The sequence below is a fragment of the Fictibacillus solisalsi genome (assembly GCF_900103485.1).
In the GTDB taxonomy this organism is placed as follows: Bacteria; Bacillota; Bacilli; order Bacillales; family Fictibacillaceae; genus Fictibacillus_C; species Fictibacillus_C solisalsi.
The window spans coordinates 224,423-282,093 of record NZ_FNHW01000002.1 but is presented as its reverse complement, the minus strand read 5'-3'; the positions used below and the strand labels follow the sequence as shown (position 1 = coordinate 282,093).

Below are 57,671 nucleotides of genomic sequence, written 5' to 3'. Positions count from 1 at the left end.
ATGTGGCTGTTTCCCCGGCTGCATCTGCCAGGGCAATGGCATAATCATTTGGATAATTGCTGGTTACAACTATTGATGAAGCTGTTGGCTGTCCTGTTACGTACCCCTGTACGGTTTTTAGCGTGTTGCTTTGATTGGCCATCGCCTGAGACACCGTATACGGCGATGTCACCGAGCCATCCCCTGCTGCTTTCAATGTTGGAACAAAGGCCGAACTTCCAATGACTATGGTTAAAATAAGTGAAAAAAGAAAGACCAGTTTTACACTTTTAACCGGTTTACCCCTCATATGGATACCCTCCCGTATTTTAATTCTATCCATTGAACAGCAGCATCGTGTACGATGAACATAGTTTTATCATAAAATACTTCTGTTACTTCCATTTTACAAAGTTGTAAAACCTTCACACAGGTACCAAAGAAGGAATTATTTATCATGAAAACCATACCTTTTGGCACTGCAAGGAGAGAAATAAATGCCTGAAAAGGGGTTTCGTCAAATTCTGCCGATTTACGGGCAAGTGCTCTTAAACACAAAAAAACCAGGATTCCCATCCTGGCTTCTTTCACGTACGTTTATCAATAATTTTTTCTCCATCCCGGCGCCACTCGCCATGCTGCACGGCTGCACCGCCGAGCCACCATTCGCCCGCGGCATAGTCAAAGCGGTCTTCCCGTTCCATCAAAACTTCAATGCCTTCATAAGTCAGTTCCAAAACGGCCTCCTCCGGTTCAGCGTCATAGCGCGGCAGCGTGCCCTCCGTGAGTTTGAGCAGAGGCTTCAGATGATCGAGGATGGCGGCAAAATGCAAATCGCTGAGCCCGTCGTCCGATCGTTGTGCCGTTATTTTTTGATAGAGTTCGGTAAAGGAGTTGACTCCCTCATGAATTAACTGAAAAATATGCTCCTCCACTTCATTCAAACCATTTTTCACTGATGGAAAGTAGAAGAGATGCCTCCGCAGCGCCCGCTTCATATAAGGAAGACTGCATTCCCCCTGCAGCAGCCATTGCACCAGATCCCGCGGGTCGTCCGACGCATATGCATTCCAGCCCAGTTCAGCTTCTTGCAGTTGTTTTTCGGAGACCCGGATGCGTTCTGAATGCAGTTCCATAAGCTGGGATGCAGTCAGCTGCCCCAATCCGAAAAATGGATCGATGCCCGGATACGCATCTGCCGTAACCATATAGAGATTGGTTAATCCACGTTCTTTCAAAGATTTCAGCAAGTAGAGCAGCATGGTCTGGTCATAACGGTCATGTTCAAACCAAAGCGTGATGTCCGCATCGACTGGAATGGAACGAAGCTCTTCTTCCTGCTGCCGGCATGTATTCAGGAACAGCTCATTGGGCAGGCCAAGCATATTTTCAAAAAATACAGCCCGTTTCTTTAGCAATTTATCATTCATATCAGGGTCAACAGGACCCAAGTCATACATTTCCCTCCAGATGATCATGTCACCTTTAAGATCAGTCAACTTATTTCCAACCATGTCACCATTGACAATATGAACGTTCATGCAATCCCCCTAATCCAGCTTTGTGGCAGAGAAGCTACCCAAAATATTGACTTCGTGTCCATAAGTCTGCAAAACAGCAACCGCTTTATCGATCAATGGATTCTGTACTCCATAACCCGCCTCCAGGAAAAATTGATAAGCACCCAGCTTCTTTTTGGTGGGCCTCGATTCAATCCAGGTCAAGTTGACGTTCAGTGCTGAAAAAACATTCAGAATTGAAGAAAGCACCCCGGTATATTCATCACTCGGAATTACCTGAAGCATCGTTTTCTTTGCATCAGCCGGCGCTTTTTTGTCTTTGGTCACGACCACAAAACGGGTTTGATTTTCATAGCTTTCTTCAATATTTCGTCGTACCTTCACCAAACCGAACAGATCCCCTGCATAAGCAGAGGCCACTGCAGCCACATCATTCCTCCCGGCTTCACGGATCGCTTCCGCTGCAGAAGCCGTGCTGTCAAAGTGCCGCGTTTTTACCTTCAGACTTCGTATGTATTCCCTGCATTGCGCAAGAGCTGGAGGAATCGACCAAACCTCTTGAATATCCTCCTCCTTTGTACCTTCAGTGCCAAGCAAGTGAAGAGATACCGGAAGAATGACCTCGCCAGCGATGTATAAATCATTTACAAGCAAGCTGTCCACGGTCATGTTAATGGTGCCTTCAATCGCATTTTCGATGGGTGCAATGCCCCAATCCGCCAGTCCGTCTCCTACAGCCTCAAGCACCTCAGGCACCGAATCACATATATGCCAGTCTATGTGCTCGTCTTTAAAATAACGATGAGCTGCTTCTTCTGAAAATGTGCCATGAGGCCCTAAATATGCTACTTTCATTGCCATAACTCCTCTTTTGATGTTTCATTACGGAAACTTTTCTGAGGATTATACCATGTTAGGGAAAGAATAACCATAGGTGGCCGGCATTCGCATTAATCAGGGCCTATAGAACCTGAAAGCCGGCATAGGCCTTATCACTCAGCTTTATCCGTTGTACATTTCCTTTTTGGTAAATACATCCCATTTTACTTATAATTGGGCCCAAATCATTTATCAACCTGGAAAATTGTGATATAGATTGAATAATCAAATAATTCAATAGGAGGTATTGTATGAAAAAAGTCCTGCGTCCCACTTCTTTCGTTCTTGCACTTGCACTTGCAGCCGGCATCTCTGCCCCGGCATCACACACCGAAAAGGCTGTTGCTGCAGAAGCTTCAGATCCCTTCACACCTTACTACGGAAATGGTCCAAGCTATGTTCAGCCGGACAACATTTCTTATCTGTTCCCTAAACCCAGCGAGAGCTTTTCAACTCCTGCCTTTGAAAAAGGAAGGCTTCCCTTCACTTCTCAGGAAGAAATGATGGCGTTCATCAAAAAATTGGACCGCAAATCCAAAAATGTTTCCCTGACAACAATCGGCAGTTCCCTTGAAGGACGAAAGCTTCCGCTGCTGCTCTTCAGCAACGACAATCCTAACAAAGTCAAAACCAATAAAAAGAAGCCGCTGATCTGGATTCAGGGGCAAATCCACGGCAACGAGCCAGCCGCTGGTGAGTCCGTGCTTGTTACCGCCCAAAAGCTCGCACAGGGCAAAATGGGCAATGTACTCGATAAAGTTAATATTGCGATCATGCCGCGCGTCAATCCAGATGGTTCCTACTACTTCAAACGGTATATTGCGACAAACCTGGATGCCAACCGTGACTACATGAAAGTGGAATATCCGGAAGTTCAGGCCATACATAAGGCAATCGATGAATATCAGCCGGACGTTGTGCTTGATACTCACGAATATACCGTTAATTCAGGGCCTCTTAAAAAGTTTGGAGAAAACGGGTCTCTTCCTTCATTCGACCTGTTGATTTCATCCGCAAAGAACTTGAATGTTCCGCAAAGCTTGCGAAAAGCGTCTGACAACCTTCTCCTGAAGAATGTCAATAAAGGACTCGATGCAAAAAATCTTTCCCATCATGCGTATTATACGCTTGCAACCGAAGGCAGTGATCTCGTTGCTACGGAAGGAAGCACGGAAACACGAATCGGAAGGAATGCGCTCGGCCTTAAAAATACGATGACCTTTTTGATTGAAACAAGAGGCATCAATATCGGCCGTGCTGATTTTGACCGCCGTGTCTATGCCCAGACCATGGCACAGCAATACTTTATTAAAGTGACGGCAGGCAATGCAGCCAAGGTGAAAAAGCTGGTCAAAAAGGCCCGCCAGGACGTTATCTCTAAAGGTAAGAAAGCAAATGATCAGGATAACGTGGTGGTCACCAGTGAAAACAAGCGGGTACCGGATCAGAAGCTGAAGGTCGTGGATCTTGCCACTGCGAAAAAAGCGGACATCCCCATCATCTGGGAGGACTCCACTGATGCGTATCCAACGCTTGAAAGAGAACGTCCGACAGCGTATATCATGCCTCCAGGGTACCATGATATTGCCAAAAAGCTCTCCGTTCTCGGCGTTAAGGTTGAAAAACTGAAAAAACCGGCCTCCCTTTCAGTGGAAAGCTACAAAGTGACCGATAAAGTCGTTTCTACTGAACTTGAAAATGGCCACTACACCAATAAAGTAACAACCGACGTAAAAGAGCATGTTCATCCGTTCCCCGCCGGAAGCTATGTCTTCAGCATGGCACAGCCGAATGCAAACTTCATCTCGCTGGCTCTTGAACCAGAATCGGTGGACAGCTATGTTACCTTTAACTTTCTGCCGGTTGAAAAAGGAGATGAAATTCCGATCTACCGTTACATGAGCGCCCAAAAACTAAATGTGAAATAAGCAAAGCAACAGCACAGCGGGACGTTCCCACTGCGCTGTTGCTTTTGCTTTGTTCTATATGACGGTATAGTGTTTCCACTCGTTCGGCAGGAGCGTCTGATACTGCCTGGTCAAGAAACGGTCGTCCACGAGCACAATTGTGCCCTGGTCGCTTTCGGAACGGATCAGCCTGCCTCCGGCTTGCAGCACTTTATTGATGCCGGGAAAGACATAGGAATAATTATAACCATTTTTTCCCCGTGACGAAAAGTAGTCCTTAATAATATTCCGCTCAAGGCCAAGTTGGGGAAGGCCTACTCCTATAACAATTACACCGTTCAAACGGTCACCAACAAGATCGACACCCTCTGAAAAGATGCCACCCATCACTGCAAAGCCAACCAGTGTACCATTTGTGTCCGCTTGAAAGGAATGTAAAAAGCCTTCCCGCTCTTCCTCTGTCATGCCGGGTGACTGCACGATGGACTGCACAGGGGCATCAAGACTTTGAAACTGTTCATAGACGTCATTCATGTATTGATAGGATGGGAAAAACACAAGAAAATTCCCTCTATTTTTTCCCGTTACGCTCGAGATCATCTCTGCAATCGGCTCTTTTGTACTTTCCCTGTCCCTGTACCTGGTCGATAACGGCTGAATATAAACCTCCAATTGATCAGGGTCAAAGGGAGATGGGATCGCCAGCGCATAATCGTCTTCCTGAAAACCGATCATATCCTTGTAATAGTCAATCGGTGTAAACGTGGCGGAAAAATAGATGCTTGAGCGGTAGCCCTTGCTCATCTGCTGAAGCAGAACTGACGGATCTAGACAGAACATCTTGATCTTTACCTCGCTTCTCACATACTCCACATAAGTGACATACCGTTCATCATACAATTTTGAAATGCGGATAAAGCTTTGCGCCGTAAAATACGTATCAAGGAGAAGCTGCTGGCTTTCTCCCTCCTCCTGGCGAAGCAGTTCACTTTCAGCTGCGGCGACAAAGAGTTCAAGGAGTTCAATAAGCTCTTTGGGAAGCTCCTCCTGCACCAGGCTTCTTTCCTCACCACATTGTTTTTTCATCACCAATGCAAGATCATTAACGGCTTTGGCCGCTTTTTGCAGATCACCGTTACTTCCCTTATATTCTCTGGATACCTGAAGAAACGCAGATTTGTACAGCTCTGTAGAGAACATGGCGCGTCCACGGTCAACAAGATTGTGCGCCTCATCCACGAGCAGGGCACTCTGTTTTTTCTGTTCCTCAAAAAACCGTTTGAGTGAAACCCTCGGATCAAACACATAATTGTAGTCGCAGACCACCGCATCCGCCCCATAGGCAAGATCCAGCGAAAACTCAAAAGGGCAGAGCCTGTGCTTAAGCGCATATTCTTGGATCACACTGCGGTGAATGACCGTTTCATTGGCCAGAATATCCAAAACAGCACCGTTCACACGGTCATAATAGCCCTCGGCAAATTCACAGTAATCTTTCTGGCAGATGGTTTTGTCCTTCAGGCACATTTTTTCTTTGGCGGTGAGAGTCACCGTATGCAGATGCAGCCCCTTTTTTTGCATGAGCATTAGCGCTTCTTCCGCCGCCTCTCTCGTAATCGTTTTGGCCGTAAGATAAAAAAAGCGTTGCAATAGATTTTCACCGATTGCTTTTACCGCAGGAAACATGGCAGACATCGTTTTTCCAATTCCTGTCGGCGCCTGGGCAAACAAATTTTTCTGCTCCATAATCGTGGTGTAGACGGCTCCGGCCAGTTTCCGCTGCCCCTCCCGGTAGGTGTCAAACGGAAACGGGAGCTCCTTGATGCTCCGGTCACGCTCCTTTTTATGATCGACCATTAACTGCGCATATGGGACATACTTGTCCACTGTTTCGGTTAAAAAAGCAGACAGCTCGTTTCGAGCGAACGTCTTTTTAAAACGTTTCTGTTCCTCTGTCTCCACCTGCATATAAGTAAGCTGTACATCGATCGAGTTCAAGTCGTGGTCAGATGCATAAATACAGGCATACACCTTCGCCTGTGCCCAATGGACAGGATAGGTGTCTTCTTCAATCCATTGCAAATCGTGGGACGTGGACTTGATTTCATCGACAGTGACTTTGCCCTCTGAAAAGAGAAGTCCGTCACACCGGCCTTCGATGAGGAAAGCAAGCTGGTGCCGCACTACCTCAGTCTGGACAAACACTTCTTTTTGATCTTTATCCCCATAGGTTTTTTGTATTTTTTGATGCGCTTTCGTGCCCTCGGTCATTGTGTTCACCGAGCGGAAACGGGAGTCGATGCTGCCGCTTCTGTACGCATATTCGACCAGTCCCCGTACGGAGACTTTTATAATGTCCGGCATGTTATCACCATTCCATAAGTTCTCATATGAACAGTTTAACAGAGAATGACTATTAATAACTGATATTCATCTTTTTGTGGAGCGGCAGCTTGAGCGTAACTTCGGTTCCTTTTCCGGGTTCACTTTTGAACGAGATTTTCCCTTGCATGGATTCTATAATCTTAACCGAAACTGTGGTTCCGAGTCCGGTCCCTTTATCTTTTGTCGTGTAAAAAAGAGTTCCAATGCGTGACAGCTGTTCGGGCGTCATGCCTTTGCCCGTATCGGCAATCGAAACAACCGCCTGATCGCCAGATAACGACAGTGAGACGGTAACGGTTCCTCCAGAGGGAGTAGCTTCGATCGCATTTTTGATCACGTTGACGAGTGCCTGTCTCAGCTGGTTGCGGTCTGTTAAAAGGAGGGCTTCTGCCGCTCCTTCCCTTTTCAGCTCCACTCCCTGCTTAACCGCCAGGGCATTAAGAAGCACGCACACATCGGAAAGAATTTGAGCTAAAGAGAAATGCTCCAGCTGTTTAAATTCAGGTTTGGCGAAATTCAAATAATCATTAATAATCACTTCCGCCCTTCCAAGCTCGCTTAAGACAAGAGGGATATAAGGATGTCTCTGATCCTTGTCATCCTTTTGCATCAGCTGAAGAAACCCTTTCACAACGGTAAGCGGATTTCTGACTTCATGGGCGATAGAGGCTGCGAGCTCACCCATGGTGTTCAGTTTTTCGGCCTTCTGTATCTCCTTTTTCATTAGAGAACGTTCAATGATCAGCTCATTCAGCCGGGCCGCAGTTCCTATTCCCAGCACCTGTATGATTCCAAATGTCAGTAGACGGAAGATAGTATCCATTAGAGAACTGTTGATTTCACTTGAATAGGCTGTAAAAGATAAAAGGATGAAGATTTGCACCACTATCGGCCATATACCTGTTATCATGGCCATCTTCACCCGTTTGTACGGATGGTAGTCCATAAAAATACCACTAAGCAAAAAGGGAATCAGAGCAGCCAATACAATTCCGAGCAAAGCAAACACCAGGGCTTCTCCACCATAAGCTGCACGGCAAACCAGAATGGTCCCCAAAACCATTCCCCCTGAAATTTTACCGCCATACAAAAAGGCCAAAATCAGCGGCGCATAACGCAAATCCCAAAACAGGCCGCCATCATGATAAGCGAAAATAATACAAAAAGCGGCACAAATGCTTTGTAGTGCTCCCCAAAGATAAGGGAAAGAAGAGAAATATTTTCTTTCGAAAAAGAAGCCGTAACTCAAAACCGGGGCAAGTACCATCAATACATGTAAAAGGAGTTTTTCTGTCAGCATCAGCCTGTCTCCTGACGATTTTAGTTATCTTATTTATTACGACAAGAAATGACGTTCCCCTGCCAGCTGTTGAGAAAATCGACCTATTGTGGCAAATAACCCCAAAAACAAAAAAAGCAGGCCCCCTAAAACAGAGAATCTGCCTTTTTTTTCATTTAGGATGCCTTTTTCTTACTGTACTTTTTCCCTTTTACCATTTCATAGATCTGAATACCGCCTGCTTTTGAAGAAATCCTCAAATCGTCTCTCTTTCCAGGGTGGATTACATCCTTTTTGTCCCATACATTCTTCAATACAAGTTCATTTCCCTTGCCCAAAGACTTTTGCAGCGTGATGTTTTCGTTACCTCCGTTATTCAGAACAACCAGGAAACGGTCATGTTTGTTGCTTCTTTCATAAACGAGCACATGGTCATCCGAATACCATTCTTTGATCTTGCCGGTTCGCAGTGCAGGCTCATCGTTTCGAAGCTTGATCAATTTTTTGTAGTACTTCTTCAATTCCAGATTTTGCTTCGCTTTATTCCAAAGCATCGGTTCACGGTAATAGCGGTCCTGATATTCGTCCACCGTTGTCTGATCTTTGCTTTGAGAAAGCCCCACTTCAGTTCCGTAATAAATAATAGGTGCTCCCGGAAGAGTAAACTGGGCCGCAGCCGCTTGCTTCAGCTTGTTTACATCTCCCTTAGACTCGAATAAAAAGCGCGGCATGTCATGGTTATCCAGGAATGTTCCCATCACATACTGAGGGTCATAGGTTGACTGGTTCAAACGGATGGCATCACTGAGCTCTTGCATCGACTGTCCTTTGGCAAAAACATCGAGCAATGCAGTCTGCATCGGGAAGTCAAGCGCACCATCCAGCTTGCCGGCATACGTATTGATTTTTTCCCTGCTGTCCCAAACCTCTCCATAGATAAACGCATTTGGATTCAGCTTTTTTACAGTATGTCTGAAATCCACCCAGAAGCTGTAGCTCGGCCCTTTGGCGTAGTCCAGGCGGAAACCATCGAAGCCAAGATCGTTCAGCCAGAACGGAACCACCTTGTTCATCATATAGCTTCGTGTCGCCAGATTGTCATTATTCAATTCAGGAAGTTCGGTTACACCGTAAAACGTTTTGTATTCATTCGGCCAGTTGGTAAACGTGTACCAGTTATAAAACGGGCTTTTGGTTCCATTTTTTATGGCATCCTGGAAAAACGGGTGCTGATTGGACGTATGGTTCGGAACGAGGTCGTATACCACCTTCATCCCGTTTTTATGCGCTTCTTTAATGATTTCCTTCATCAGCTTGTTGTCTCCAAAACGGGGGTCGATTTTCAGAAAGTCTGCCGGATGATAGCCATGAAAATACGGGCCCTTGAATACTGGTGAAATCCAAATGGCATTCACACCCAGGCTCTTGATATAGCTGATTTTGTCTTTTACTCCCTGAAGGTCCCCGCCCATCCAGTTTTTTAGCTGTTCATCATAGGATAGGTCTGGATCGACCGGCTCGTTGTTAGATGGATTTCCGTCCTTGAAACGGTCAACAAACACGTGGTAGATGGACGCATTTTTCGCCCATTGAGGAGATTTGTAGTCATCCACATAATAGGCAAATTCTGTGGCATCGGCGGACAGAATGCTGTTAGTGTCTGCAAACTGGGAGCCTGTGCCTTCTGTATTCCAAACGTCAACCTTGTATTTTACGCGTGTATCGTTTTTTTGCTTTGGAATGACACCAGTGAGTAACGACTTGTACAATCCATTGCCAAGGCTTACCTTGGAGGTTACATACATTGGCGCAAACCGGCCGTTCTTTGCCAATCCGCGCTTGCCAACGGGTGTTGAGCCGTCGATTGTATAATAAATTCCTCCTTTATTGATGGGGCCGTAATGTTCCACAGTGGCTTTAACGATCACCTTATCGCTGTGGTTTGGAATAAAAGGTTGATAGTTAAAGTCGTGCGTTACACTTTTGGCAACGGGTACAGCGCTCCAGTTTTCCACAGTATCACTGACCGTTTGGCCAGCTTCGGTAAAGGTTGCTTTTCTCGGTTCGCTCTTCGCTTCTTTATATTTGGCATCACCGAGTGCGTACAAGTAGCTGAATGATTGTCCGGGTTCCCCTGTCAGCTGGATAGTGTAGTTCTTGTCTCCGGTCTTTTTCAGACTGGTGAGCGAGTAGTTGTACTTGTTGAGGCTTGTCCCGATCGTCACGTTCGCCCAGTCCGGGGTAGAAGCTGGAACGGTGACATTAAGCGTGACCTTCCCCTTGCCTTCTACGAGCCGAATATCTACTTTTCTTTCATCATCCGGATGAAAGACAAACACATAGCTCCCTGTTTGAGGCGGTATGAATTCCAGGTTGCTGCCGTCCATCCATTGATCGTCTCTTATATACTTAAACTCCAGCTTGTTCCCGCCAGTTAACGGAATGGGATTGCTCTTCCATGTTCCATCCTGTTGAAAGGTCAGCGGGTTATTGTCAGTTCCCCAATCAAGCGGCGCCAGGCTTCCTCTTACCACGACTTTTTGGTAGCTTGCCGCGGCTGCTGTTTGTGGGAGCTGTACCAGTATAATCCCTAAAAGAAGCACCAATGACATTAGAATGCCAAAACTCTTTTTCAACCAAATTCCTCCTTTTATCTCGTTGTGCAAACGTTTTCATAAACCTTTAGTAAAAGTTTAGCATCTTGACAGAAATATGCAATGAATCTTTTTTACTATTGGCAAAATAACAAAATAAAAAACAGGCTTCTGCCTGTTTTTCATTAAGATACTTGCTCCTTGTCCGGTTCCTTGTATTCCTTCTCCCAGTAGTCTGCATTTTTTATGCCGACTTTAATGGAATTAAAGACAGGATCAAGACCTTGTTTTTTCTGTTGTTCGTAATCTTTTAACGCTTTTAGAGCCGGCTTGGCAAGAATTAATATGGCAATAAGGTTCAGCCATACCATAAGCCCAAGACCGGTATCTCCAAGCTTCCAGGCAAGAGCTGCTTCCTTAATGGCGCCATAGAAGGTTGCCGCGAGAATAACCACTTTTAGCAGCGGAATGGCCCACTTGTTTTCCCGGCCACGAATCAGATAAGCAATGTTTGTTTCAGCAATATAGTAATACGCCATGATCGTTGTAAAGGCAAAGAAGAACAACGACACAGCAACAAAGCCTGCTCCAAACCCTGGAATCACCTGCTCGACGGCAGCCTGCGTGAACCCTGGTCCTGGTTCCACCCCTTTTAAATTATCATAAAGGAAGGTTTTGTCCGGAGCCTGCGTATTGTACATTCCTGTAAACAAAATCATAAATGCCGTCGCGGAACATACAAGCAAGGTATCGATATAAACGGAGAAAGCCTGGACCAGACCTTGTTTGGCAGGGTGGGAAACTTCAGCGGCCGCAGCCGGATGGGCACCTGTTCCCTGACCAGCTTCATTGGAATAAATTCCGCGTTTCACTCCCCATTGTACAGCCATACCGACAATTCCGCCGAATACGGAGTCAGCCGCAAACGCGCTCTTGAAAATCAGGGCAAACACAGCAGGCAGCTCCGTAATATTAATCGCAACGATAATCAGTGAAACGGCGACATAGCCAATCGCCATGAATGGCACCACATATTGAGCAACATTCGCAATCCGTTTCACTCCGCCAAAAATAATAATACCCAAAAGAGCAATAATAATAAGTCCAGTAATCGATTTATTCATTCCAAAGGCATTTTCAATTCCCAATGCGATAGAATTGGACTGCACACCGGGCATGAGAATCGCCATGGCAAGTACCGCCGCCAGGGCAAATAAGACGCCATACCATCTCCAGCCTGTTCCTTTTTCAATATAAAAGGCCGGACCACCACGGTATTGTCCCTCATGCTTTTCTTTGTAGATCTGCGCAAGGGTTGATTCGATAAAGGCCGTAGAGGCGCCAATAAAGGCAATCGCCCACATCCAGAACACGGCACCGGGACCACCAAAGCCGATGGCTGTTGCTGTACCTGCAATATTTCCCGTTCCTACACGGCCGGAAAGCGCAATGGAAAGGGCCTGAAAGGAAGAAACACCAGCATCAGAACTTTTCCCCTGAAACATCAGCTTGATCATGTCTTTGAAATGCCGGACCTGCAAAAAACGTGTAATGATGGAAAACAGCAGGCCGACACCTAAACAGATGTAAATCATCGGCTGGCTCCACAAAATGTTGTTGTTCAAAAAATCGATAAATTTCTCCAAACGTCATCCCCCTTTTTATCGTCTGAATTTTTTACTTATTTAGAATTATAAGTTAAGGACTGTACTATGACAATGTCAGAAACAAAATTCTATGTTATAAATAAGACTTTCATACTAGGAAAGAGGAATGGAAAACAAAAAAACAGTACACCTCAAAAACGGTGTACTGCCCTACTGATTTTATCCAATTTGATCCAGAAGCTCGTAAGCTTCATCCACAGTTTGCACTTGCAAAAGCTCTGTTCTGAACTGCTCGTCCATCAGCTTGATAGAGAGCATCTGTAAAATTTTTAAATGCTCGTTACCCGCACTTTCTTCAGGCACCGCGATCATGAACACCAATCTCGCCGGCTCCCCGTCCACACTGTTCCAATCGACTCCGGTTCTGCTCAAGCCGAATGCCACTTTAGGTGAAGTAACCGCCTTGGATTTTCCGTGAGGGATTGCCACTTTAAAGCCGATTCCGGTACTTCCTTCCTTCTCCCGTTTTTCGATCGTTTTTCTAAACTTCCGTTTTGATTTTAGCGCACCCGATTGGTCGAGTTTCTCGATCATCTCATCCAGAACTTCATTTTTGGACGAACCGTTTAAATCAATATCCACCAGTGATTTATCCATTAACTCAGTCAACTTCATTTGTATCACTCCCTGTTAGGCTACATTTTTCTTAAATAGGTTTACAACAAGAGCCGTAACGATTACTCCCGCTATAATGCCGATAAAGTACATCAGCGGATGGCTGATTGCACCCAGTACCGCAACAATCGGTCCGCCGTGTGGTACATTATTGCCGACATTCCCAAGCATGGCAATGGTTGAGGCCACCATGGAGCCAGCCATAATGCTCGGAATCACTCTGAGCGGATCTTTCGCAGCAAACGGAATCGCTCCCTCGGTAATGCCGACAAGCCCCATGGCAAGAGCCGCTTTGCCTGCTTCCTGTTCGGCTTTTTCATATTTTCGTTTATTGAGCAGTGTGGCAAGCCCCATGCCCAGCGGTGGAACAGCAATCGCTGCCGCAATCGCACCCATGATATGGACATTGCCCTGCCCGATCATGCTGGCTCCAAAAAGAAAGGCCACTTTGTTGACGGGACCACCCATATCAAAGGAAATCATCGCACCCAAAATCAGGGCGAGAATAATGCTTGATGCTCCCTGCATGCCGTTGAGGAATGCCGTCAGCCAATCCATAAGGCTCGCAATCGGAGCTCCAACGATGAAAATAAAGAGACTGGCTACAAGAATGGATGCAAGCAATGGAATGACCAAAATCGGCATGATAGGCTGTATAACGCTTGGAACCTTCCATGTTTTAATCCACTTGGCAATGTAACCCGCAACAAAACCGGCCAAAATACCTCCAAGGAAACCGGCACCTGCCTCACTTCCATAAAAGCTGCCGTTGGCTGCAATATACCCGCCAATCATACCCGGTGCAAGCCCCGGCCTGTCGGCAATACTCATGGCGATGAAACCGGCAAGAATCGGCACCATAAAGGTAAAGCCCGCTGAACCAACATCCATGATCTGCTTCCATACCGAGTCTTTCGGAATTTGCAGCCCGCTGTCTGTAGGATGTCCGCCAATCGCCAGGGAAAGGGCAATGAGCAGCCCGCCTACGGCAACGAACGGAATCATGTATGAAACGCCATTCATCAAGTGACGGTAAAATGGATTCTGTTTTTGTTTTCGCTCCTGTTTGACCTCGTTGATGGATTTCCCATCACCTTGATATGCATCTACGTCCCCGCTTTCAAAGCGTTTGATCAGCTCCGGCGCTTTATGAATGCCATCCTGCACACCGGTTACGATCAGTTTTTTTCCAGTGAAACGGCTCTTGTCCACCGCTTTATCCGCAGCAATAATAATGCCGTCAGCCTGTTCGATTTCCTCGGGAGTAAACTCATTTTCCACCCCGATGGATCCTTGTGTTTCTACTTTTATTTCAACACCCAACGCTTCAGCCGCCTTCCTCAGGCTTTCTGCAGCCATGTAAGTATGGGCAATTCCGTTGGGACATGAAGTAATTGCTAGCAGTTTCATCCTTCTAACCTCCACTTTCTTCATTGTTTCCGCTTTCATTTTTTATTGTAGCTAAAAAAACAGAGGTAATAGTTTATTAATTTACCGCAAGTATCCGGTAAAACCGAACGATATAAAAGCGTTTGCATAAAGAAAAAGGATTTTACGGCTTTCGGCCGAATCACAGGTATGACTACGGAAAAAAGGACTGAGAAAATGGGTTATATTATGGAGTTACGCAAACTCGTTGGAAGCCGGCCACTCATTATGACAGGTGCTTGTGTTCTTTTAGTTGATGAAAAAGGGGATCTGCTGCTGCAAAAACGAAAGGACAATGGATGCTGGGGCCTTCCCGGAGGCTCGCTGGAGCCAGGGGAACAGCTTGAAGAAGCAGCAGCAAGAGAGCTGCATGAAGAAGCAGCAGCAAGAGAGCTGCATGAAGAAACAGGCTACAAGGCTGTTGAGCTGGAGATCATGCATATCTTCTCCGGTGAACGCTTCTATTACAAGTATCCGCATGGTGATGAGGTCTATAATGTGATCGCTGCTTACATTTGTACAAAATATGGTGGTTTTCCCTGTCTTGATAAAACGGAGGTCGAGGAACTCTCATTTTTTGGATTCGATGAGCTTCCTGAAAACTTAAATCCGACTGATATTCCGGTCATTGAATATTTTATTGAAAAAAACAGAAAGGATCCGCGCCTTCGGTAACGGAGGACGGATCCTTTCTGTTTTATAGCAACGAATAGACGTGCTTTCCTGAAGTCTGCATTGCAAGCTTCTGGATAAAGGAAGGATTTTCCGTCATATCGGAAATTTCTTTAAAAAGCTCTTTCAGGAGATTCCTGTTTTCACGATCTACAGCCAGGAGCAGAACGATCTGAACTTGTTCTTTCCCCCATAAAATGGGCTGTTGAAACAAAGTCATCCCGATAACCGATTCAAAAACATGGTCCGGGCTGCCATGAGGAATGGCTATTCCTCCGCCAATGGCCGTTGACGATTGGTTTTCACGAATGAGTGCACTGTCTTTATAGCCAGGTTTTACAAATCCTTTTGCCTCTGCCAGCTTCACCATATTCTTGATGATATCCGCTTCTTTCGATAAATCTGGATGGATGGAGATCAGTTCCTCTTGCAGCAGCTTTTTTAAAATAGGATAAGAACTCTTTTTCTGCAGTCCCCTTTCATTTTGCAAAAAATGCTCGATTTCATTTTCCTCTTCCTCTGTCATTAGAGGAGACACAACAATTACTGAAGCTTCTTTGCACGAAAAAGGTACAGTACTGATCACCAAATCCGGCTTCTTTTCCTTAATCTCCCGCAGGGCATCACTCGCCGGTGCGGTTCCTGCAATTTCTATGGAATGAAATTTGCGTTCCAATTTGGTTACAATCAGTTGGGACATACCAATGCCCATGGAGCAAACAACCAATACCCTAAGGTTCCTTGCGCTTTTTTTCTTCAACCGTTCCAGTGACGCCTGAAAATGCAGTGTCAAATAAGCAATCTCTTCTTCTGGCAGAGATGTTTTCATTTTTTGTTCCACCACAGGGAGCGCATAATAAATCATCTCGAACATCGTACGGTACATTTTTTTGATGTCTTCTGCCATGGGATTCGATAATGGCAATGAATAGCTCATCCGGTGGAACGTGGTTTGGAGGTGGCCGGCCAATCCTGGTAGCAAATGGCGGTCAGAGGAGAAATCCATTTCTGTGATTTCAGAGACCTCCTGGATTAATAGAGAGGAAAATCCGAGGACCTCCACATCAAATCGTGCCAGTCCCTTCCCCTCTTCCTCTTGATGATTAGTATGATAAAAAATTTTCGTACCAAGCACCCTGATCGTGATATATATTTTCTCCGCTTCCGGAAGCTTAACGGACAATGCCTTTTCAATATCCTGGAGAAAGACTTCCACGGCGGGAAACTCTTTTGTTCGCTTTATTCTTGTTTCTTCGTCATGTGAAACGGTGATTTTACTGCCGGCTTTCACGCGCTTAACGGAAATCAATACATGCATAATCAGGTTGTCAAGCGCCTGATCAGTAAACGCATAATGTAGCTTTTGCTCCAGCTGTTTCAATCCATGTTTCACAAAAGCAATCTCGTACTGGGCAAATATGCGGTTTACACTGTTTTTTTCTTCTTCGGCGGCATGAATAAGCATTCCGGTCAAACGCGATAAGGCACTCCGCTTATCTTTTTCACTGCCTTCTGCTTTCACACCGACCTTCGGCTTGCGTACCAGTTTCAGGTTGAACGCATGAAGCCATTCTTCCATACTATTGATATCATTGCGAACCAGCGTTTTACTGATATAAAAATTTTCTGCAAGCTCCTGTAGTGTTGTTTCTTTATTTCTTAAAAGCAGCTGGCGAATAATGCTTAATCTGCGTATGTTATCTGCTGTTTCGGTTGCAGCAGGGGAATAATGGGTTACTTCATCTTTTAAGGCCTGGATTGCAGAATCTGGACCTTCCAGATAAACACCAACACCCCTCCGTCTGATCAAGCGTAAATTAAAGGATTTTACATGATCGGCAACCACTTTACAGTCATTGCGAACTGTTTTTTCAGAACAGTTCAGTTCGGAAGCGATCTCATCCACAGACACACTTTTTCCCCTGCTGACTAAAAATACGAGCAGCTGGTTTTGTCTTTCGTTCATTTTCATCACCTGTTCCTGCTGGGGCCACTTATTTGCCTGTTCTTTTACTAGTCTAGGTCTTTAGGCGCAGATGTCAACCCAAAAGTTTGTTTTATAACAGAAGGTTGGAGGAATACTAATTTTAGATGTCCATGGAAGGAAGTGATCATATATGAAAGAAGGCAAAGTAAAAAGGCACTGCAGCAACTGTAATCAGGAAACCACACATGTGGTGCGGGAAGATGCACTTGAACTGGAATATACATGTACGAACTGTGATCATACCGAAACGGAAATTAAGACATTCTTCTAAAACCATAAAAGCCGGCCGCGGATGCCGGCTTTTTGTTTATTTCAGCAATTTCTTGACCCGTTGCAATCCATTTTTTGCAGAAGGATAACGAAAGGAGAAATCAAAACGGTTCGTTTGTTTCAATACACTTTTCCGGTGAGAAAAGGTATCGAAGCTAGCTTTGCCATGGTAGTTTCCCATTCCGCTCTCCCCGACACCGCCAAACGGAAGATGGGGTGTTGCAATGTGCATGAGGGTATCATTGATGCAGCCTCCCCCAAAGGAAATTCTGCCGGTCACCTCGTCTGCTGTATTTTTATTCTCCGTGAATACGTAGAGTGCGAGAGGCTTTGGACGTGAATGGATCAGTTCAATCGCTTCTTCAAGTGAGGTATATTCCAAAACAGGAAAAATCGGTCCGAAAATTTCTTCCGTCATCACAGGAGAATCCAGTTTTACCCTTTCAATCAGGGTCGGTGCGATTTTTTGTTTGCTGTCATTTCTCTCCCCGCCATAAATAACCATTCCTTCCTTGAGGTAGCCTGACAGCCGGTTATAGTGCCGTTCATTCACAATTTTTGAGTAAGCAGGACTTTCGATTGGATTGGGACCATAAAACGCTTGAATAACTTCCTTTATCGCTTCGATTAGTGAAGCTTTAATTTTCGAGTGTACAAGCAAATAATCGGGGGCGATGCAGGTTTGACCTGCATTCATGAACTTTCCGAATACAATTCTTTTTGCTGCAAGCGGGATGTTCGCATCCTCATGGACGATGACCGGGCTTTTGCCGCCCAGTTCCAGTGTAACAGGTGTCAGATGCCTGGAAGCTGCCTCCATCACCACTTTGCCCACCGCTGGGCTGCCCGTAAAAAAAATATAATCAAAACGCTCCTCAAGAAGTGCCTGGCTTGTATGTACGCCCCCTTCTACAGCAGAGACATAAGAGGGAAGATAAAGCTTCTGAAGCAGCGTTGAAAGTAAGGACGATACATTCGGTGTCAGTTCGGAGGGTTTGATGATAGCCGTATTTCCCGCTGCAATCGCGCCGATTAGCGGTGATAATGCAAGCTGGAATGGATAATTCCATGGTGCCATAATAAGGACAGTCCCATACGGTTCAGGGATGATAAATCCCTTTGAGCCCACATGAGTTACCGGAGTTTTTACTTTTTTCGGTTTTGCCCAGCTTTTTAGATGCTTGATTGTGAAATTAATTTCTTCATACAGAATGCCAATTTCTGTGGAATAGGATTCAAGCTCTGACTTTCCCAAGTCAAGCGCAAGAGCATCAATGACTTCATGCTCACGCTTCTTTATGCCGGCTTTCAGTTGTTTGAGCTGCTCCATCCGGAAAGTCAATGATTTTGTCTCCTGTGTCGCAAAATAGGTTCTTTGGTTTTGAAGAATTTGCTGGATTCCCGCTGCTGACACCTCTTTCATCAGGCTCACCTCATAACGAATTTGAATAATTAAGTTTAAAAATGTAAACATAAGTACAACGAAACTATAGGAACTTCCTGCTGAAAAGTCAACACAGCGCATTTTTGCACTCATAAAAAAACCCGGTACTTCCTTTGTAACTACAGAAGCCACCGGGTGAATAGTTATCCTATTTCTTTCTGAAGCTGGCTGTGATAAAGCTCCGAGTAGAAGCCGTTTTCCTTCAGTAGCTGCTGATGAGAGCCTCTTTCCAAAATCCCTCCATCTTTTAGAACAAGGATTTGATCAGCTTTTTGTATGGTGTTAAGCCTGTGCGCAATGATAAAACTGGTCTTGCCCTTCATCAGGCGCTGTAATGCCTCCTGGATTTTCATCTCTGTGATGGTGTCAATACTGCTGGTGGCTTCATCCAGCACAAGGATTACTGGATTGGCAAGAATGGCCCTTGCGATACTGAGCAGCTGTTTTTGCCCCTGGCTGATTCCGCTGCCGTCCTGTTCGATGACGGTATCGTAACCATTGGGAAGTTTTGTGATAAACATGTGGGCATTTGCTTCTTTTGCCGCCTTCACAACCTCTTCATCACGTGCGTTCAGCCGTCCATAGCGAATGTTTTCCATAATTGTTCCTTCAAATAAAAACGGATCCTGTAAAACAAACCCCATTTGGGCCCGGAGTCCTTCCCGTTTAATGCTTTTAATATCCCGGCCATCCAGCAGGATGCTTCCACTGTCCGTATCATAAAAGCGGGACAGCAGGTTGATGATCGTTGTTTTCCCGGCTCCCGTTGGACCGACCAGGGCGACCGTTTCGCCTGGTGCTGCATGAAACGAGATTTGGCTGACCGTATTTCCTCCTTCTTCATAGGAAAAGGAAACATCTACAAATTCAATTTCTCCCTTTACTTCTCCAAGTTCTTTTTGGCCTTCCTCATCCTTCTCTTCTTCCTCTTCCTCCAGAATTTCAAATACCCGCTCTGCTCCAGCGACTGCGGATAAAAGGGTGTTAAATTGGTTGGATAAATCGTTCAACGGCCGTGTAAACTGGCGGGAATACTCGGCAAAAATCACAATGGTTCCGATGGTTACCAGCCCTTTAAGCGCCAAAAACCCGCCTGCTCCAGCGATTAAGGCAAAACTGATATTATTTAGCACGTTCATCAGTTTGGGAATAAAACCTGAATAGGTTTGGGCCCAGAAACCCGATTCTTTCAGCTTATCATTCTTTTTCAGCAGTTCTGCAATCACCCGGTCTTCCTGAGAAAAAACTTTAACGATCCGCTGCCCTGAAATGGTTTCTTCAATAAAGCCATTCAGTTCTCCCAAATTTCTTTGCTGCAGTTTGAACAGCTTTCCCGTTCGTTTCGTAATCCAGCGCATACCGAGAAACATGACCGGAACAATGACGAGAGTTACGGCAGTCAGAAGCGGGCTCAGCCATAGCATAAACCCGATCGTTCCAAACAGCGTCAGCACACTTGAAATAATTTGAATAACCGATGAATTCAAAGTGGAGCTTACATTTTCTATATCATTGATGACCCGGCTCATGATTTCCCCATATTGGCGTTTATCAAAAAAAGGAATCGGAAGACTGTGCAGGTGGCGAAACAACTGTGTTCTCATGGAGAACACTGTGTTTTGTGCAATTCCAATCATCCAGTAGTTCTGAAACCAGAGTGCGGCAGAGTTCAGAACATAAACACCCAGCAAACCGGCCAGCAGACGCAAAAGACCGCTGTTATCCCGGGTAAGGATGTAGTTGTCAATCGCCTTACCAATCATGAAAGGCCCGAGCAGCCCGAATACTGAACTGAGAATAACCATGAGCAAAACGAGCCATAACCGCCCCTTCTCTCTGGCAAGGTAACTCCAAATCTGCCGAAGTGTTCCTTGCCAGTCCTTTGCTTTTTCTACTTTCTTTTTGGCCAGGGGTTCCTTTTCCAATACTTCCTGGACAGTTTCCCTTTTATGGCGGAATGGCTCAATCAAATCCTTGAGCATGCTTCAACGTCTCCTCTCCAAACTGCGATTCAAAGATTTGCTGATAGAGTCTTGAACACAGCAGCAGGTCTTCATGTTTGCCTTCCATTAAAAGCCTTCCGTTGTCTATTAACAGAATTTTATCAGCCTCCATGGCTGTAGCAATCTTTTGGGTAATAATTAAAAGGGTTGAAGGATAGTTATGGAGCGCCTCCAGCAACTTCCTCTCTGTCTTTAAGTCCAATGCACTTGTGCTGTCATCCAGCAAAAGGATTTTTGGATTTCTTACCAATGCTCTGGCGATGGATAAACGCTGCTTTTGTCCGCCAGAAAGATTTACTCCCTTTTGGCCCAGCCTGGTGCGGTACTGCTCTGGCAGTCTGGCAATGGTATCGGCGATCTGCGCATCCTCTGCTGCCGTCTTGATTTCGTCGTTTGTTGCACTATCTTTTCCCCAAGCGATATTTTCAGCTACTGTTCCGGTGAATAACAGCGATTCCTGTGGGACAAGGCCAATCTCATTTCTCAAGGATTCCAGCTTCATACTACTGATATTTGCACCATCAAGCAAAATCTTTCCTTCTTCCACATCGTACAGCCGCGGAATGAGCTGAAACAGCGAAGATTTCCCTGATCCCGTTGCTCCCATTATTGCCACCGTCTGCCCGGCTTCTACTGTAAAGGAAATATGCTCAAGGACCTTCTTTTGAGTGCCAGGATAACGGAAAGCCACGTCCTGAAATTCAATTTCCCCTTTTATATCGGGAGCAATGATTTCTGATTCTGAGCGATTCACAAGATCAATCTCTGTATCCAGTACATCCGTGATTCGGTTGGCCGAAGCCTTCGCCCGGGAGAACGCCATGATAATCCATGAAAAGATGGAAAAAGTGGAGGTAATTCTTGTACTGTAATTAATGATGGCCACTAAATCCCCTACCCGGGCACTCCCAGTGCTGATCTGTACGCTTCCAAACCACAGAACGCACATAATGGCAATGTTCATGACGAGGAGCAAAATCGGATTGGTGGCTTCCATCAGCCGCAATGCATAAACCGTGTGATTCTTTAGTTTGGTGTTGGCGGCTGTAAAACGTTTTACCTCATGCCTGCTTCTTAAAAAAGCTTTGATTATCCGGATGCCCGCGAGATTTTCCCGCATCACGCCATTCACTTTATCCAGATGGCCCTGAACAAACTTGAACAGGTTCCCTCCCTTATTTAAAACCCACAGCAAGAAAACAAACAGAACGGGAACGGCCACTGCCAGAAATAGCGCAAGCTCAGGATTAACAACAAAGGACATCACCAATCCTCCCACTACCAAGAGGGGCGCACGGAGCATCACCCTGAGGCTCATAAAGACGGTATTCTGCAGCTGTGTGACGTCATTGGTCATTCTCGTAATAAGAGAGGAAGTCGGAAAAGAGCTGAAGTTGGCGAAAGAGAAGGCTTGAATCTTTGTAAACAGGATTCTGCGGATATCATATCCATAATTCTGGCTTACATGGGAAGCGTAAAAGGAGTTGATGATGCCAGCCATAAAGGCACAAAGCGAAATGCCGACCATTACACTCCCCCATAGCATGACAACATCAAGATCCCTTTTCATTATTCCATTATCAATCACCTTCGCTATCAAAAGCGGCTGCAGAAGCTCAACAGCCAGTTCAACCAGCATTAATAACAAAGCTACCGCGATTTGGATTCGGTAAGGCTTTAAAATTCGGATCACTTTCAAGAGTGCATCCCCCTCCAGATCTTCTATAAAAAAGCACAATATGTAAGTTTCACTAGCTTAATCATACCTCGCGGCTTGAATTTTTTAAATTATTTGAACCTTTTTCCAAAAAAAGAGCGGAAAGAAAACAGTTAACAACTGTCTTCTTTCCGCTCATACCACTTTTTACCCGTTATTTTGGTGAAAAGTAAAAAACGAGGAGACCGGTATCTGACTCAAAGTCCCAATCGCAAAAGACATCTCTCAGTTTTTTTCCCAGAATCGGATCTATTCCATCGTTGATAAAAGACCTTTTCTCCAAAATTCGTTTGGTTACCTTTAAAGGCTTTGCATATCCTTTTTGAATCAATTCTTTTTCTATGCTGACCAGGATGCCTTTTCTGATACTAACCAGAACTCTTTCACTAATCATCCATGTCTGCGTTTGTTCCGGCCATTTTTGAACAAGGTGGCTGATCTCGTTGATTTTATTTTCCACCTCATTCTTTTTTTCATAATTTTGATTGTCTTGTAAAAGATTGTTGTCTTTCGCCACTCCGGCTATCATCATAGACTGATTGGCTGTATTCCAGTCGTAATAAAATTTTTCATATTCCGTTTCCGTTAAAGCCAGGATATAGGCTTGTATTTCCGGAACCAGGCTAGACAGCATGGTCTCTCGTGTTTCTTCGACCGTTGATTCTTTTCCCTGTTTCAGAAGGGCGTTTTCCATTGGCGAAATAAAATTCCGGATGTGAATCAATATGAAAGGGTGCTGCATTGTAACGTAGGCGGACTCGGGTCCCTTCCCAAAATTATCCCGTAACAGTTTACCAATGTAACTCGAAATTTGCACTTCTATAGACATATGGTCTAACACCTACATTCCTTTTAAGATAAAAGCATCCTTTCTTTTATCCTTGCTTCCTAATTATGTGAACTATTATTTCTAATTCCCCAGTAAGAAATACATAAACGTCGTCCAGTAACTACTCCTATTTTGCCGATAGAGCAATCAAAATATAACTTTTATCCTGTAAAAAGTTCCACTCAACAAAAATATCGGAGATTCTTTTCGTAAGAATCTCTTCCAATCTGCTAATCTCAGCTTCTAAAAGATTCTTTTCCAGCTTCTTTTTTGTCATTAACAGTTCTTTAACAAACCCATCTTGTATCAGTTCATTTTCTATTCGTGTGAGGACCCCTTCACGTCTAACCAAGAGCAACCGGTTCGATAAAAATATGGAAGATATATGAAGCGGCCTTTTTTGAGCGGTTTCACTGATTTCATCTACTACATTATTTATCGACTGTAATACTTCGTCAGAGTTCCAAAGCAGCTCGTTTCCTGGGATCTCAGCAAGAAGCAGCCCGGTTTTCTTCTGCAGGTTCCAGTCACAGTAAAAGTCTCCTACAAGCTGCTGCCCAGTCATCAAATAAAACTGTTCTCTGATTTCAGGCAGGAGCTCATCCATGATGATGTCACGCGCATGATATACAAACGATTCCTTTCCCTTGTTCAACAGCATCTGTTCCAATGGAGAAAGGAAGTTTTTGATTACAACAGCAACAAATGAAGAGGTGATTGTAACATAAATTGATTCAGGGCCTTTTCCAAAACGATCCCGGAGCATTTTTCCTATCATACTCCCAAGCTTGATTTGAAGATTGTTGATTTGTGTTTTTTCCATTCTAACCGCCCTTCATTCACAAAATTAAAAAAGCCAAATAGAAACAGAGGGTATCTGTTTCTATTTGGCTCAAGTCCAGCTCATCTATGTCTAGTTCATTACCGCCAACTATTTAATTTAGTGACTCAAAAAACTTCATTTTGTGCAAATCTCCAGATAACAGCGTTCTTTCTCTTATCCATGCTTTATTTTAATATAGAATAGAATTTTTTCAACCTTTTTCTCTTTTGGGAGAATGATATACTGTTTAAGACAGCAAAAGTTTGTAGAAATAAGGCTGGAGGAAAGGAGCGCCCCACAATGAACGGCCAAAATCGCCAAAACATCACTCCCGGTCTGGTTGTGAATATCGTGTTGAAAAAGGACCAAAGAAGCGGGAAGCTCACAAGAGGTAAGGTAAAAGATATTCTGACTAATTCCGCCTATCATCCGCACGGAATAAAAGTACGGCTGGAGGATGGACAAGTTGGAAGAGTAAAAGAAATCGTGCAAAATCAGGAGGAACAAAAATGACTCATCAAACGACTGAAAATAACAGCCTGCCGCCAAAAACTTGCAGCATCGAGCGGCTGGTCACCCTTCCACAGGACGTGGAGAAAGTGCTTGCCGGCAAAAAAACAGCGACCCGCCGAAACGGACGCTATGCCGATGTGGGAGAAATCATGGAACTAAACGGCGCAAAATTTATTGTTGAAAAGGTTTATTCCCAGTCATTGGGTGAATTAACAGATGAACATGCCCGACAAGAAGGATTTGATGATGTAGAAGGCTATAAAAGTTCCATCCTATCCATTCATCCCGGAATGCCATGGCTTCCTCATATGAAGGTATGGGTTCATGAATTCAAGGCTGTGGAAGAGGAATAACAGCAATAAATGAATCTGGTATATCCCTTTTTGTTATATCTTCATATATTTAGTGTCATACTGTCGGTCGGCCCTTTTTTCATTCTTCTGCCTTTACTGAAAAAATTAGAGGGGGCAGGTCCAGGCCATGAGGAGGCATATCTGGATACGTTTAGGGCTGCCGTTCGGCTGGCAAAGCATGCGGGCCACGTAGTCGTGGTTACCGGTGTTCTCCTCGTATGGATCACAAAACGTTCATGGACCACGTCCTGGCTGCTAACCACCATTGTCATACTAATTTGTTCTCTGTATTTTTTGGCAAGGGCCTTTTCCCCTACGATCCGAAGATTTCAAGACCCGGAAGAACAACGGGCCGAACTTACATCCAAGCTGAAAAGAACGATTTGGATTTACCTGGCGCTGATGCTCTCCATGCTTTGGTTCATGGTAGCCAAGCCACAGCTTTGGACATAAAAAGAACAAAACAGCTTCTGTTTTGTTCTTTTTATGAATCTATTAAACCGTCACCCCAGCAAAAAATTCCTCGTACATCGCCTGAACCGCTTTTCTTTCATCTCCTGCTTTTACACCGAACATCATGCTGACCTCCGATGAACCCTGGTTAATCATCTCAATGTTAACACCGGCTCTTGCCAGTGCGGTTGAAGCCCTTGCCGCTGTACCGACAGATTCCCTCATTCCTTCTCCAACCATCATGATCAATGCCAGGTCTCTTTGCACTTTTACATCATCAGCATGGAGTTCTTCTTTAATACGCTGAACAATTTGTTTTTCGACGGATTCGCTTAACTGATGCTGCCTTAAAATAATGGAGATGTCATCAATTCCTGATGGCATATGTTCAAAAGACAAATGAAAGTCTTCCAATATATTGAGAAGCCGGCGGCCAAATCCAATTTCCCTGTTTAATAAATACTTGCTGACATAGATGCTTGAAAATCCATCATCACTCGCGATCCCAATCACCGACCCGTTTGAAAGCTTTCTCTCCTTCACAATCATCGTACCAGACTTATCAGGCTGATTTGTATTTTTTACATTAACGGGAATTCCTGCCTTGAAAGCTGGCATAAGCGCTTCATCATGGAAGACCGAGAACCCCGCATACGAGAGCTCCCTCATTTCCCTGTACGTAATCTCGGTGATTTCCTTTGGCTGGCGAATAATGTTTGGATTGACAGAATAGACGGCATCCACATCCGTAAAGTTCTCATAAACATCAGCTCTCATCCCGCTGGCAAGGATCGATCCTGTAATGTCCGAACCGCTGCGGGAGAAAGTCACGATTTCCCCTTCCTCATTATATCCGAAAAATCCTGGAAAGATCACGATGCCCGCATGTTCTCTCAGCCGGTAAAGAGACTCATAGGTTTCGGGCAGCGGCTGTGCATTTCCCGGCTCGTCTGTGACGAGCAAACCTGCATCTTTCGGATTCACATACGAGGCCTCTACTCCTTTGAACTGAAAATAGGCAGCGATGAGCTTGGCATTATTATCTTCTCCGCTAGCCTTCACAGCATCCATATACTTCTCTGGGTTGCTGCGGTCACTGTTTAACAGCTTCAGAAGGCTGGCATGAATGCCTTCCACGACCTCTCCAGGCAGCTGAAGATCTTCAGCGATGCTTTTATATCGGCCAACTATGGCTTCAAACGCCTCATTGTCTTCTTTTCCCTGTAAATAGGAAGCGGCACATTCTATTAAAAGATCCGTCACCTTGGTGTCATCTGCATCCCTCTTTCCTGGTGCTGATACCACCACAGCTTTTCGTTCCGGATCGGAAACCACGATTTGAAAAACCTTTGCTACCTGTTCCGCACATGACAAAGATGAACCGCCGAACTTTACTACTTTCATTGTTAACATCCCCTACTGTTGGAATTTATCCGCTAAAATTTAGTTCTTATTATTGCGCGTTTTGAAACAAGATGCAAGAAGTTTTTCCATTCAGAGAGAACAAATGTCCATACCAGGTAAACTAGATTAAGTATTATTTAGTCATACCAGGAAATATTTTGCTGGATTTCGATTATTTCCGAGGGAATAATCGAGGTTTCAGGGAAATATTAAGGGTTCTGTCAGGTTTTCCCGACAGAACCCTTTCTTCTTTCTGCTAATACTTTATTGAAACGTTCCCTTTATAACAGGGACTCCCTCTTTAACCATAATTCTTCCTTTTGCAATAACCGTATCAATTTCCAAGGTATCTTTCTTTAACAGGACAAGATCTGCATCTTTCTTTTCGTGAACATATCCTTTGTTGTTCAGCTTCAGCACTTGGGAAGGGTTACAGGTGATAACTTTTAAAGCGTCTTCGAGAGTAACTCCTTCCTTTAACACAGCATCTTTAACTTCCTCAAACAGCGAGGATACTTTCCCAACCTGCAAACCTTTGAATTCTCCGTCATCATTAAATATAGGCAGACTTGCCTGGCCATCGGATGAAAACGTAATATTGCCAATCGGAACTCCTTGATCCAGCATGACCTTCAACCCTTTACTGCATTTCACTTCCCCTTCTTCAAGAAATTTCGGAATGGTACTTGTTGTGAAATCGACAAATCCTCCGCGTTTAGCATATCTTACACCGTCATGAAATAAATCTTCTGTACGGTTAATATGAGTAAGATGAAAATGCATAATGGGAATATTCGTACGTTCAATCACTTCCTCAATCGGTTGCAGCCTTGATTCTCCACTTCCGATATGAACCTCCAAAATACCCGCCTTTCCTGTTAACAAGCCACCATTACGGGCAGCGGTTGCGATTTTGACCAATTCCTCATAGGTTGGCACGGATGAACGATGGTCTGAAATGGCAATTTCCCCAACACCGATAATTTTTTCAATAAAAATGATATCCTCTTCTATTTTCCCGGTAATGGTCCGGACGGGAAGCTGATACGAACCTGAATGAATAAATGTTGTGATCCCTTCTTCCTCCAACGCGTGAGCTTTAGCCAAAAGGTTCTCCAATGTTCTTGTCGTTCCGTCTGTGCCAAGAAGTCCGACCATTGTCGTAATTCCTGACATGGTTGCATCAGTAAGCATCAGCTCAGGTGTACGGGTCCTGAATCCGCCTTCTCCTCCTCCTCCAGTAAGATGAACATGTGAGTCAATAAAGCCAGGAACGATCAGTTTATCCGTTGCATCGATTTCCTGAATGGGAACAAAACCCTCCGGCACATCAATCTGTTTCCGTATATATCCAATCTTGCTGCCCGTGAGAAGAATATCCTTATGCCCGATGTGGTTCGGGCTGTAAACTTCACCATTTTTGATTAAAGTAAGCACTTTAACGTCCCCTCCAATGTTTAACAGTTGCTGCCGCTGTCTAAAGATATGTGTTCAATCAGCTTGTCATTCATGGCTCTTCGCAACGATATCATCTTGCGTGCTTCTTCTTTTAGCCATCCCTTTTTGATTCTAATACTTACTGTTCCCCCTTTTGGCCTTTTTTTTAGCCTTTTCCTTTGTTTTTTATGATTAAATATCCTATCTCACGCTTCTCTTCTTTGCTCTTGAATGTCCTTTGGAAACAGGCATCTGTCTAAGAGAATCCTGACATATCTGTCCAGCCCTGCGTGTGAATATATAAGCTAGGTAACAGTTCATATAAACCACGCTTCCGATAGCATCGGGATTCCCGATGGGGTGCCTTGGTCTTCCCGGATAAACGAAACCCTCTTCTGCATCACTGAGCAGCCTGCTGTTTACGAACAGATACTCATAAATTTCTTTCGGTGATAGTTTGCTACTTCCCCCATTTCCAATACTTAGAAAAATAGAATGATAGAGCAAGATTATCAATGCGGATTTAATAGGCCTAACCGCCCAGCTTCTCTCTCCAGATGCTTAAGCTCTAAAAAAAAGACCGTGCATGCCTGCACGATCCTTCCTGTCTTTTAGGATAACTGTTTTTCCAGAAATTTCAGCGTTTTTTCAATAATCATTCCTTGATCATAATCAAGGGTTGCGACGTGATAGCTTTCGGACATATACTGCAACGTCTTTTCTTTCGAAGAAATTTGTTCCAGAATCAGCTGGGAATTCAGCGGCGGAACCACGTGATCGGTTTCCGAAACAAAAATGAATGCCGGACATGTTACACGATCCAGCCTGTTTCTGACCTCATCCATCAGCTTCAATATTTCCTTAACCGACTGTAGCGGTGTTCGTTCATATGAAAGTTCCTTTACATCCGGTTTTTTAATATCCGAGCCGATGGCATCGAGAAACCGTGGTTCCTTCGCGGTATTCATCTCTTCCATACTGGGGATATCCACTGCCGCATTGATGGGAATAATCCCCTTTATGTCGGGATATTTTTCAGCAAGATAAAGGGTCAGCGTCCCCCCCATCGACAGTCCGGTCACAAAAACGGTGTCACATCGCTCCTGTAACCAGGCATACCCTTCTTCAACTGAAGCAATCCAGTCCTGGTATGTCGTCTGTTCCATATCTTCATAGTGTGTCCCATGTCCCTTCAGTCTTGGACCGCAGACCGTATACCCTTTTTCTGCATATGCCTCGCCTAATGGACGCATGCTCTGAGTGGACCCGGTGAACCCATGAATCACCAGGATTCCCACCTGGCTCCCCTCAAAATAAAACGGCTTCCCTTCTTTCAGGACCGGATACTGCACTGCACGTTCTTCCATAGAATCACCTTCCATTTTAAGGATTCGTTCTCCTACCATTTCGTTTACGCAGTATCTATTTCCTGCATGGACCTATTTTCGTGCTTGTCTTAAAGGCGGACGGTGATTCATAAAGTTGTCGAACGCAAACCCTCGCACCTGCTCCTCACTGTAATGCTTTAACAGTTCGTTTATCAGATTTTGACTTTTCGCGGCGTTCTCCAAATCGGTAATAAACGTGGATATTCCATCGAAATCCGAACCAAGCCCAATCTGATTAACGCCGCCAAGTGAACAGAAACGGTCAATATGCCTGATCAAATCAGATATGGTGGCTGTATACTGATCTGTGTTAATAAACGGCGGATTATACACCATGTGGATCGTGCCGCCCCTTTCAAACATGGATGTTGCCTGGTCATCCGTCAGATTACGAGGATGATTACAAAGTTCTTTGGAATTGGAGTGGCTCGCAAAAGGATAGTCTGCAGTCTCCATAACATCCCAAAAAGCCATCTCACTTAAGTGGGAAACATCGGTTAACATTTGATGCTGATTGAGGAACCGGACGACATCCCTCCCAAACAGTGTTAAGCCGCCTCCCCGCGGCTCACCAGCCCCGTCAGCCGCCAGGTTCGCTGTATTCCAGGTTAACCCCACTGACATTACGCCCAACTGATGGAGGATATGCAGTTTGGACAGGTCATTGCCAATGGCATCAACGCCTTCAAGCGTAAGCATCGCCCCGATTTCTCCATCCTTAAGATGATCAAATTCTTCCCAGCTGCGAATATGTTTCATCTCCGGATTTTTCCTTAATACCTCACTGTAAAACAAATCGACCTGCCCCAGTGCCGCCTGGTATTTTTGATCAGAAGGAATTTCAGGCTCAATGAAAATGGCAAAGCATTGGATTTTCACCTTTCCCTGCTTCAGCCTCTCTTTGTTTGTTTCCAGTTCAGGTGCAGAGGCGAAGCTTAACGTGCCATTTGATTCATATAATTTTAACAATGCATCACAATGAAAATCGATAATATTCATAACAAGACTCCTTTTACTATGTATTACTTTATTTTTCTTTAAAATCTTTTGACTCCCTTCCTTCAGTTTTAAAAATCCCTTAAAAATAAAGTGAGGTCAACTTTTCAAAAACAAAGGAACTTTAGCACAATATGTCGAAATTTCTTGATAACTATCTAGTTCTTTCATTCTAGTAAAAAATATAAAAGAGAGGATCGTGCGTATGAAATCTTCCAAGGCGCAGGCTGTCCGCTGGCTGTCCCGCCTCATGCAGCGGGAGCAAATAGACACGTTGGAGCAGCCGGCGGAAGGGAATGTTTTTTTGTTTACCATTGAAGGGTTTTGTGAACAAAACCCGACTTTTTTTATTTGCCGAAAAGAGGAAGGCCTTAGAATCGGTTATTATTGCGTTTCTGAAAATCCTGCCGATTCACCACCTGTTCCTGTTGAACGCTATCTGATTGAGTGGCATGTCCTGGAATCTTAAACTGCAAAAGAACGCCAGGAAAGAATTCTAAACACGCTGGTGGCAACCATCCGTGCGCGAAAAAAGCAGTATCGGACATGCCAATACTGCAACGGTAAGTATCCCCCTGAACAGGGTTCCGGCCCGAAGACCTGTTACAATTGTGCAGCCCCGCGCTCCCCCGCTGCGTTTTGATCACTTTTTTCAGATTCTGCCCCAAGCTGTTTGGCTAAATAAACGATCGACTCATTAATTCTCCAAACATAGTGGATGTTATGAAGAAGACGAAGATGATTAATCATATCCTGTTCGCTGGATTTGGACTCTTCGGGAATTCGTTCGAGCTGCTCGCGCTCTTTTTCCAAATCGACAATACGAACCTGGCTTTCCCCTTTGACGGCTGAGCTGAGCGCTTCGATATTGCCAGACAGCGAGCGTTGAACATGATCCAGCAGCTCTCCAAACTTGCTGTTCGTATTGAGCTGGCTCTTTCTTGTTGAAGAAGCCACAAGCTGCTTGGCATAGAAGTTCGTTGCCGTTAAAACGGTTAATTGCTGTTGAAGACCGGTACGGCCGAACCATCCCCTGTACAACGGACTTGCATCTGTAATCAGGGTCTGAAGCAGCTGATCAAGCTCCAGGGCGTGATCTGCCAGGTTATAGTCAGTATGTTCTTTGTTAAAACGATCGATATAGCGGTTCACATACTCTTTTAATGCATCTAGGTAATCGGTGGTTGAGGTAGTGACTTTATCTCTCGTTTTCTGTGGAAAAATAAGGGCTGATACAATAAAACCCAGTCCCACTCCTGCGATGGTATCGCTCACACGGGCAGCCATCACCTGTTCGGTAATGCCTCCAAGAAGGATATCGTACATCAATGCCAACAGCATCGTAATCCAGAACATCATCAACGTGTACGAAACAGGAAGCAAATAAAAGGCCATGAAAACACAAAAGAAAAGGACGATAACATCTTGTATGCCTGTTAAGAAAAGGGCAATCAAAAAGCCGGCAATCGCTCCCAAAAAGGTACCCACGCTCCGCTGCAGGGCCTTAACAAGTGTACGTCCCACCGTTTCAGTCCCAAGAAGGACAACAAAGCACGAAAGCAGTATCCAATATTGATGTGCAGGTGAATACAGATGCCCGGCCAAAATGGCTAACCCTCCAGCGATGACGGCCTGGATCGCTTTTTTTGTTGTCGGCCGAATTCCTGTCTCTTCTTCATTTTTCTTTTCCTCTTCATTATCATCCTCTTTGACCGCATCCGGATTGTTTTGTTTATTCTCTTTCTGCAGAGACTGCTGAAGCTCGAATGCACCATCAATAATATGGTTGGCAATCGACTCCAGCCTGCGTATCAGATATAGCCATTCCCGGTTCGTTTCATCCGGCTTAAGTGTTCTGAGCAGACTGCGCAGTGACTGCACACTCGCTGCTGCATTTTCCAGGTGATGCATCTGATTGGTATTGAGAACTTCTGCCTCACGGATGGATTGAATGACCTGCAATAGCGCGGCACGAATAGCTTTGTTTTGGAGCGCATTGTGTTCTTTTAACCGGCGGATGGTCGGAGACAGCGTTTCCATCAGCATGGCGGTATCAAATATATACAAACGCATTTGATTTGTACTCAGTCCCGGCCAAATGCATCCAGGATCGGTAGAACCCAGCTCATTGGATACTACCCGTGCGTAATCTCCAAGCTTTTGTACATTGCGGTCCAAATTGGCGAGTCTCTTCTTTTCAAGATTGATATCCCTGACAATATCACTGACAAGGTAAAGTGTTAAATTGGCCTGAATATGAAAGGAGTCCATCGACCGTTTCAGCACTTCATCCGGCTTGTCCCTAATCAGAATGAAATTATATAAATAGGCAAAGGTGATTCCCGTCAGGATCGATAACAGAAGCGATGGAACCTGGGGAAAGCCGACCTTTAATAGGGTGACAAAGTAAAAGGACATAAAAGCGATCATGCAAATGGAAAAGTACCGGCTGCCAAACCGCTGAAGATACAGTGCAAGGAAAACGACTAACAGAAGAAAAAAGTCAGCTGCAAAGCCCCATTTTGCCAGTAAGGAGCCAAAAGTAACAGAGAACGCACTGGAGATTCCAATTAGCAGTGTCGTTGCCTTCTTCTCTTTTTCGGTATCATCGTTCACCACCAGAATCCCCATCATTCCGATTACTCCTGCAAAAATCGCAGCGGTAACCTGGCCGCCAGCGTTTAAAACGAACGACAGCATAACCCCTACTGAGCTGATTACACTCAGTGTCACTTTACTCGCCGTACGGAGCCGTTTCCTGCCCGGGTCCGATGCCGCCAGCCGGTATAACCAATACTTCATTTTGTCCTCCTCTCCGCCAAAAGAGCTTTTTTGTGAATTATAACGTTACAATTGCATGCCGCACAAGAAAAGGGGGTAAGGTTTCCCCCCTCCTGTTGCCGGGAAGTACGATAAAACCGGTTCACAAGGAACCGGTTTGTCCAATAAATGGCCTAATGACCACCCAGATATGCCATTTTCACTTGCTCGCTTGACGTCAGCTCTGCCGCATCACCAGAAAGGACAATCCTGCCAGTCTCCACGACGTATGCCCGGTTAGCGATGGAAAGTGCCAAATTCGCATTTTGCTCCACCAGGAGAATCGTGGTTCCCGCTTTGTTGATTTCTTCAATGATTCGGAAGATGGTTTTGACCAGGAGAGGTGCAAGCCCCATCGATGGCTCATCAAGCAGCAGCAATCGCGGCTTTGCCATTAAGGCACGGCCCATGGCGAGCATCTGCTGCTCCCCCCCTGACAGCGTTCCTGCCTGTTGTTTCAGCCGCTCCAGAAGACGCGGAAACAGCTCGTATACCCGTTCAAGATCCTGCTTGATCCCTTCTTTATCCTTGCGAAGGAAAGCTCCGAGCTGCAGGTTCTCTTCCACAGTCATGTTGGCAAATACTCTTCTTCCCTCGGGCACATGGGAAATCCCCTGCTTTACGATGGTTTGTACGGCTTTTCCGTTAATGGGTTTGCCTTCATATATGATCTTACCCTGTTTTGGCTTTAACAGACCGGAAACGGTTTTCAGCAACGTGCTCTTTCCAGCTCCGTTCGCCCCAATTAAGGTCACGATCTCCCCCTCTTGAATATCAAGGGAAATGCCGCTGAGCGCCTGAATATTACCGTAGTATACATTAATGTTTTCCACTTTCAGCATTACGAAACCTCCTCGCCCAGATACGCCTCAATGACTTTCGGATTGTTCTTGATTTCAGCAGGCGTGCCTTCTGCGATCAGCTGTCCGTGATCAAGAACGAAGATGCGTTCACACACCCCCATGACAAGTGGCATGTCATGCTCAATCAAAAGAACCGTAAGATCAAACCGCTCCCGGATAAGAGCAATCAGGTTCATGAGCTCTCTCGTTTCGTGCGGATTCATTCCGGCGGCCGGTTCATCAAGCAGCAGAAGCTTTGGATTCGCCGCAAGCGCCCGCGCGATTTCAAGCCGCCTTTGTTGTCCATACGGCAGGTTTTTGGCTTTCTCGTTCTTGAACCTGTCGAGGCTGAAAATCTTTAAAAATTCCGTTGCCCTCTCTTCCATTTCACGCTCACCCGCAAAATGGGACGGCAGACGAAGGATGGAACTGAACAGCGTATGCTTTGCCTGAGAATGATAAGCTACTTTGACATTATCGATCACGGAAAGCTCACCGAATAAACGGATGTTTTGGAACGTACGGCTAATGCCATTTCGCGTAATCTTATACGGAGACAGATTATTCAGCTGTTTCCCATTCAGAACGATCTGTCCTTCCGTCGGCACATACACCCCTGTCAGCATATTAAAGAAGGTGGTTTTACCCGCACCGTTCGGCCCGATTAAGCCCGCCATCTCGCCGGAATACAGTTCAATGTTTACATTCGAGACTGCCCGCAGGCCCCCGAAGCGTATTCCGACGTTTTCCACTTTAAGCAACGGTTTGTCCTTTTCCATCCTTCTTCCCTCCTTTTAATTTCTGGCCTCTGCTGAAAACAGAGGTGATCTCTTTCGTTCCCATCAAGCCTTGAGGACGGTACAGCATTACAACAATCAGAACAAGGCTGTAAATGATCATCCTCGTTTCAGGATAATCCTGAAGAAATGTAGAGATGACAGTTAACAGAATGGCGGCAATGACCGATCCTGACAGAGAACCCAGCCCGCCAAGCACAACAAATATCAAAATATCAAATGACTTCAAGAAGCCGAAGTTGGACGGCTGAATGATATAGAAATTGTGCGCATACAATCCTCCGGCCACACCGGCGAAAAAAGCACCAATCACAAAAGCAGTTACTTTATAATAAGTGGTATTGATCCCCATCGCGTCCGCTGCGGTTTCATCCTCCCTGATGGAGATGCACGCCCTCCCATGGGTAGAGTTGGTGAAGTTGACAATGACCAGGATCGCAACAAGCATGCAGCCGAATACCCAAGGCCATGTGGTCAGATGATTAACTTGCATTCCACTTGCCCCGCCGACATAATCCAAGTTTAAAAACAAGATGCGGACAATTTCTCCGAATCCAAGGGTCGCAATGGCCAGATAATCTCCCTTTAGCCTCAAGGACGGAAAACCGATAATGAAACCCGCGATTGCAGCCACAATGCCGCCGATGATCAGAGCTGAAATGAACGGCATTTCCAGCTTCATCGTAATGATTCCGGAGGCATACGCTCCTACCGCAAGAAAGCCCGCATGTCCGATCGAAAACTGCCCGGTAATGCCAATAATCAAATGCAGCGAAACGGCAAGCATGATATTAATGGCAATAAAGACAAGTGTATTTACATAAAAAAGGTTCAGCATCCCACCAGTTATCAAAATCTGTACAACGGCAAAGAGTACGAGAGAGATAACGATCGATGACCAAAAGAATTTTGCCTGTTTAAAAACCGCCATTCCTGTCCCCTCCTATACCTTTTCTCTTTTGTACTTACCAAATAGTCCCGAAGGAAGAAATATAAGAATTAAAATAAGAACAATAAAGGCTGCACCGTCACGCCATAAGGAATATCCAAAAGCACTGACCAGTGATTCAATGACACCAAGGAGCAATCCTCCTACCATCGCCCCAGGAATGATGCCAATGCCTCCAAGCACCGCTGCAACGAAGGCTTTAAGACCAGGAATAACACCCATTAGAGGCTCGATCTTAATATAGTAAACTCCGAAAACAACGCCTGCAGCACCGGCAAGTGCCGATCCGATAGCAAAGGTGGCGGAAATGGTGCGGTCCACATTGATGCCCATCAGCCGTGCAGCCTCTGCATCGAAAGATACCGCACGCATCGCTTTCCCGATTTTTGTTTTATGTACAATAAATTGAAGAATAATCATCAGGGCAACAGATACACCAAGAATTAAAAGCGACTGGCTGTTAATCTTAGCTCCAAAAATTTGAATCGCATGCTCTGGAAGCACATCTCCCGGATACGCTTCCGGCTGCGCGCCGCGCACATAGATAAATCCGTATTCAATTAAGAGCGAAACCCCGATTGCTGTGATGAGTGCAGCTATCCTTGTCGCATTGCGCAGCGGTTTGTAGGCGATGCGCTCAATCAGCACGCCAAATACGGCGCAAGCGGCCATGGAAAGAATCAATGAAACCAGGAATGGCAGATGCAGCACTGTAATCGAATAAAAGCCAACAAATGAACCAACCATAAACACGTCGCCGTGCGCAAAATTGATAAGCTTGACAATTCCATAAACCATTGTATAACCCAAGGCAATCAGGGCGTAAATACTGCCAAGTGAGATTCCGTTCACCAGCTGTTGAATCAATTCCATCTCAGTCTCTCCTTGAGAAATCATATTTTTTCGCACTGCACACTTGCAGCACTTTATTGAATAAAAGCTTAAAACGGAGAATAGGGGGACGGAGCCCCCTATTCCAACTTGCTCTTATGGATTGATTTTTGTATTAAACTCCTGCTTGCCGTCTTTGTACTCAAGAATGGATGCCGATTTGATCGGATCGTGGTTTTTATCCAGCGTCAGTTTTCCGGAAACAAGAGACAGGTCTTTTGTTTTGGCCAGTGCTTTTGCGATTTTTTCAGGGCTTGCATCACCAGAACGCTTAATGGCGTCCGCTAGGTAATATGCCGTATCATAACCTAATGCACTAAAGGCATCCGGTGATTTCCCTTTGTATTTTTTCTTATAAGCACTGACGAAATCCTGGATCTTCTTATCCGGATCTCCTGAAGAATAGTGGTTGGTGATATACGTATTGTTCAGCGCTTTTGGACCGGCAATTTCTACAAGTTTCGGAGAATCCCAGCCATCTCCGCCCATGAACGGAGCCTCAATGCCGATTTCACGCGCTTGCTTGATGATCAAGCCGACTTCTTCATAATAGCCAGGCAGGAAGATGAAATCTGGCTTGGCTGCTTTCAGACGTGTAAGCGTAGCACGGAAATCAGTATCTTTTGCCACATAGGCTTCCTCGGCCACAATGGATCCGCCATTTTTCTTATAAGCAGATTTGAACGCGGACGCAAGCCCCTTGGAATAGTCGCTCGCACTGTCAATAAAGACAGCCGCTTTTTTCGTTTTCAGCTTGTCTGTCGCAAAGTTTGCAGCCACTGTTCCCTGGAACGGATCAATAAAGCAAGTCCGGAAGACATAATCATTAACCTTGCCGCCTTTATTTGTAATTTCCGGGTTCGTTCCTGTCGGTGTGATTAAAGGTACTTTGTTGCCCTGGGCAATTTGCACCTGTGCAAGTGTATTGGTGCTGGTCGCAGCCCCGATCACAGCCGCCACCTTATCCTGGCTGACGAGTTTAAGCGATCCGCTTGTTGCTTCTGCAGCTTCTGATTTATTATCTACTTTGACCAGTTTAATTTTCTTTCCGTCAATTCCCTTTTTGTTCAGCTCGTCCAATCCAAGCTGAAGCCCTTCGGCAATCGACTGTCCATAGGACGCTACGCCACCTGATAGTTCAAGGTTGGCTCCTACTTTGATAGTCTCCTTGCCCCCAGAACCTCCTGTCGATGCCGCACCGCAGCCCGCCATCACTCCTGCGGATAATGATAGAGAAAGTAAGATACCTGCCAATTTCCTCTTCTTCATGTTTCCATCCCCCTCTTTTTTTATAAAAAAGAACACCCTCTACAATATTTAAATATTGTAAATAAAATCAATATTCTGAAAATATTTTACCTCATTCTATATGTACCGTCTAGCGTATTTCTTCCATTTCATTTTTCCTGCTTTCACTTAAAGTTTTTTCAAAAATTATAAAAAAACATAGAATGGATGAGGAGTTAAACTGTTTTTTTGTTTATAATAGCTAAGGTAACCAAGGGGAATTTTGTTTCCTTGCTGTGAGTGATATAATGTACGGATAGAAATGTTAATAGAAAGGCTGATACGGGATGGAAGAAAACTCTAATTTTATAAGAAGCATCATTAAAGAGGATCTGGAGTCCGGAAAACGCGATACCGTTGTTACCCGATTCCCTCCGGAACCGAACGGCTACCTGCATATCGGGCACGCCAAATCCATTGTAATCAATTTTGGAATCGCAGATGAGTTCAACGGACAAACCAACCTTCGTTTTGACGATACAAACCCTTTAAAAGAAGACCAGGAGTATGTGGACTCCATTAAAAACGACGTCACATGGCTCGGCTACGAATGGGAGAACCTCCGCTATGCCTCCGATTATTTCGAGGAAATGTACAACCGCGCCGTCCGATTAATTAAAAAAGGAAAAGCATATGTGGATGACCTTTCCATCGAGGAAATCCGAGAATACCGCGGCACATTGACTGAACCTGGAAAAGACAGTCCGTACCGCAACCGTGCAGTCGAAGAAAACCTTGACCTGTTCGATCGCATGCGCAAGGGTGAATTCCAAAACGGTGAAAAGGTGCTCCGCGCCAAGATAGATATGTCGTCGGGCAACATCAATATGAGGGACCCTGTTATCTACCGTGTATCCCATGCCACTCATCATAATACAGGGGACAAGTGGTGCATTTACCCGATGTATGCATTCGCCCATCCGATTGAAGATGCAATTGAAGGGGTGACGCATTCTCTTTGTACGACCGAGTTTGAAGAACAGCGCCCGCTGTATAACTGGGTTGTAGAAGAGTGTGAAATGTCAAGCAAGCCTCAGCAAATCGAGTTCGGCCGTTTGAACATTGAAAATACAGTAATGAGTAAACGAAAACTGAAACAGCTGGTTGAGGAAGGTTATGTGGACGGTTGGGATGATCCCCGCATGCCGACCATTTCCGGACTGCGCCGCAAGGGTTATACTCCTGAAGCGATTCGTGAGTTCGTGCAAGCAACAGGCGTTTCGAAAGGCTCCGGTGCAGTAGATGAGGCCATGCTTGAACACTTTGTACGCGAAGATTTAAAGTTGAAAGCACCACGTACCATGGGCGTACTGGATCCGCTAAAAGTCGTCATCACCAACTATCCGGAAGGACAGGTTGAAATGCTTGATGCGGAGATCAATCCGGAAAACCCTGAGATGGGAACTCGCCAAATTCCGTTCTCCCGTGAGATTTACGTGGAGCGCGAGGACTTTATGGAGAACCCGCCAAAGAAATATTTCCGCCTTTTCCCAGGCAATGAAGTACGTTTGAAGCATGCTTACTTCATTAAATGCGAAGAAGTGATCAAGGACGAAAACGGTGAAGTGGTGGAGCTGCGCTGCACGTACGATCCGGAAACGAAGAGCGGCACTGGATTTACTGGCCGTAAAGTTAAAGGAACGCTGCATTGGGTAGAAGCCACACAAGCTCTTCCTGCCGAGTTCCGTCTATATGAGCCATTGATTCGTGATGAGGACCTTAAGGCAGCTGACGAAAGTGAAGACAAAACGTTCATCGATTTTGTCAATGAAGATTCGTTAACCATCCAACAAGGCTTTATCGAACCAAACATGAAAGACGCCAAACCACAGGACAAATTCCAGTTCTTCCGCCACGGCTATTTCAATGTGGATCCTAAGCATACGAACAGCGAGAAGCTTGTGTTTAACCGTATCGTTTCCCTGAAAAGTTCATTTAAGCTGTAATCTTAAAACCCGGCTCTTTAAGGAGAGCCGGGTTTTCTAATGTGTACTGATTATGATGGCTCACCTGTTTTACACAATATGCAATCTTCCGGTAAATCCACCATCCCCGGGTAATGCAGTACCCGTACCCGCTTCATGCAGTCATACTTCCCTTCAATACTCCATTTGATGACAGCAAGACTGTTGGCGTATAGTAATAGTAAAAGATGCAAAGGAGGAATGCCGCCTGAAAGCCGTAAAGTTATCGCTGCAAATTAAAATTCTCGGGCTGGTGCTCTTATTTGGATTCTTTTTGATCGTCCTGCTGACCGGCTATTTTAGTTATAAAGAAAGCAATCAGATTGAAGAAAATAAGGGAAGGCTTGCCCTTGAACTCGCAAAATCCATTTCCTTCATGCCCTCGGTCATTGAGGCATTCGATTCAGATGACCCGGCCAAAATGATACAGCCCCTTGCAGAAAAAATCCGGAAATCGACCGGTGCGGAATTTATTGTTGTAGGAAACCGGCAAGGTATCCGGTATTCCCATCCCGTGCCCTCCGAGATCGGCAAGAAAATGAGGGGCGGCGACAATAACAGAGCGCTAAAGGGAAAATATTACGTTTCAAAAGCAAAAGGTTCTCTTGGACCTTCATTAAGGGGAAAAGCTCCGATATATAACAAACAAGGCGAGATTATTGGCCTTGTATCGGTAGGATTTTTATTGGAGGATATCAACGAACAGATTACGAATAATCTGCAAAAAGGACTGGTCGTGTCCTTTCTTGCACTCATCGTTTCGATTATTGGGAGCTACGTGTTATCCCGAGACATCCGAAAAGATACAATGGGGCTGGAGCCTTATGAGATTGCCGCTCTCTACAAGGAAAAAAATGCGGTCTACCATTCGGTAAAAGAAGGGATTCTCGCCATTAAAAAGGATGGGCGAATCACCAACATGAACCAGCCGGCAAAGAGGCTTCTTAACATTGAAGGTTCTGTACGAAACATGAAAGTGGATGGGCTTTTTCCGTCGGAATATCTTTATGAAGTCATGAAGCGCGGCAACCCGGAGCCTGACAAGGAAATGTACTGGAAAGGCCAGACAGTGATCGTGAACTGTACGCCGCTCCGAAATAGAAGCGGTGAAATTACTGGGGTTGTAGCTTCTTTCCGTGACAAAACCGAGATCGAACAAATGCTCAATACGCTTTCTGAAGTAAAACAGTATTCTGATGACCTGCGTTCACAAACCCATGAATATACGAATAAGCTTTATGTTTTGTATGGCCTTCTTCAGCTCGGCGAATATGAAGAGGCGATTGATATGATCAAAAATGAAACCCAGCTTCTTCAGCTGCAGCATTCCGTCGTATTCAGGCAAATACAAGATACAAAAGTACAAGCCATTCTTTTGGGTAAACTCGGAAAAGCGTCCGAAAAGAAGATCCAGTTCGAAATCGCTACAGACAGTACATTGGAAGTGCTGCCGCAGCATATCAAACTGTCCAAACTGATTATCATCCTCGGAAACATTATTGATAATGCCTTTGACGCTGTGTCTGGGTTGGAATCTCCAAGCGTAAAGCTGTTTGTCACCGATATTGGCAGCGATATCATTTTTGAGGTTGAAGATAATGGCACAGGCATCAAAGAAAAGGATATCCCTCAGCTTTTTAACCGGGGCTATACCTCGAAAACAGGAAGCAACCCGCGGGGATTTGGACTCGCGAACGCCGATAAAGCAGTAAAAGAATTGAACGGGATTATCGAGGTACACAGCCAACCGGAAAGTGGCACAATATTTACAGTGTACCTTCCAAAGAACAACCAGGGGAGCTGATGAAATTGATCAAGGCAGCCATCGCAGAAGATGATTTTCGAATTGCCGGTATTCATGAAAAGTTTTTACAAAAGTTCAGCGAAATTCGTGTTGTGGGAAAGGCGCTGACCGGAGAAAACACCCTTCAATTGCTGAAGGACACAAATCCTGATTTACTTTTACTTGATGTCTATTTGCCGGATATGCTGGGATCGGAGCTACTTCCTCTTATCCGCGAACGTTTTCAGGGAATCACCATTATTATGATTACCGCTGCCACCGACAAAGAAATCCTTGAGAAAGCGCTCGGTTATGGAGTGGACAATTATTTAATCAAGCCTGTCACTCAGGAACGCTTTGAAGAAGTGATTCAGAGCTTTATCAAAAAGCATGCACTTCTGTCAGTAAACGGTCCAGTAAACCAGGATATTGTGGACCAGATTTTCAAAAAATCCAAACAGGAACAGAGCAAAAAAGGAACCGCCTACCCGAAAGGAATCGATGAAATTACTCTTAAAAAAGTGAAAGCCGTTCTGGAGTCCCAACAACAGGGCATGTCTGCCGAGGAAGTCGGAAATGCCATAGGCGCCTCAAGAATTACCGCACGGCGTTACCTGGAATACATGTCGTCGGTCAATGAGCTTAGGACAGAAGTCGTCTACGGCATCGTTGGCCGCCCTGAAAAGAAATATTACCCCGTATAAAGGGTGGCAGAACAGCAGCCACCTCTTTCTTATCCTCCTTCATGAACTTAATGTACAAAATGACACTAAAGTACGTTAATAACTTTATTTTGTAAACGTTTTCATGTCAGAAAATTTCGTTTACACTGTGGTTAGTTTACGAAAGAGGTGAAGACCGTGCTCGCATTATTAGGTTTCTTATTAATCCTGACTTTCATGTTTTTAATTATGACAAAACGTTTATCTGCCATGATCGCCCTGATGGTGATCCCAGTTATTTTTGCATTGATTGGCGGTTTCGGTAAAGACATTGGACCGATGGCTCTTCAAGGAATAAAAGATGTAGCTCCTACAGGAATCATGATTTTGTTTGCCATTCTCTTCTTCGGCATTATGATCGATGCCGGCGTATTTGATCCAATCATCTCACGCATTTTAAAAATTGCCAAAGGCGATCCGGTAAAGATTGCGATCGGTACCGCGGTTCTTGCTCTCCTGATTTCCCTTGACGGTGACGGAACTACCACCTATATGATTACGATTTCCGCCATGCTTCCGCTGTATAAGCGAATTGGCATGCGACCTCTCGTTTTGGCGGGTATTGCCGTATCTGCTTCCGGCGTTATGAATCTGCTTCCCTGGGGCGGACCGACCGCCAGAGCCATGACCGCTCTGAAGCTGGAAATGTCCGACATTTTTACTCCGGTCATTCCTTCCATGATCGGCGGCGTCATCTTTGTGCTGTTCATGTCCTATGTCCTTGGTAAGAAAGAACGGAAACGAATTGGTGTGGCAGAGATTGACTACAGCACGATGGCCATGCAGGCGGCAACGATTGACCCAGAGGTCCTTGCGCTTAAACGCCCGAAACTTATTGTAATCAACTATGCGCTAACCATTCTGTTGCTGGTTGCCTTGATTAAAGAACTATTGCCAACGACTGTGCTGTTTATGGTTGGTTTTGCAATCGCCATCACTCTGAACTATCCTAAGCTAAAAGACCAGAAAGAACGTGTAGCACACTATGCGGATAATGCATTGTCTGTTGTTACGATGGTGTTCGCAGCTGGAATTTTCACAGGAATTTTGACAGGAACGAAAATGGTCGATGCGATGGCCAGTTCCATGATTACTCATATTCCTGATGGCCTTGGATCACACTTTGCGATCATTACCGCCATCATCAGTGCACCATTTACCTTCTTTATGTCCAATGACGCGTTTTACTACGGAGTGCTCCCGCTCCTTGCCAAGGCTGCTGCCGGATATGGCATCGACCCGGCCATGATCGGACGAGCTTCCCTGATGGGCTTGCCTGTCCACCTGTTGAGCCCGCTCGTTCCATCCACCTATTTACTAGTGGGAATGGTCGGCGAAGACTTTGGAGATTTGCAGCGCGGCTTCCTGAAATGGGCTTGCGGCTCCACCCTTGTGATGATTCTGGTCGCCGTCGGGCTGTCGATCATACCATTTTAATAGGATGCAAAAAAAAAGGGAAAGCCCACGGGCTTTCCTTTTTTGATTGATTAGCAGTTTACTATAATCCGGGTTTGGACAGTAAAATTTCATTTTTGGCCAGTAAATCTCTTATTCTCGCCAGTAAAAAGTAAATTCCGGACAGTTAGTTCCCGATTTCGGCTCGTATGAGGTTCCACCATCTTTCAACTGAGCCCCTGGCCTGCCTGATGGGCCCAAAAACCAGCATAAAAACACTCAATGAGCTATTTTTTACTAAATTCGATAATAATCTCCCCGCCAATCCTGAATTTTCTCCTTAATTTCTTTCGTATTCCAATTGTTTTCGGCTGCTTTCTCACTCAGTGCAGGAAATTCTTCATCACTCGCAAAGCGCAATGCGACAATTTGCCTGGCGGACAGCCGCTTGTCGAGCAGTTTGCCGGTCAGCACATAATGTCTCAGGTTTTCTTCTGCCCGAATGGCCCGGTCCTGGGCTTTTAGCGGGTAAAGCCGTACAAGCATGAAAAGGGCCACAAGCGATCCGGCCATTAGAAGCAGTACGACCGCCAGATTGATGTTTCTCCACTCAATCAAAGCATCGATGAAGTAAGTAACAGCTGTGCCAAGCGAGCCCAACACAAAAATCAGCAGCACGAAATGATATAAAGGATGTATCCTTGCGTGGTTTTTTAAATTTTGATTCTCCATATTTCCCTCCTGCAAGATATTTGCTTATTCCCATTTAAAGGTCAGACTTGCCACAATAAAAGCACCGATGATCCAGCCGCCAAGAACGAGCGCCTCCGTTCCCAGACTCATAAATGACGCCCCCACGTTCATCGTCTCCCTCATCGCTGTCGTCAGATGTGCTATTGGAAGGATATGAACGATCGGCTGGAGAAATTCCGGCATGTTTTTAATCGGGAAAAAGACTCCGCCCAAAAACAACATCGGAAACGACAGAAATCCAGCAATCGGACCGGCGCTTTCCGGTGTTTTCGCGATACCGGCAATAATAAAGCCAATCGCCATAAATGCCAGCGTTCCAAGGATGACAAAACTAATAAGCGTCAGCCACGAGCCTCTTACCTCGACGTCAAATACGAGACGTGCGACCATCAAGACGATCAAAGCCTGCAGTCCGTTCAGCATAAGACGTGCAGTGATCTGAGCCGCAATGAAAGTGTGGGCCTTCAGAGTGGTTCCCTGCATCCTCCGTAAAATGCCCCGTTCACGCCACGAAGCAATCTGGCCTGCAACTCCGTTCATGTTGTTGCTCAGGATCATCATCGCCACGATCCCTGGAACGAGAAAATCGATATAACGAAGATTGAGCGCCTCCACGCCTTTTGGATTAATCACGACGGCTGGCTTATAATCTGCTTTTTGTTTGCTAACCGCATCTACTGCATTGTAAACGAGCTGCTGGCCGATCTGGGAAACGGCCATGTCGGTTTCATTATAAAAAACAGGCAGTGAAAACGGTTTTTCATTCTGTGAGGAGTCCTTCATTCTCTTTTCATAGCCCTTGGGAACTTCTACTACGAGCTGGACATCCCCTTGCTTCAGCTGGGCGAGCGCGTCTTTTTTACTGAATGCTTTCTCAAGGGAGATCGCCTCATTTTTCTTTAAAACACCCGCAAGCTGCTTGGACTGGGAAGAGTGATCCAGATCGACATAGCCGATCGTCACCGACATGCCGTTCCCATTTCCTAAAAAGGAGCCAAGCATGACCATGAGGAAGATCGGAAATGCAAGCGTCCAGAACAGCACCTGCCGGTTGCGCAGGAAAATTCGCAGCTGAGCAAGCGTTAACTGCCAATAAGCCTTCATCCTTCTCTCAGACTCCTTCCTGTCATGTGAATAAACACATCCTCCAATGTGGCGGTACGGGTCTGCAGATCGGTCAGTTTTAACCCTTTTTCCGAAGCGGTCTCAATCAGGCTCGTTAACGTTTCCTGAAGGTTGTCGGTGTATAGAACCTGAACATCTTTATGTCCACCGATTTGTGTCACCCCTTTAATGTCTTCCAAATGAAAAGGGGCATTCTCATCCACACGGAACTCGACCGCACTGTCTGACTGAAGGTTTTTCACCAGATTTTCCGGTGTATCCAGTGCGATCATCTTCCCTTGGTCCATGATGGCAATCCGGTCACACAGCACATGCGCTTCATCCATATAGTGAGTCGTCAGCATGATCGTCTTCCCTTTTTGCTTCAGGTTCAAGACAATGTCCCACAATGTCCGCCTTGCCTGCGGATCGAGACCTGTCGTTGGTTCATCCAGAAAAATGATCCACGGATCATGTACTAGAGCAAGGGCAATCGCCAGCCTCTGCTTTTGTCCTCCGGATAAGCTCTTGATCCGGCTTTTGCGTTTGTCCGTCAGGATCATGTCTTCAATTAGTTCAGGAATTGAAATGTGCTTCGGATAAAAGCTCGCATACATTTTTAAAATCTCTTCAACGGTCAAGAGTTCAAACAAGGTAGTGGACTGCAGCTGCACACCGATTACCTCTTTAATCCGCTCCAGGTCTTTCCGAATGTCGAATTCCCCGATCCACGCAGTTCCCTCATCTGGTTTTCGGAGCCCAACCAGCATTTCAAGGGTGGTCGTCTTCCCCGCTCCATTTGGACCAAGAAGGCCGAAAACTTCTCCTCTATGTACCTCAAAGTCAACACCATTCACCGCGTAAAAGTCTCCATATCGTTTTACCAGATGCTCGGCTTTAATAATCGTCTCATGAGAACTCAAGGTTATCCCCCATTTCTTAACTACATCATAAAAAAGAGCTAGGTAACCCTTCAATAAGAGCCTAACTCATTCCTTTTTATGGCATATAAAAAAATTCCGCCTCAATGGCTGCTGTGATTTCATTTTCACCGGTTTGAATAGGCACCGGTTCCGCATGCGCCAGCATGGCTCCTTGAAAAGGGACAGGGCCTGGTCGTGAACTTTTGGGTAACTCAGTCACTTTTGCCGGGTAGCGGTTAATGGTGACACCCAGATCCCTTGCGATATTCATCGCCTTTTGCTGAGCATTTTGAACGGCCAGCGTTAGCGCTTGATTATAAAAGGCATCCTGTGACGACACAACAAATTGGATAGACGAAACAGAATTGGCTCCCTGGCTAACAGCCATATTGATAACGGCACCGGTTTGGCTTATATCCCGAACGGTAACCTGAAGCTGATGATTCACCTGATAGCCTTTTAAATGCTGCTGTCCGTTTTCATAACTATATTGCGGATCAATCCGATAGAGCGACGTCTGGATGTCTTTGGATGGAATGCCCATCGTCATCAGACCATGAATCACCTGGTTCATCACTTCATTGTTCTGCTTTTGTGCGGCACTGACATCCTTATTCTCGGTGATGACACCAAGGGTAAGTTGCGCCTGGTCCGGCACGGCATAAGCAGTCCCTTCCCCATACACTCTGATGGTGTTTCGAATGGATGTATCCGGCCGGTCATAATACACCGAAATCCCTCCTATTTGCAGACTACTCCACAGTTTATGCGGCAGGAGCCGGGTCCATAACAAAATAACGGGGTAAAGAAGAAGAGAAGTCTATGTTGAATGTATTTCAAAAATTTCGAATTACTTTGTTCGAGACGGGAGATGAAAGATTTATTAAGGATGAGGGTTTTCCGTATTCCATCGAACGATCAATAAAGTCCTCCAATGTTTTTACAGACTTTGTTACGACCTTAATTAAATAATCGTATTGGCCAGCCAATCGGTTGCATTCAATGACATCGGGATGCTCCTTACAAAAAGAAACAAAGGGTTTACACCTTGTTGTGTTGTACAGGATATAAGCCGTTATCACCTTATTAACGGCTGCCGGATTAATGACCGCTCTGTAACCTAAAATAATATCCCTTTCCTCCAACTTTTTAACCCTTTCATTTATTGCCGGGTTAGAAAGCTTTACTTTCTTCCCTAACTCTGTCATTGAAAGTCTCCCGTTTTCCTGAAGACAAACCAGTATTTCCTTGTCTATTTCATCCATCCCATATACCTCCTCAAAAATAAAAGTAAAAGTTAATTTTATTCGCATTTTTTAAAGTTAAATTGTTATTCTACTTTAATAAACACATGTAACAATTTCAATTCTTTTCCTATAATAGATGAACACTTAATTTAACAAGGAGGATTCTATGAAAAGAAATAATCACCCTGCCCTAATACTGGTAGACATACAGAAAGCTTTTGAAGATCAAAAATGGGGTAAGCGAAATAATTTGATGGCAGAAGAAAATATAAAAGAGCTCCTGGACCTTTGGAGAACAAAGGATTGGCCTGTTGTTCATATTCAGCACTATTCTGATAATCCTACTTCACTTTTCCACCCATCCAATAAAACCTTCGAGATAAAAGATATTGTAAAGCCTGCCGGCAGCGAACCCGTATTTACAAAAAAGGTAAACAGTGCTTTTATCGGGACGGATTTGGAAAGTTATCTTAGAAAAAGTGATATTATTTCAGTGGTCATCACTGGATTAACTACCCCTCATTGTATATCAACCACTACAAGGATGAGTGGCAACCTCGGTTTTAAAACCACTCTGCTTTCCGATGCCACTGCCGCCTTCGAATTAAGGAATATCAATGGAAAAATCCTTGATGCTGAAACGGTACATCAAGTTTCCTTAGCCACCTTGAACGAAGAGTTTGCAAAAGTAATGACTACACATGAATTATTATGCAATATAAGAGAAGAAGAACTTCGTTGAACAAACGTCGGCTTTTCTTTTGGCCCACAGATAATTGCCCCTGCTCTTTTTGCCCCAGTGAGCAGGAAGTTTGAAGAAAGCAGGCTCGTTTGAAATACTTTGAAGTGAGTTGTCAATCCTATAGAAAAGGAGAGTGTGTACATGAAAGTCTTTTTAGTAGGAGCAAACGGACAGATCGGACAAAAATTGGTGAAGCTTCTCGCTGACAGCCCAGAGCATGAGGTTACAGCCATGATTCGAAATCCTGACCAAGCGGGTGATCTTGAGAAGATCGGCGCCCAGACCGCTGTCGCCAACCTTGAGGGCAGTGTGGACGACCTCGCAGCAGCCGTTAAAGGCCATGATGCTGTTATTTTCTCTGCCGGATCAGGCGGAAGCACAGGGTCAGACAAAACCTTGCTCGTCGATCTAGATGGCGCGGTGAAAGTGATGGAAGCAGCCGAACAATCGGGGGTAAACCGTTTTGTTATGGTGAGTGCCCTTCAGGCGCATAACCGTGAAAACTGGAACGAAAAAATCAAACCTTATTACGTGGCAAAGCACTATGCGGATAAGGCATTGGAAGCAAGCGAGCTGAACTATACGATTGTACGCCCTGGAGGCCTGCTGAACAAACCGGCAACAGGAAAAGTCCAGGCAGGTGAAAACTTGGAGAGAAGCTCCATTCCGCGTGAGGACGTGGCCCAAACCGTATTCACGGCATTAACCGAGGAAAACACGTTTAAACGTGGATTTGACCTGACATCCGGAGAGCAGTCCATCAGTGATGCGCTGAAAAACCTGTAAGCAAGAAGGCTGACACCCTTGAGGGAGTCAGCCTTTTTGACAGCGCCGTAACTAAAAATGCCTTTTCAGATAGTCTTCAAGCCCCGTATTCGCGGATTCATAAGCCGGCCGCATGGTATCGATCCTTTTCTGTGACAAAACCGAAGTAAATAGTCCTGTAAACACCTCTCCTTGGACCACTCTGGTCTGATCCCCCAAACCCGTGAGCTCCCAATAATGATACCCTGTCATAATGCCGGGAATTCCACCTGTCCATGCCAGTTTCTTTCCGGAATCAAAGTCTTTTACACTTGCTTTAAAACGAAAAGGCACGCCTCCTCCTACTGGTGACCGTACACATACCGACAAGGAGCTGCCTTTGTTGCACTCCCCTTTGATGGAAACGATCTGCGGATTCCACAGCGCGTGTTTTTCTGTATCCGAGATCACCTTCCATACCACGTCGACCGGATATGGGAGTACACATTCTGTTCGTAACGATTTCATTCTGGTTCCCTTTCTCTACTCTTGTTCTGGAGGGCGTTCTCCATTTTTCAAATCCTCAATGGAGAGGCCAAAGTTTTTTTGAAGGTGGGGATAATCTTTAAACTCCCAGTCCCCTCCCCAGCTGAATCCCAAATCTTTGGCAATGGCAACCACCTCCATCCAGTCGGCTTTTCCGTTGTGATTGCTGTCGCGCTGCATGTCCCAGACCACATCCCTATTCGCAGTCTTTAACGCAAAGTCAACCGCCAGCCCATAATTATGATAAGATTCGCCGCCTCTGACGGTTGTTACAATATCGCCTTTATCACTGCGGCCTTTCGCATACAATTTATCCTGTTCATCAAACGTCCTGAATCCGTCGGTAATGACAATAGAAATCCCTTTGGCCTTTGCTCTTTTGATCAATTCGTCTTTATCCTTTTCTACCACCGGATGAAGCTTGGTCGGAAGCGGAACATTCCTTTTCTTCTCCACAATATCCGTTTGAATATAGATAAAGAGACACGCTCCCACCATGAGCAGAAAAAGAATCCAGCTGTTCACCGTTGGTCCTCTCTTGGATGCGCTCATTCGCTACAAAAACCTCTTCCACAAGTAATAGTTCCTCTTCTATTCTATCGTACCATATCCCCGTCCGTCTCTCTAAGGATTGGCAAACAAAAAAACTCCCTGAAACAGGGAGCCTAGGAAAGGGTTTTTCGCAGAATCCTCATAGCACGTGTGATGTTTGAGACACTCAGGTAGAGAGAATTATCTTCACCGTTATAGATGGCCTCTATCCCGACTTTTCGGTAAATAGCATTATAGATTTTACGAAAAACTCCGGGGATACCAGGTTCAAAATTGATTTGAATCACATTCTTTTCGTAAAACGGGACATTGCCTGCTGACAAAATCCTTTGCACCATGCGGTTGTCATTCTGATTGTTGGCATCACTTGGTCCAACAACCAGAATGACTGTATTTAACTTGTCCTTTACGAGGCTAAATGCGGTAATGTTAATCTGCAGGCTCGCGATCTTTTTGAGGATCAGGCTGACAGTGCTGTCATTCGCCGCAAATTTGAACTGTGTCCGGGTTTGAATGGTTGTTGCCATGCTCGTCCTACCTTCTTAAAAGTGATTACTAGTACTCTATTCACAAGGAAGACAAAAGAACACGGCTGTCTCCATTTTCAAGTTAAATATTGACAAAACAAAAATAACATAATAATATTATTTTACGTAAAACAATATTTTTATGTTAAGATCTGGTTTCCTCAAATACCCCAAACGGAGAGGAGAAATGATTATGCATGTTTTTGTCATTGGCGGTACCCGATTCATGGGCCCCGCAATTATTAAACGGTTAGTTGATCTTGGCCATAAGGTTACGGTATTTCACAGAGGAGAAACCAAAGCAGAACTGCCACCTGAGGTAGCACGAATGCTGGGAGACAGAAATAATTTACCTTCCTATCGAGACAAAATTCAGAAGATCAAGCCTGATGCGGTGCTCGATATGATGTGTCTGACCGAATTGCAGGCAAAAGAGCTGGTTGACACGCTCGATGGTATCGTAAAGCGCGTGATTGTGGCGAGCTCGCAGGATGTATACCGGGCATTCGGTCGGATGAACAGAACCGAAACAGGAGAAGCTGAACCCGTTCCGATCGATGAAAACGGAGAATTGCGCCATAACCTTTATCCACACAGAGCATTTGCGGAAACCCAAGAAAGACGAATGTATGACAAAATACTAGTGGAGCAGACCGTGATGGGCCATCCCCGAATCGGTGGCACGATCTTGAGATTGCCTGCGGTTTACGGACCAAATGACCACCAGCATCGCTGGTATTCGTTCATCAAACCAATGAGTGATCAAAGGCCTTATATCCTGCTGGCCAAGAGTCTGGCCGACTGGCGATGGACACGCGGCTATGTGGAAAATATGGCAGAAGCCATTGTTCAGTCCATACTAAACCCGGAAGCGGCGGGCAAAGTTTATAATGTTGGTGAAAAAGATGCATGGACCACCAGAGAGTGGGTTGAAAGATTTGCGACTCTTATGAATTGGAGCGGAGACGTTATTGTTCTGCCGGACGATCAGCTTCCTGAAGGCTTTGGCTGGGGAATAAATGCGGAACAGCATGTGATTTTCTCCTCTGATAAAATACGTCATGAATTGGGATATAAAGAAACTGTGTCGTTTGAAGAAGGATTAAAACGCACCATTGCATGGGAACTTCAGCATCCTCCCGAAAACCCGACGCTCATCTATGATGCCGAAAATGAAATCATGAAGCAGCAGAACGCAAAAATTCAGCCTTAGACATGAAAAAGCAGACGCATACCACGTCTGCTTTTTCCAGCATATAATCACATTTCCAGGAAAGCGCTTTAAATAAATAACGAGTAAAGCTTAAATCTTCCCAAATTCCGCTTCCATGTTATATTGGCCGAGCAACGCCTCCACTTTCAACGCTTTGCTTATGTCACCTTTGACTTTCAATTTCCCCATCATAAATGCCGCTGTACCGTTCAATTTTCCGAGTAGCATCTTTTTAAAGTTCGGATACGAAATGATGATCGTGCAATCTCCGCGTTCAGTGAACTCTTCCTTTACCTCTGCTTTTCCATCCTTGATATGCAGCTGGAATGAATAGTCCTCATCCGGGATGTCATACTGGTATACCGCCTGAACTCCCTCAATCGGACTGGGGTTATCATTAATGACATCTTCAATCTTTTTAACCGTTTCCTGTACTGTTAAATCTTCTATTGCTTTTGACATCATTCTGCCTCCTTATGACTTTTGCAGCGAAACTATGTTTTCAGAGTCAGCCCTGGCCTTCCTCCGGATGTAAATGGTTTTCTCCACCACCGCATGGACAAGTCCGGTTTCATCCACCAGTTCGACCTCGTATATCCGATCAAGACTGTGTCTGCTTTTAAGCTGCCGCTTCACATCTTCAACTTCCTCTGGGGTAACCTTGAATGTAGCGTACAGGGTACTCTTCCCCGGCTTTTTGAAGGAAATCGAGGCCGCTTTGTCCCAGACGATATAGTCGTCCCCTAGCAGTTTCAGGAACATATACATATACATGGGATCCACAGCCCCGTAAATGCTCCCTCCAAAGATCGTTCCCACATAGTTGCGGGTCCGCCAGTTTAAAGGAAGCTGTATTGTAATCTCCGAATAATCTTCAGCAATATAGATCACCCTTGCTCCTGTTCCCCGGTACGCAGGAAACAAATTAAAGCCGTAGCGGACACATCGGGTTTTCCAGGATTCTTTCATTGGAACCTCCTACTTTATGTAAACCAATTTATCCGGATCCTTTCTGTTTTCCTTGTAATAGGCAACTATATCGGATACGTAATCTTTAAAATCCGGACATTGAACGCCCTGCTTTCGCCAGCACCTTACTGGCACACCTGAAATACTCCATTGCCTTTTTTTCTACTTTAAAAAAGCGGCGGAACAGCGAAAATGATAACATACATTCCAGGTAATCAAGCAGCCATTCATCCATCATCCCTCCCTGTTTGCGGCTCCATCGTTTACAGCCTGGGAAGGAAGCCGCTTGAAAAATGGCATCTTCTGCGCACCGGTCATGCGCGCGTAAGTAAACAACTGTCCCTTATGATGGACTTCATGGTCAATCATGCTTTCAAGCCAGTAGCTGCCAGGAGCGGTATATTTAAAGATGTCAATCTCTCTTTCCAGATTGGACGTATGCAGCTCCTGAAAATCCCGCTTTGATTTTTCAGTGAATTCGCCAAGAATCTCACGCACTTCATCCATGGTCTGAAACTCACGGGGTGTGCGCGGTGAGACAAACCGCCCCTTTTTTATCGTTTCGAGAAACATATCCGTAGAGCTTACAATATGCACCGCCAGATCGCCCAGGGCAAATCCATCGCTCCATGGTTTAAAAAACACATGCTGCGGCCCAACCTCTTCCAAAAGCTCGTGCAGAACCGTGCGGTGTTTCAGCCAATGCGTATAGTATTGTTCCATCATCTATCGCTCCCATCAAAATAATCTACTAGATAAGTTCGATACTTCAGGCTGTTCCCCTTTTTTACTCAAAGCAAAAAATCCAGCACGTCAGGCTGGATCTATCTGGGTGCCCGGTTGATTCCCTGTGGAAAGGAAAACACATTGTACGGGTCGTATTTTTTATTGACTTTCTTTAAACGTGGCGTATTCCACCCAAAATAGGCTTTTTCATAATGCCGAAGCGGACTGTATGGTAAGTTAACAAACGATCCTTTTGTTATGGATTTAACATAGGGAAACCGCTTTTTCATCCATTGAATGTTTTCGGGTTCGAAACCCGGATCCTCCCAGATCGTTTGTATGCCCAGAATATAATCCGCCTGGCGGTAAAAAAACGCTGTTTCAAACGGGTTGATGTCACTGACCTTGCCGCCCAGTGCATACACCGTCAATCCGGCGGATATGGAACCTTCCGCCCTCTTCTGAATCAGACCCACGAGATTCCGGATTTCCCGCTCGCTAAATTTCCGATAGACAAACCTTCCGGTGGATTTAAACCGCTCATACTCCGGATACGTGGCCTCAACAGCACTAACGGCTTCCAGGAAGGGAAGGTATCTAACAAAAAGCTGTACTTTACCGTTGATCAGCAGCGGCTCCATCACCTTAGCCGCATCCTCAGGCGGCCCGTAAAAAAAGCCCCGGCCGTAGATGGCTGTTCCCTCTTCCAGTGAGTTATATAGACTGGCGTTGGCCGTCATTCTCTCGTCCAAATCCTCCAGCCAATATTGCCAGGCGTTGAGGAAATTCTCCTGCAGCTTTGCATCCGCTTTTGGCGCATAGATTTCGACGAAAGAAATGTTACCGACCGGTTCCGGAAGGGCAAACGTCATAGAGACGACCACCCCAAAATTGCCACCGCCCGCTCCGCGGCATGCCCAGAACAAGTCCTGGTTCACCTTCTGGTTTGCTTTCAATACCCTGCCTGTATAATCCACCAGCTCCAGCTCAATCAGGCTGTCGCATCCAAGTCCCAAATACCGGCTGGAAAACCCCCATCCGCCTCCCAGAGTATACCCGCTGACACCGACAGTCGTACACGCTCCACCCGGAAAGGGGCAGCCAAGAGAACCCACAAACTCGTAAAGCTGTTCATTTTTTACACCGCCCTGAATCTTGAGCTGCTCATTGTTGTTAAGAACAATCCCGTCCATCCGGCTGATATCGATGACGATCACACCGTTGCCCACCGAATAGCCCTCGTTATGATGGCCGCCTGAACGGATTCTGATCTTCACCTCATGTTTCCGTGCCCAAAGAATGGCATTCCGGACATCATCGACCACTTTGCAATATACGATTACAAGAGGGAACTTTTGCACGGCACGGTTCCATTCCTGCCTTGCCTCATCATATTGAGGGGAGAAGCGGGTGACCACTTCCCCCGTAAGCCCCTTTAAATTGAGTTTTTTCATTGGCCTATCCTCTATCCCTGCTTAGTGGAGATTAGAACTCCCTATCATAAGGTATGCCGGGAATGGACAGACAGTCGTATTTTTTTGCGAGGGCATCAAAAAAACCCTTATTTTTTTGTGAGAGCATCAAAAAAATCCTTATTTTTTTGTGAGAGCATCAAAAAAACCCTTATTTTTTTGCGAGAGCATCAAAAAAACCCTTATTTTTTTGCGAGAGCATCAAAAAAACCCGGAAGGTCAAAAAGAACTTCCAGGCTTGATCTGTTATTTTTTCAATTTATAGTAGGTTAAAGCAAGCGCAAACGCGAGTACGGCTCCTTTTACAATGTCCATGGAATAGTACGGGACAGACATCATGACGAGGCCGTTCTGCAGGATACCAATCAATATCGCGCCAACGAGCGTTCCGAACGCATTGGGCTTCCCCGCTCCAAAAACAGAAAAACCGATGAAAGCCGCTGCAACCCCGTCCATGAGATAAGGCGTACCGGCATTGATTTCCGCAGTCATTACTCTTGATGCCAGAACAATCCCCCCAATAGAAGCAAAAAGTGCGGACAAGAGGTAGGCAGCCACTTTATACTTGTTGACCGGAATCCCCGAAAGCCTGGCCGCTTCTTCATTGCCTCCGATCACATACATATAGCGGCCGTGCTTCGTATAATTGAGAAGCACATGGACGAGCACCACGGCAAGCGCCATAATCAAAATAATCCACGGAACCTGGCCGATTTTTTGGAATGCCTCAGAAATTTTTCCGGTCGCAAATCTTCCGTCAGGCATAACCATATTTTGTGAGATGGTCGCACCCTTCGTATAAGTAAGCGCAATCCCCTGAATAATAAACATCGTGGCAAGCGTCAGGAGCATATCCGGAATCTTCACCTTTACAATGAGTACCGAGTTGATGATCCCTACTATCAGGGCAGCGGCCAAGGCTGAGAAGATCGCAACCACCGTGTTTTGTGAAAACCAGACGAACATCGAAATGACGATCGCATTGGATAAAGAAGCAACCGATCCCACTGACAAATCAAAGCCATTCACCGACAGGGAGATGGTAATGCCTATCGCAATGATGGTCACGATTGAGATGGACCGCAAAATGTTCATTAGGTTTTGGCCCTGCAAAAATGAAGGATGTGCGGCTGTAAACACTCCGATCAACACAAGAATCGTCAGGATCGTTCCGTATTTATAAAAAAACTCAAACAGCTCAAACCTCTTTTTGGGAGCCGCCTTGGCGGGTATCGGTTTTGATAACTCCATCTACCTTCCTCCTGTACTGTAAAATAATAGCTCTTCCTCGGTGGTTTTTACGGTTTCCAGCTCTTTTACCGTACGTCCGTCATACATGACGTACACCCGGTTCGTAATCCCCAGAATTTCCGGAAATTCTGACGATGCGTAAAGGACTGCTTTTCCACGTTTGGCGAGGGCCGAAATCAGTTCAAAAATATCCCGTTTCGCCCCGACATCAACGCCCTTGGTCGGCTCATCAAAAATATATACTTCTGCATCGGCAAGCAGCCACTTGCCAATCGCGATCTTTTGCTGGTTCCCGCCCGACAGATGCTGTACTTTGCTTTTCTCGGACGGGGTATTGATGCCCAACGTTTGTATGATCTCAAGTGATTTTCTCTTTTCCGCCCGGCGATTCAGAAAGCTAAATGCTTTGGTAAACTGAGCCAGGCTTGCAGCAGACAAATTGGCAGCTACCGTTTCCTCTACAAGAATCCCCTCTTTACGCCGCTCCTCAGGTACAAGGGCCAACCCCTGCCGAACTGCATGATACGGGCTCTTCAGCTTGAGTTTTTTGCCTTTCAACAGCACATCCCCCGCGGTGATGGCCGTGCTTCCGAACAATGTTTTGCACAGCTCGGTTTTTCCTGCCCCAACCAGTCCGGCAATTCCTACAATTTCCCCCGCACGGACGGTCAGACTCAAATTCTTTATTTTCTCCCTATCAGAAAGCCCCTTCACTTCAAGCAGGGTTTCACCTGTCTCACCATTTACGGCAGGGAACTGCTCGTCGAGTGCTTTTCCCAACATCTGCTCAATGACGCGGTTGATGGAGCTTTGTGCAATTTCTTCCTCCGCAACTTTTTCTCCGTTTCTCATGACGGTAATGTCGTCGCAAATGTCAAAGATCTCAGGCAAGCGGTGAGAGATAAAAATA

The 57,671-nt window shown here is 45.4% G+C and carries 53 protein-coding genes and 1 pseudogene (2 of these 54 running past the window's edge); 14 read left to right on the top strand and 40 right to left on the bottom strand.

The features are described from left to right. The 4 genes in view from BLT53_RS18825 to pheA are tightly spaced (at most 11 nt apart) and all read right to left on the bottom strand, a layout consistent with a single transcriptional unit that may run on beyond the window. Positions 1–289: the 5' end (the start) of an endonuclease gene (locus BLT53_RS18825; protein ID WP_090237372.1), read on the bottom strand. It extends 881 nt beyond the left edge of the window; the window shows 289 of its 1,170 coding nt (coding positions 1–289); it begins with the start codon at positions 287–289; its stop codon lies beyond the left edge, outside the window. After that, entirely contained in the window at positions 286–555 is a 270-nt protein-coding gene (locus tag BLT53_RS18820) for a hypothetical protein (protein WP_139168437.1), read from the bottom strand. The genes BLT53_RS18825 and BLT53_RS18820 overlap by 4 nt, the downstream gene beginning before the upstream one ends. Before the next feature lie 11 nt (positions 556–566). Then, a complete protein-coding gene (locus BLT53_RS18815; RefSeq protein ID WP_090237369.1) occupies positions 567–1,520 on the bottom strand; it encodes a DUF1835 domain-containing protein in 954 nt (317 codons plus the stop codon). Positions 1,521–1,529: 9 nt separating this feature from the next. After that, complete coding sequence (gene pheA / locus BLT53_RS18810) at positions 1,530–2,354, bottom strand: prephenate dehydratase (protein ID WP_090237367.1); 825 nt, start codon at positions 2,352–2,354, stop codon at positions 1,530–1,532. 275 nt (positions 2,355–2,629) lie between these two features. Between pheA and BLT53_RS18805 the strand changes: the two genes are divergently transcribed. Beyond that, positions 2,630–4,306 (top strand): M14 family metallopeptidase, encoded by a 1,677-nt coding sequence (locus BLT53_RS18805; protein WP_090237366.1) that lies wholly within the window; start codon positions 2,630–2,632, stop codon positions 4,304–4,306. Positions 4,307–4,360: 54 nt separating this feature from the next. Here the strand turns inward: BLT53_RS18805 and BLT53_RS18800 are convergent, their stop codons facing one another. From BLT53_RS18800 to BLT53_RS18775, 5 genes and pseudogenes are all read right to left on the bottom strand, one after another. Continuing rightward, a complete protein-coding gene (locus BLT53_RS18800; RefSeq protein ID WP_090237364.1) occupies positions 4,361–6,649 on the bottom strand; it encodes an ATP-dependent DNA helicase in 2,289 nt (762 codons plus the stop codon). Between the two features lie 52 nt (positions 6,650–6,701). After that, entirely contained in the window at positions 6,702–7,970 is a 1,269-nt protein-coding gene (locus BLT53_RS18795) for an ATP-binding protein (RefSeq protein WP_090237363.1), read from the bottom strand. Positions 7,971–8,125: 155 nt separating this feature from the next. Then, on the bottom strand, positions 8,126–10,585 hold the full coding sequence (locus tag BLT53_RS18790) for an alpha-amylase family glycosyl hydrolase (protein WP_090237361.1): 2,460 nt from the start codon (positions 10,583–10,585) through the stop codon (positions 8,126–8,128). Positions 10,586–10,728: 143 nt separating this feature from the next. Continuing rightward, positions 10,729–12,138 (bottom strand): alanine/glycine:cation symporter family protein, encoded by a 1,410-nt coding sequence (locus tag BLT53_RS18785; RefSeq protein ID WP_090237566.1) that lies wholly within the window; start codon positions 12,136–12,138, stop codon positions 10,729–10,731. 231 nt (positions 12,139–12,369) lie between these two features. Next, positions 12,370–14,235 (bottom strand): annotated as a pseudogene (locus tag BLT53_RS18775) (fructose-specific PTS transporter subunit EIIC). A 195-nt stretch (positions 14,236–14,430) separates the two neighbouring features. Between BLT53_RS18775 and BLT53_RS18770 the strand changes: the two are divergent. Continuing rightward, positions 14,431–14,928 carry an NUDIX hydrolase gene (locus tag BLT53_RS18770; RefSeq protein WP_090237357.1) on the top strand — a complete coding sequence of 166 codons (498 nt, stop codon included), beginning with the start codon at positions 14,431–14,433 and terminating at the stop codon, positions 14,926–14,928. Positions 14,929–14,950: 22 nt separating this feature from the next. On the opposite strand, the gene BLT53_RS18765 is transcribed toward BLT53_RS18770, so the two are convergent. Continuing rightward, entirely contained in the window at positions 14,951–16,891 is a 1,941-nt protein-coding gene (locus BLT53_RS18765; RefSeq protein WP_170834430.1) for a BglG family transcription antiterminator, read from the bottom strand. 151 nt (positions 16,892–17,042) lie between these two features. On the opposite strand from BLT53_RS18765, the gene BLT53_RS25180 reads away from it, so the two are divergent. Next, on the top strand, positions 17,043–17,183 hold the full coding sequence (locus BLT53_RS25180; protein WP_170834429.1) for a hypothetical protein: 141 nt from the start codon (positions 17,043–17,045) through the stop codon (positions 17,181–17,183). Positions 17,184–17,219: 36 nt separating this feature from the next. Here BLT53_RS25180 and BLT53_RS18760 read toward each other — a convergent pair whose 3' ends face one another. The 5 genes from BLT53_RS18760 to BLT53_RS18740 all read right to left on the bottom strand — a co-directional run bounded on the left by BLT53_RS18760 (position 17,220) and on the right by BLT53_RS18740 (position 23,998). Continuing rightward, complete coding sequence (locus tag BLT53_RS18760) at positions 17,220–18,605, bottom strand: aldehyde dehydrogenase (protein WP_090237565.1); 1,386 nt, start codon at positions 18,603–18,605, stop codon at positions 17,220–17,222. Between the two features lie 164 nt (positions 18,606–18,769). After that, positions 18,770–20,608 carry an ABC transporter ATP-binding protein gene (locus BLT53_RS18755; protein ID WP_090237354.1) on the bottom strand — a complete coding sequence of 613 codons (1,839 nt, stop codon included), beginning with the start codon at positions 20,606–20,608 and terminating at the stop codon, positions 18,770–18,772. Then, positions 20,589–22,328, bottom strand: a complete 1,740-nt coding sequence (locus BLT53_RS18750; RefSeq protein ID WP_280138826.1) for an ABC transporter ATP-binding protein — start codon at positions 22,326–22,328, stop codon at positions 20,589–20,591. The genes BLT53_RS18755 and BLT53_RS18750 overlap by 20 nt, the downstream gene beginning before the upstream one ends. A 172-nt stretch (positions 22,329–22,500) precedes the next feature. Then, complete coding sequence (locus BLT53_RS18745; protein ID WP_090237353.1) at positions 22,501–23,175, bottom strand: Na-translocating system protein MpsC family protein; 675 nt, start codon at positions 23,173–23,175, stop codon at positions 22,501–22,503. 127 nt (positions 23,176–23,302) lie between these two features. Beyond that, positions 23,303–23,998, bottom strand: coding sequence for a Na-translocating system protein MpsC family protein (locus tag BLT53_RS18740; RefSeq protein WP_090237351.1), 696 nt, complete (start codon positions 23,996–23,998; stop codon positions 23,303–23,305). A gap of 300 nt (positions 23,999–24,298) precedes the next feature. Here BLT53_RS18740 and BLT53_RS18735 point away from each other — a divergent pair, with 300 nt between their 5' ends. From BLT53_RS18735 to BLT53_RS18725, 3 genes are read left to right on the top strand one after another with little or no spacing between them, the layout of a single operon-like run. Further along, a complete protein-coding gene (locus tag BLT53_RS18735) occupies positions 24,299–24,511 on the top strand; it encodes a YwbE family protein (RefSeq protein ID WP_090237349.1) in 213 nt (70 codons plus the stop codon). Beyond that, complete coding sequence (locus tag BLT53_RS18730; RefSeq protein WP_090237348.1) at positions 24,508–24,864, top strand: ASCH domain-containing protein; 357 nt, start codon at positions 24,508–24,510, stop codon at positions 24,862–24,864. Before BLT53_RS18735 ends, BLT53_RS18730 begins: the two co-directional genes overlap by 4 nt. Positions 24,865–24,873: 9 nt before the next feature. Next, complete coding sequence (locus tag BLT53_RS18725; RefSeq protein ID WP_090237346.1) at positions 24,874–25,317, top strand: hypothetical protein; 444 nt, start codon at positions 24,874–24,876, stop codon at positions 25,315–25,317. A gap of 42 nt (positions 25,318–25,359) precedes the next feature. On the opposite strand, the gene BLT53_RS18720 is transcribed toward BLT53_RS18725, so the two are convergent. The 4 genes from BLT53_RS18720 to BLT53_RS18705 form a co-directional block, all read right to left on the bottom strand. Next, positions 25,360–26,721 (bottom strand): aspartate kinase, encoded by a 1,362-nt coding sequence (locus BLT53_RS18720; protein ID WP_090237345.1) that lies wholly within the window; start codon positions 26,719–26,721, stop codon positions 25,360–25,362. 264 nt (positions 26,722–26,985) lie between these two features. After that, entirely contained in the window at positions 26,986–28,158 is a 1,173-nt protein-coding gene (gene iadA / locus BLT53_RS18715) for a beta-aspartyl-peptidase (protein WP_090237343.1), read from the bottom strand. Positions 28,159–28,769: 611 nt separating this feature from the next. Next, on the bottom strand, positions 28,770–29,525 hold the full coding sequence (locus BLT53_RS18710; protein ID WP_090237562.1) for an alpha/beta hydrolase: 756 nt from the start codon (positions 29,523–29,525) through the stop codon (positions 28,770–28,772). Between the two features lie 72 nt (positions 29,526–29,597). Next, the gene (locus tag BLT53_RS18705) at positions 29,598–30,545 is read right to left on the bottom strand and encodes a dipeptidase (RefSeq protein WP_090237342.1); all 948 of its coding nucleotides are present in this window, start codon (positions 30,543–30,545) and stop codon (positions 29,598–29,600) included. Positions 30,546–30,747: 202 nt separating this feature from the next. Here BLT53_RS18705 and BLT53_RS18700 point away from each other — a divergent pair, with 202 nt between their 5' ends. Next, positions 30,748–31,011 carry a hypothetical protein gene (locus BLT53_RS18700; RefSeq protein ID WP_090237340.1) on the top strand — a complete coding sequence of 88 codons (264 nt, stop codon included), beginning with the start codon at positions 30,748–30,750 and terminating at the stop codon, positions 31,009–31,011. A gap of 134 nt (positions 31,012–31,145) precedes the next feature. On the opposite strand, the gene BLT53_RS18695 is transcribed toward BLT53_RS18700, so the two are convergent. The 6 genes from BLT53_RS18695 to BLT53_RS18670 all read right to left on the bottom strand — a co-directional run bounded on the left by BLT53_RS18695 (position 31,146) and on the right by BLT53_RS18670 (position 38,110). Then, positions 31,146–33,344: an FUSC family protein gene (locus BLT53_RS18695; RefSeq protein WP_090237338.1), complete on the bottom strand. Its 2,199-nt coding sequence runs from the start codon at positions 33,342–33,344 to the stop codon at positions 31,146–31,148. A gap of 152 nt (positions 33,345–33,496) precedes the next feature. Then, a complete protein-coding gene (locus BLT53_RS18690) occupies positions 33,497–34,204 on the bottom strand; it encodes an ABC transporter ATP-binding protein (RefSeq protein WP_090237337.1) in 708 nt (235 codons plus the stop codon). Then, positions 34,204–34,983 (bottom strand): ABC transporter ATP-binding protein, encoded by a 780-nt coding sequence (locus BLT53_RS18685; protein WP_090237335.1) that lies wholly within the window; start codon positions 34,981–34,983, stop codon positions 34,204–34,206. Before BLT53_RS18685 ends, BLT53_RS18690 begins: the two co-directional genes overlap by 1 nt. Continuing rightward, positions 34,958–35,932 carry a branched-chain amino acid ABC transporter permease gene (locus BLT53_RS18680; protein ID WP_090237333.1) on the bottom strand — a complete coding sequence of 325 codons (975 nt, stop codon included), beginning with the start codon at positions 35,930–35,932 and terminating at the stop codon, positions 34,958–34,960. Before BLT53_RS18680 ends, BLT53_RS18685 begins: the two co-directional genes overlap by 26 nt. A 12-nt stretch (positions 35,933–35,944) precedes the next feature. Further along, on the bottom strand, positions 35,945–36,823 hold the full coding sequence (locus BLT53_RS18675; protein WP_090237332.1) for a branched-chain amino acid ABC transporter permease: 879 nt from the start codon (positions 36,821–36,823) through the stop codon (positions 35,945–35,947). A 114-nt stretch (positions 36,824–36,937) separates the two neighbouring features. Beyond that, positions 36,938–38,110, bottom strand: coding sequence for an ABC transporter substrate-binding protein (locus BLT53_RS18670; RefSeq protein ID WP_090237331.1), 1,173 nt, complete (start codon positions 38,108–38,110; stop codon positions 36,938–36,940). A 305-nt stretch (positions 38,111–38,415) separates the two neighbouring features. Here BLT53_RS18670 and BLT53_RS18665 point away from each other — a divergent pair, with 305 nt between their 5' ends. The 4 genes from BLT53_RS18665 to BLT53_RS18650 all read left to right on the top strand — a co-directional run bounded on the left by BLT53_RS18665 (position 38,416) and on the right by BLT53_RS18650 (position 44,034). Beyond that, entirely contained in the window at positions 38,416–40,074 is a 1,659-nt protein-coding gene (locus BLT53_RS18665) for a glutamine--tRNA ligase/YqeY domain fusion protein (protein WP_090237329.1), read from the top strand. A gap of 226 nt (positions 40,075–40,300) precedes the next feature. After that, a complete protein-coding gene (locus BLT53_RS18660) occupies positions 40,301–41,896 on the top strand; it encodes an ATP-binding protein (RefSeq protein WP_090237328.1) in 1,596 nt (531 codons plus the stop codon). Continuing rightward, positions 41,896–42,579, top strand: a complete 684-nt coding sequence (locus BLT53_RS18655) for a response regulator (RefSeq protein WP_090237326.1) — start codon at positions 41,896–41,898, stop codon at positions 42,577–42,579. Before BLT53_RS18660 ends, BLT53_RS18655 begins: the two co-directional genes overlap by 1 nt. Before the next feature lie 156 nt (positions 42,580–42,735). Next, positions 42,736–44,034, top strand: coding sequence for a CitMHS family transporter (locus BLT53_RS18650; protein WP_090237325.1), 1,299 nt, complete (start codon positions 42,736–42,738; stop codon positions 44,032–44,034). Between the two features lie 255 nt (positions 44,035–44,289). On the opposite strand, the gene BLT53_RS18645 is transcribed toward BLT53_RS18650, so the two are convergent. The 5 genes from BLT53_RS18645 to BLT53_RS18625 all read right to left on the bottom strand — a co-directional run bounded on the left by BLT53_RS18645 (position 44,290) and on the right by BLT53_RS18625 (position 48,037). After that, positions 44,290–44,724: a DUF6526 family protein gene (locus BLT53_RS18645; protein ID WP_090237323.1), complete on the bottom strand. Its 435-nt coding sequence runs from the start codon at positions 44,722–44,724 to the stop codon at positions 44,290–44,292. A 24-nt stretch (positions 44,725–44,748) separates the two neighbouring features. Beyond that, entirely contained in the window at positions 44,749–45,849 is a 1,101-nt protein-coding gene (locus tag BLT53_RS18640) for an ABC transporter permease (protein ID WP_090237322.1), read from the bottom strand. Beyond that, entirely contained in the window at positions 45,846–46,772 is a 927-nt protein-coding gene (locus tag BLT53_RS18635; protein ID WP_090237320.1) for an ABC transporter ATP-binding protein, read from the bottom strand. The genes BLT53_RS18640 and BLT53_RS18635 overlap by 4 nt, the downstream gene beginning before the upstream one ends. A gap of 76 nt (positions 46,773–46,848) precedes the next feature. Continuing rightward, the gene (locus tag BLT53_RS18630) at positions 46,849–47,502 is read right to left on the bottom strand and encodes an SIMPL domain-containing protein (RefSeq protein ID WP_170834428.1); all 654 of its coding nucleotides are present in this window, start codon (positions 47,500–47,502) and stop codon (positions 46,849–46,851) included. Positions 47,503–47,608: 106 nt separating this feature from the next. Beyond that, a complete protein-coding gene (locus BLT53_RS18625; protein WP_090237317.1) occupies positions 47,609–48,037 on the bottom strand; it encodes an Lrp/AsnC family transcriptional regulator in 429 nt (142 codons plus the stop codon). 148 nt (positions 48,038–48,185) lie between these two features. Here BLT53_RS18625 and BLT53_RS18620 point away from each other — a divergent pair, with 148 nt between their 5' ends. After that, complete coding sequence (locus BLT53_RS18620) at positions 48,186–48,761, top strand: cysteine hydrolase family protein (protein ID WP_090237316.1); 576 nt, start codon at positions 48,186–48,188, stop codon at positions 48,759–48,761. Positions 48,762–48,902: 141 nt separating this feature from the next. Further along, positions 48,903–49,547: an SDR family oxidoreductase gene (locus tag BLT53_RS18615; protein ID WP_090237314.1), complete on the top strand. Its 645-nt coding sequence runs from the start codon at positions 48,903–48,905 to the stop codon at positions 49,545–49,547. 51 nt (positions 49,548–49,598) lie between these two features. Here the strand turns inward: BLT53_RS18615 and BLT53_RS18610 are convergent, their stop codons facing one another. The 3 genes from BLT53_RS18610 to BLT53_RS18600 form a co-directional block, all read right to left on the bottom strand. Continuing rightward, positions 49,599–50,033 (bottom strand): SRPBCC domain-containing protein, encoded by a 435-nt coding sequence (locus BLT53_RS18610; protein ID WP_090237313.1) that lies wholly within the window; start codon positions 50,031–50,033, stop codon positions 49,599–49,601. 15 nt (positions 50,034–50,048) lie between these two features. Further along, a complete protein-coding gene (locus BLT53_RS18605) occupies positions 50,049–50,603 on the bottom strand; it encodes a M15 family metallopeptidase (RefSeq protein ID WP_090237311.1) in 555 nt (184 codons plus the stop codon). A 113-nt stretch (positions 50,604–50,716) separates the two neighbouring features. Next, entirely contained in the window at positions 50,717–51,130 is a 414-nt protein-coding gene (locus BLT53_RS18600; protein ID WP_090237310.1) for a hypothetical protein, read from the bottom strand. 187 nt (positions 51,131–51,317) lie between these two features. On the opposite strand from BLT53_RS18600, the gene BLT53_RS18595 reads away from it, so the two are divergent. Continuing rightward, the gene (locus BLT53_RS18595) at positions 51,318–52,343 is read left to right on the top strand and encodes an NAD-dependent epimerase/dehydratase family protein (RefSeq protein ID WP_170834427.1); all 1,026 of its coding nucleotides are present in this window, start codon (positions 51,318–51,320) and stop codon (positions 52,341–52,343) included. Positions 52,344–52,433: 90 nt separating this feature from the next. On the opposite strand, the gene BLT53_RS18590 is transcribed toward BLT53_RS18595, so the two are convergent. From BLT53_RS18590 to BLT53_RS18565, 7 genes are all read right to left on the bottom strand, one after another. After that, positions 52,434–52,805 (bottom strand): SCP2 sterol-binding domain-containing protein, encoded by a 372-nt coding sequence (locus BLT53_RS18590; protein WP_090237307.1) that lies wholly within the window; start codon positions 52,803–52,805, stop codon positions 52,434–52,436. Positions 52,806–52,817: 12 nt separating this feature from the next. Further along, positions 52,818–53,312, bottom strand: coding sequence for a PaaI family thioesterase (locus BLT53_RS18585; protein ID WP_090237306.1), 495 nt, complete (start codon positions 53,310–53,312; stop codon positions 52,818–52,820). Between the two features lie 85 nt (positions 53,313–53,397). Beyond that, entirely contained in the window at positions 53,398–53,547 is a 150-nt protein-coding gene (locus tag BLT53_RS25175) for a hypothetical protein (protein WP_170834426.1), read from the bottom strand. Beyond that, a complete protein-coding gene (locus BLT53_RS18580) occupies positions 53,547–54,035 on the bottom strand; it encodes a DinB family protein (protein WP_244520506.1) in 489 nt (162 codons plus the stop codon). Before BLT53_RS18580 ends, BLT53_RS25175 begins: the two co-directional genes overlap by 1 nt. 101 nt (positions 54,036–54,136) lie before the next feature. After that, complete coding sequence (locus BLT53_RS18575) at positions 54,137–55,492, bottom strand: FAD-binding oxidoreductase (protein WP_090237303.1); 1,356 nt, start codon at positions 55,490–55,492, stop codon at positions 54,137–54,139. Between the two features lie 264 nt (positions 55,493–55,756). Further along, positions 55,757–56,761, bottom strand: coding sequence for an ABC transporter permease (locus BLT53_RS18570; RefSeq protein ID WP_090237301.1), 1,005 nt, complete (start codon positions 56,759–56,761; stop codon positions 55,757–55,759). After that, positions 56,762–57,671, bottom strand: the 3' portion of a protein-coding gene (locus BLT53_RS18565; protein ID WP_244520505.1) for a sugar ABC transporter ATP-binding protein. The gene runs 590 nt beyond the window's last position; only the last 910 of its 1,500 coding nucleotides appear in the window; its start codon lies off the right edge, out of view — the gene reads right to left on this strand; the stop codon is at positions 56,762–56,764.

Excerpts from the sequence above, each read along its gene's own strand:
- BLT53_RS18820 (WP_139168437.1), bottom strand. The coding sequence starts at position 555 with ATGGGAATCCTGGTTTTTTTGTGTTTAAGAGCACTTGCCCGTAAATCG.
- BLT53_RS18815 (WP_090237369.1), bottom strand. The coding sequence starts at position 1,520 with ATGAACGTTCATATTGTCAATGGTGACATGGTTGGAAATAAGTTGACT.
- pheA (WP_090237367.1), bottom strand. The coding sequence starts at position 2,354 with ATGAAAGTAGCATATTTAGGGCCTCATGGCACATTTTCAGAAGAAGCA.
- BLT53_RS18805 (WP_090237366.1), top strand. The coding sequence starts at position 2,630 with ATGAAAAAAGTCCTGCGTCCCACTTCTTTCGTTCTTGCACTTGCACTT.
- BLT53_RS18800 (WP_090237364.1), bottom strand. The coding sequence starts at position 6,649 with ATGCCGGACATTATAAAAGTCTCCGTACGGGGACTGGTCGAATATGCG.
- BLT53_RS18795 (WP_090237363.1), bottom strand. The coding sequence starts at position 7,970 with ATGCTGACAGAAAAACTCCTTTTACATGTATTGATGGTACTTGCCCCG.
- BLT53_RS18785 (WP_090237566.1), bottom strand. The coding sequence starts at position 12,138 with ATGATTTACATCTGTTTAGGTGTCGGCCTGCTGTTTTCCATCATTACA.
- BLT53_RS18770 (WP_090237357.1), top strand. The coding sequence starts at position 14,431 with ATGGGTTATATTATGGAGTTACGCAAACTCGTTGGAAGCCGGCCACTC.
- BLT53_RS18765 (WP_170834430.1), bottom strand. The coding sequence starts at position 16,891 with ATGAACGAAAGACAAAACCAGCTGCTCGTATTTTTAGTCAGCAGGGGA.
- BLT53_RS25180 (WP_170834429.1), top strand. The coding sequence starts at position 17,043 with ATGAAAGAAGGCAAAGTAAAAAGGCACTGCAGCAACTGTAATCAGGAA.
- BLT53_RS18760 (WP_090237565.1), bottom strand. The coding sequence starts at position 18,605 with ATGAAAGAGGTGTCAGCAGCGGGAATCCAGCAAATTCTTCAAAACCAA.
- BLT53_RS18755 (WP_090237354.1), bottom strand. The coding sequence starts at position 20,608 with ATGCTCAAGGATTTGATTGAGCCATTCCGCCATAAAAGGGAAACTGTC.
- BLT53_RS18745 (WP_090237353.1), bottom strand. The coding sequence starts at position 23,175 with ATGTCTATAGAAGTGCAAATTTCGAGTTACATTGGTAAACTGTTACGG.
- BLT53_RS18740 (WP_090237351.1), bottom strand. The coding sequence starts at position 23,998 with ATGGAAAAAACACAAATCAACAATCTTCAAATCAAGCTTGGGAGTATG.
- BLT53_RS18735 (WP_090237349.1), top strand. The coding sequence starts at position 24,299 with ATGAACGGCCAAAATCGCCAAAACATCACTCCCGGTCTGGTTGTGAAT.
- BLT53_RS18730 (WP_090237348.1), top strand. The coding sequence starts at position 24,508 with ATGACTCATCAAACGACTGAAAATAACAGCCTGCCGCCAAAAACTTGC.
- BLT53_RS18725 (WP_090237346.1), top strand. The coding sequence starts at position 24,874 with ATGAATCTGGTATATCCCTTTTTGTTATATCTTCATATATTTAGTGTC.
- BLT53_RS18720 (WP_090237345.1), bottom strand. The coding sequence starts at position 26,721 with ATGAAAGTAGTAAAGTTCGGCGGTTCATCTTTGTCATGTGCGGAACAG.
- BLT53_RS18710 (WP_090237562.1), bottom strand. The coding sequence starts at position 29,525 with ATGGAAGAACGTGCAGTGCAGTATCCGGTCCTGAAAGAAGGGAAGCCG.
- BLT53_RS18705 (WP_090237342.1), bottom strand. The coding sequence starts at position 30,545 with ATGAATATTATCGATTTTCATTGTGATGCATTGTTAAAATTATATGAA.
- BLT53_RS18700 (WP_090237340.1), top strand. The coding sequence starts at position 30,748 with ATGAAATCTTCCAAGGCGCAGGCTGTCCGCTGGCTGTCCCGCCTCATG.
- BLT53_RS18695 (WP_090237338.1), bottom strand. The coding sequence starts at position 33,344 with ATGAAGTATTGGTTATACCGGCTGGCGGCATCGGACCCGGGCAGGAAA.
- BLT53_RS18690 (WP_090237337.1), bottom strand. The coding sequence starts at position 34,204 with ATGCTGAAAGTGGAAAACATTAATGTATACTACGGTAATATTCAGGCG.
- BLT53_RS18685 (WP_090237335.1), bottom strand. The coding sequence starts at position 34,983 with ATGGAAAAGGACAAACCGTTGCTTAAAGTGGAAAACGTCGGAATACGC.
- BLT53_RS18680 (WP_090237333.1), bottom strand. The coding sequence starts at position 35,932 with ATGGCGGTTTTTAAACAGGCAAAATTCTTTTGGTCATCGATCGTTATC.
- BLT53_RS18675 (WP_090237332.1), bottom strand. The coding sequence starts at position 36,823 with ATGGAATTGATTCAACAGCTGGTGAACGGAATCTCACTTGGCAGTATT.
- BLT53_RS18670 (WP_090237331.1), bottom strand. The coding sequence starts at position 38,110 with ATGAAGAAGAGGAAATTGGCAGGTATCTTACTTTCTCTATCATTATCC.
- BLT53_RS18665 (WP_090237329.1), top strand. The coding sequence starts at position 38,416 with ATGGAAGAAAACTCTAATTTTATAAGAAGCATCATTAAAGAGGATCTG.
- BLT53_RS18655 (WP_090237326.1), top strand. The coding sequence starts at position 41,896 with ATGAAATTGATCAAGGCAGCCATCGCAGAAGATGATTTTCGAATTGCC.
- BLT53_RS18645 (WP_090237323.1), bottom strand. The coding sequence starts at position 44,724 with ATGGAGAATCAAAATTTAAAAAACCACGCAAGGATACATCCTTTATAT.
- BLT53_RS18640 (WP_090237322.1), bottom strand. The coding sequence starts at position 45,849 with ATGAAGGCTTATTGGCAGTTAACGCTTGCTCAGCTGCGAATTTTCCTG.
- BLT53_RS18625 (WP_090237317.1), bottom strand. The coding sequence starts at position 48,037 with ATGGATGAAATAGACAAGGAAATACTGGTTTGTCTTCAGGAAAACGGG.
- BLT53_RS18620 (WP_090237316.1), top strand. The coding sequence starts at position 48,186 with ATGAAAAGAAATAATCACCCTGCCCTAATACTGGTAGACATACAGAAA.
- BLT53_RS18615 (WP_090237314.1), top strand. The coding sequence starts at position 48,903 with ATGAAAGTCTTTTTAGTAGGAGCAAACGGACAGATCGGACAAAAATTG.
- BLT53_RS18610 (WP_090237313.1), bottom strand. The coding sequence starts at position 50,033 with ATGAAATCGTTACGAACAGAATGTGTACTCCCATATCCGGTCGACGTG.
- BLT53_RS18605 (WP_090237311.1), bottom strand. The coding sequence starts at position 50,603 with ATGAGCGCATCCAAGAGAGGACCAACGGTGAACAGCTGGATTCTTTTT.
- BLT53_RS18600 (WP_090237310.1), bottom strand. The coding sequence starts at position 51,130 with ATGGCAACAACCATTCAAACCCGGACACAGTTCAAATTTGCGGCGAAT.
- BLT53_RS18595 (WP_170834427.1), top strand. The coding sequence starts at position 51,318 with ATGATTATGCATGTTTTTGTCATTGGCGGTACCCGATTCATGGGCCCC.
- BLT53_RS18590 (WP_090237307.1), bottom strand. The coding sequence starts at position 52,805 with ATGTCAAAAGCAATAGAAGATTTAACAGTACAGGAAACGGTTAAAAAG.
- BLT53_RS18585 (WP_090237306.1), bottom strand. The coding sequence starts at position 53,312 with ATGAAAGAATCCTGGAAAACCCGATGTGTCCGCTACGGCTTTAATTTG.
- BLT53_RS25175 (WP_170834426.1), bottom strand. The coding sequence starts at position 53,547 with ATGGATGAATGGCTGCTTGATTACCTGGAATGTATGTTATCATTTTCG.
- BLT53_RS18580 (WP_244520506.1), bottom strand. The coding sequence starts at position 54,035 with ATGGAACAATACTATACGCATTGGCTGAAACACCGCACGGTTCTGCAC.
- BLT53_RS18575 (WP_090237303.1), bottom strand. The coding sequence starts at position 55,492 with ATGAAAAAACTCAATTTAAAGGGGCTTACGGGGGAAGTGGTCACCCGC.
- BLT53_RS18570 (WP_090237301.1), bottom strand. The coding sequence starts at position 56,761 with ATGGAGTTATCAAAACCGATACCCGCCAAGGCGGCTCCCAAAAAGAGG.